At 62.4% G+C, this 57,671-nt stretch carries 49 protein-coding genes (1 of these 49 running past the window's edge); 37 read left to right on the top strand and 12 right to left on the bottom strand.

Annotated elements, in window-relative coordinates; translation table 11 throughout:
* The 6 genes from ACQRBT_RS18875 to ACQRBT_RS18850 form a co-directional block, all read left to right on the top strand.
* Positions 1-996 carry the 3' portion of a 3-methyl-2-oxobutanoate dehydrogenase (2-methylpropanoyl-transferring) subunit alpha gene (locus ACQRBT_RS18875; RefSeq protein ID WP_198761864.1) on the top strand. The gene continues 240 nt to the left of window position 1, outside the view, so 996 of the gene's 1,236 nt are visible here — the last part of the coding sequence; its start codon lies off the left edge, out of view; it ends in the stop codon at positions 994-996.
* 1 nt (position 997) lies between these two features.
* Positions 998-2,056 (top strand): alpha-ketoacid dehydrogenase subunit beta, encoded by a 1,059-nt coding sequence (locus ACQRBT_RS18870; RefSeq protein WP_090370010.1) that lies wholly within the window; start codon positions 998-1,000, stop codon positions 2,054-2,056.
* Positions 2,057-3,319: a dihydrolipoamide acetyltransferase family protein gene (locus tag ACQRBT_RS18865; RefSeq protein ID WP_412046280.1), complete on the top strand. Its 1,263-nt coding sequence runs from the start codon at positions 2,057-2,059 to the stop codon at positions 3,317-3,319.
* A 4-nt stretch (positions 3,320-3,323) separates the two neighbouring features.
* Positions 3,324-4,703 carry a dihydrolipoyl dehydrogenase gene (lpdA, locus tag ACQRBT_RS18860; RefSeq protein WP_412046281.1) on the top strand — a complete coding sequence of 460 codons (1,380 nt, stop codon included), beginning with the start codon at positions 3,324-3,326 and terminating at the stop codon, positions 4,701-4,703.
* A 194-nt stretch (positions 4,704-4,897) separates the two neighbouring features.
* Entirely contained in the window at positions 4,898-5,917 is a 1,020-nt protein-coding gene (locus ACQRBT_RS18855; protein WP_090370004.1) for a branched-chain amino acid aminotransferase, read from the top strand.
* A gap of 172 nt (positions 5,918-6,089) precedes the next feature.
* A complete protein-coding gene (locus ACQRBT_RS18850) occupies positions 6,090-6,368 on the top strand; it encodes a hypothetical protein (protein WP_412046282.1) in 279 nt (92 codons plus the stop codon).
* Positions 6,369-6,408: 40 nt separating this feature from the next.
* Here the strand turns inward: ACQRBT_RS18850 and ACQRBT_RS18845 are convergent, their stop codons facing one another.
* Positions 6,409-7,296, bottom strand: a complete 888-nt coding sequence (locus tag ACQRBT_RS18845; protein WP_244699664.1) for a GNAT family acetyltransferase — start codon at positions 7,294-7,296, stop codon at positions 6,409-6,411.
* A 216-nt stretch (positions 7,297-7,512) separates the two neighbouring features.
* Between ACQRBT_RS18845 and ctlX the strand changes: the two genes are divergently transcribed.
* The 7 genes from ctlX (at position 7,513) to ACQRBT_RS18810 (ending at position 13,439) form a co-directional block, all read left to right on the top strand.
* Positions 7,513-8,439 (top strand): citrulline utilization hydrolase CtlX, encoded by a 927-nt coding sequence (gene ctlX / locus ACQRBT_RS18840; RefSeq protein WP_412046283.1) that lies wholly within the window; start codon positions 7,513-7,515, stop codon positions 8,437-8,439.
* A gap of 11 nt (positions 8,440-8,450) precedes the next feature.
* The gene (locus ACQRBT_RS18835; RefSeq protein WP_244385483.1) at positions 8,451-9,497 is read left to right on the top strand and encodes an ornithine cyclodeaminase; all 1,047 of its coding nucleotides are present in this window, start codon (positions 8,451-8,453) and stop codon (positions 9,495-9,497) included.
* Positions 9,498-9,741: 244 nt separating this feature from the next.
* The gene (locus ACQRBT_RS18830) at positions 9,742-10,521 is read left to right on the top strand and encodes an ABC transporter substrate-binding protein (RefSeq protein WP_060756814.1); all 780 of its coding nucleotides are present in this window, start codon (positions 9,742-9,744) and stop codon (positions 10,519-10,521) included.
* Between the two features lie 170 nt (positions 10,522-10,691).
* Complete coding sequence (locus ACQRBT_RS18825) at positions 10,692-11,393, top strand: ABC transporter permease (protein WP_244385482.1); 702 nt, start codon at positions 10,692-10,694, stop codon at positions 11,391-11,393.
* The gene (locus tag ACQRBT_RS18820; protein ID WP_060756816.1) at positions 11,390-12,103 is read left to right on the top strand and encodes an ABC transporter permease; all 714 of its coding nucleotides are present in this window, start codon (positions 11,390-11,392) and stop codon (positions 12,101-12,103) included. Before ACQRBT_RS18825 ends, ACQRBT_RS18820 begins: the two co-directional genes overlap by 4 nt.
* A gap of 3 nt (positions 12,104-12,106) precedes the next feature.
* Entirely contained in the window at positions 12,107-12,937 is an 831-nt protein-coding gene (locus tag ACQRBT_RS18815) for an ABC transporter ATP-binding protein (protein ID WP_178126877.1), read from the top strand.
* 4 nt (positions 12,938-12,941) lie between these two features.
* Positions 12,942-13,439, top strand: a complete 498-nt coding sequence (locus ACQRBT_RS18810; protein WP_060756818.1) for an Lrp/AsnC family transcriptional regulator — start codon at positions 12,942-12,944, stop codon at positions 13,437-13,439.
* 303 nt (positions 13,440-13,742) lie between these two features.
* On the opposite strand, the gene ACQRBT_RS18805 is transcribed toward ACQRBT_RS18810, so the two are convergent.
* From ACQRBT_RS18805 to ACQRBT_RS18790, 4 genes are all read right to left on the bottom strand, one after another.
* Positions 13,743-14,567, bottom strand: a complete 825-nt coding sequence (locus tag ACQRBT_RS18805; RefSeq protein WP_060756819.1) for a TIGR03915 family putative DNA repair protein — start codon at positions 14,565-14,567, stop codon at positions 13,743-13,745.
* Positions 14,564-15,784, bottom strand: coding sequence for a putative DNA modification/repair radical SAM protein (locus ACQRBT_RS18800; protein ID WP_198762069.1), 1,221 nt, complete (start codon positions 15,782-15,784; stop codon positions 14,564-14,566). The genes ACQRBT_RS18805 and ACQRBT_RS18800 overlap by 4 nt, the downstream gene beginning before the upstream one ends.
* 100 nt (positions 15,785-15,884) lie before the next feature.
* Entirely contained in the window at positions 15,885-17,222 is a 1,338-nt protein-coding gene (locus ACQRBT_RS18795) for a lysine N(6)-hydroxylase/L-ornithine N(5)-oxygenase family protein (protein WP_060756821.1), read from the bottom strand.
* A 118-nt stretch (positions 17,223-17,340) separates the two neighbouring features.
* Entirely contained in the window at positions 17,341-17,823 is a 483-nt protein-coding gene (locus tag ACQRBT_RS18790) for a sigma-70 family RNA polymerase sigma factor (protein ID WP_090369987.1), read from the bottom strand.
* A 253-nt stretch (positions 17,824-18,076) separates the two neighbouring features.
* Between ACQRBT_RS18790 and ACQRBT_RS18785 the strand changes: the two genes are divergently transcribed.
* The 7 genes from ACQRBT_RS18785 to ACQRBT_RS18755 all read left to right on the top strand — a co-directional run bounded on the left by ACQRBT_RS18785 (position 18,077) and on the right by ACQRBT_RS18755 (position 26,520).
* Positions 18,077-19,249, top strand: a complete 1,173-nt coding sequence (locus ACQRBT_RS18785) for an efflux RND transporter periplasmic adaptor subunit (RefSeq protein WP_060756823.1) — start codon at positions 18,077-18,079, stop codon at positions 19,247-19,249.
* Between the two features lies 1 nt (position 19,250).
* Positions 19,251-21,221 carry a MacB family efflux pump subunit gene (locus tag ACQRBT_RS18780; protein WP_412046284.1) on the top strand — a complete coding sequence of 657 codons (1,971 nt, stop codon included), beginning with the start codon at positions 19,251-19,253 and terminating at the stop codon, positions 21,219-21,221.
* Positions 21,214-22,620 carry an efflux transporter outer membrane subunit gene (locus tag ACQRBT_RS18775; RefSeq protein ID WP_060756825.1) on the top strand — a complete coding sequence of 469 codons (1,407 nt, stop codon included), beginning with the start codon at positions 21,214-21,216 and terminating at the stop codon, positions 22,618-22,620. Before ACQRBT_RS18780 ends, ACQRBT_RS18775 begins: the two co-directional genes overlap by 8 nt.
* Positions 22,621-22,724: 104 nt before the next feature.
* Complete coding sequence (locus tag ACQRBT_RS18770) at positions 22,725-23,480, top strand: alpha/beta fold hydrolase (RefSeq protein WP_412046285.1); 756 nt, start codon at positions 22,725-22,727, stop codon at positions 23,478-23,480.
* A 72-nt stretch (positions 23,481-23,552) separates the two neighbouring features.
* Entirely contained in the window at positions 23,553-24,416 is an 864-nt protein-coding gene (locus ACQRBT_RS18765) for a LysR family transcriptional regulator (protein WP_060756827.1), read from the top strand.
* 329 nt (positions 24,417-24,745) lie between these two features.
* Positions 24,746-25,423: a sterol desaturase family protein gene (locus ACQRBT_RS18760; protein ID WP_090369976.1), complete on the top strand. Its 678-nt coding sequence runs from the start codon at positions 24,746-24,748 to the stop codon at positions 25,421-25,423.
* Positions 25,420-26,520, top strand: a complete 1,101-nt coding sequence (locus tag ACQRBT_RS18755) for an SMP-30/gluconolactonase/LRE family protein (protein WP_412046286.1) — start codon at positions 25,420-25,422, stop codon at positions 26,518-26,520. The genes ACQRBT_RS18760 and ACQRBT_RS18755 overlap by 4 nt, the downstream gene beginning before the upstream one ends.
* Positions 26,521-26,572: 52 nt before the next feature.
* Here ACQRBT_RS18755 and ACQRBT_RS18750 read toward each other — a convergent pair whose 3' ends face one another.
* From ACQRBT_RS18750 to ACQRBT_RS18735, 4 genes are all read right to left on the bottom strand, one after another.
* On the bottom strand, positions 26,573-28,015 hold the full coding sequence (locus ACQRBT_RS18750; protein WP_412046287.1) for a hypothetical protein: 1,443 nt from the start codon (positions 28,013-28,015) through the stop codon (positions 26,573-26,575).
* Between the two features lie 152 nt (positions 28,016-28,167).
* Positions 28,168-29,232 (bottom strand): lipocalin-like domain-containing protein, encoded by a 1,065-nt coding sequence (locus tag ACQRBT_RS18745; protein ID WP_412046288.1) that lies wholly within the window; start codon positions 29,230-29,232, stop codon positions 28,168-28,170.
* Positions 29,222-31,684, bottom strand: coding sequence for an ABC transporter permease (locus tag ACQRBT_RS18740; RefSeq protein WP_412046289.1), 2,463 nt, complete (start codon positions 31,682-31,684; stop codon positions 29,222-29,224). The genes ACQRBT_RS18745 and ACQRBT_RS18740 overlap by 11 nt, the downstream gene beginning before the upstream one ends.
* A 1-nt stretch (position 31,685) precedes the next feature.
* Positions 31,686-32,354, bottom strand: coding sequence for an ABC transporter ATP-binding protein (locus tag ACQRBT_RS18735; protein WP_060756833.1), 669 nt, complete (start codon positions 32,352-32,354; stop codon positions 31,686-31,688).
* Between the two features lie 276 nt (positions 32,355-32,630).
* On the opposite strand from ACQRBT_RS18735, the gene ACQRBT_RS18730 reads away from it, so the two are divergent.
* The 3 genes from ACQRBT_RS18730 to ACQRBT_RS18720 all read left to right on the top strand — a co-directional run bounded on the left by ACQRBT_RS18730 (position 32,631) and on the right by ACQRBT_RS18720 (position 36,713).
* Positions 32,631-33,311, top strand: a complete 681-nt coding sequence (locus tag ACQRBT_RS18730; RefSeq protein WP_412046290.1) for a histidine phosphatase family protein — start codon at positions 32,631-32,633, stop codon at positions 33,309-33,311.
* A 190-nt stretch (positions 33,312-33,501) separates the two neighbouring features.
* Positions 33,502-35,157, top strand: coding sequence for a lipid IV(A) 4-amino-4-deoxy-L-arabinosyltransferase (gene arnT / locus ACQRBT_RS18725; RefSeq protein ID WP_104994243.1), 1,656 nt, complete (start codon positions 33,502-33,504; stop codon positions 35,155-35,157).
* A 26-nt stretch (positions 35,158-35,183) separates the two neighbouring features.
* On the top strand, positions 35,184-36,713 hold the full coding sequence (locus ACQRBT_RS18720; protein WP_060756836.1) for an ArnT family glycosyltransferase: 1,530 nt from the start codon (positions 35,184-35,186) through the stop codon (positions 36,711-36,713).
* A 242-nt stretch (positions 36,714-36,955) separates the two neighbouring features.
* On the opposite strand, the gene ACQRBT_RS18715 is transcribed toward ACQRBT_RS18720, so the two are convergent.
* Complete coding sequence (locus ACQRBT_RS18715) at positions 36,956-43,225, bottom strand: amino acid adenylation domain-containing protein (protein ID WP_412046291.1); 6,270 nt, start codon at positions 43,223-43,225, stop codon at positions 36,956-36,958.
* A gap of 484 nt (positions 43,226-43,709) precedes the next feature.
* On the opposite strand from ACQRBT_RS18715, the gene ACQRBT_RS18710 reads away from it, so the two are divergent.
* Positions 43,710-44,504, top strand: a complete 795-nt coding sequence (locus ACQRBT_RS18710) for a helix-turn-helix transcriptional regulator (RefSeq protein ID WP_060756838.1) — start codon at positions 43,710-43,712, stop codon at positions 44,502-44,504.
* 44 nt (positions 44,505-44,548) lie between these two features.
* Here the strand turns inward: ACQRBT_RS18710 and hpaA are convergent, their stop codons facing one another.
* Entirely contained in the window at positions 44,549-45,409 is an 861-nt protein-coding gene (gene hpaA, locus ACQRBT_RS18705; RefSeq protein WP_060756839.1) for a 4-hydroxyphenylacetate catabolism regulatory protein HpaA, read from the bottom strand.
* Positions 45,410-45,537: 128 nt separating this feature from the next.
* Here hpaA and ACQRBT_RS18700 point away from each other — a divergent pair, with 128 nt between their 5' ends.
* From ACQRBT_RS18700 to hpaI, 8 genes are all read left to right on the top strand, one after another.
* Entirely contained in the window at positions 45,538-46,203 is a 666-nt protein-coding gene (locus ACQRBT_RS18700; RefSeq protein ID WP_244699691.1) for a fumarylacetoacetate hydrolase family protein, read from the top strand.
* On the top strand, positions 46,200-46,970 hold the full coding sequence (locus ACQRBT_RS18695) for a fumarylacetoacetate hydrolase family protein (RefSeq protein ID WP_060756840.1): 771 nt from the start codon (positions 46,200-46,202) through the stop codon (positions 46,968-46,970). The genes ACQRBT_RS18700 and ACQRBT_RS18695 overlap by 4 nt, the downstream gene beginning before the upstream one ends.
* Before the next feature lie 5 nt (positions 46,971-46,975).
* Entirely contained in the window at positions 46,976-48,436 is a 1,461-nt protein-coding gene (gene hpaE / locus ACQRBT_RS18690) for a 5-carboxymethyl-2-hydroxymuconate semialdehyde dehydrogenase (protein WP_060756933.1), read from the top strand.
* A 48-nt stretch (positions 48,437-48,484) separates the two neighbouring features.
* Positions 48,485-49,342 (top strand): 3,4-dihydroxyphenylacetate 2,3-dioxygenase, encoded by an 858-nt coding sequence (gene hpaD, locus ACQRBT_RS18685; RefSeq protein WP_090369949.1) that lies wholly within the window; start codon positions 48,485-48,487, stop codon positions 49,340-49,342.
* Positions 49,343-49,357: 15 nt separating this feature from the next.
* On the top strand, positions 49,358-49,750 hold the full coding sequence (locus tag ACQRBT_RS18680; RefSeq protein WP_412046292.1) for a 5-carboxymethyl-2-hydroxymuconate isomerase: 393 nt from the start codon (positions 49,358-49,360) through the stop codon (positions 49,748-49,750).
* A gap of 132 nt (positions 49,751-49,882) precedes the next feature.
* Positions 49,883-51,187, top strand: a complete 1,305-nt coding sequence (locus ACQRBT_RS18675) for an MFS transporter (RefSeq protein WP_412046293.1) — start codon at positions 49,883-49,885, stop codon at positions 51,185-51,187.
* Positions 51,188-51,198: 11 nt separating this feature from the next.
* On the top strand, positions 51,199-52,002 hold the full coding sequence (gene hpaH / locus ACQRBT_RS18670) for a 2-oxo-hept-4-ene-1,7-dioate hydratase (protein WP_412046294.1): 804 nt from the start codon (positions 51,199-51,201) through the stop codon (positions 52,000-52,002).
* 16 nt (positions 52,003-52,018) lie between these two features.
* Entirely contained in the window at positions 52,019-52,819 is an 801-nt protein-coding gene (gene hpaI, locus ACQRBT_RS18665) for a 4-hydroxy-2-oxoheptanedioate aldolase (RefSeq protein ID WP_060756845.1), read from the top strand.
* Between the two features lie 80 nt (positions 52,820-52,899).
* Here hpaI and hpaR read toward each other — a convergent pair whose 3' ends face one another.
* Positions 52,900-53,328: a homoprotocatechuate degradation operon regulator HpaR gene (hpaR, locus tag ACQRBT_RS18660; RefSeq protein ID WP_060756846.1), complete on the bottom strand. Its 429-nt coding sequence runs from the start codon at positions 53,326-53,328 to the stop codon at positions 52,900-52,902.
* Between the two features lie 207 nt (positions 53,329-53,535).
* Here hpaR and ACQRBT_RS18655 point away from each other — a divergent pair, with 207 nt between their 5' ends.
* Genes ACQRBT_RS18655 through ACQRBT_RS18635 form a run of 5 tightly spaced genes read left to right on the top strand, consistent with a single transcriptional unit; the run spans position 53,536 to position 57,603 of the window.
* The gene (locus ACQRBT_RS18655) at positions 53,536-54,834 is read left to right on the top strand and encodes an NAD(P)/FAD-dependent oxidoreductase (RefSeq protein ID WP_412046295.1); all 1,299 of its coding nucleotides are present in this window, start codon (positions 53,536-53,538) and stop codon (positions 54,832-54,834) included.
* Between the two features lie 31 nt (positions 54,835-54,865).
* Entirely contained in the window at positions 54,866-55,231 is a 366-nt protein-coding gene (locus tag ACQRBT_RS18650) for a cupin domain-containing protein (RefSeq protein WP_412046296.1), read from the top strand.
* A 12-nt stretch (positions 55,232-55,243) separates the two neighbouring features.
* The gene (locus tag ACQRBT_RS18645) at positions 55,244-56,065 is read left to right on the top strand and encodes a molybdenum cofactor biosynthesis F family protein (protein ID WP_412046297.1); all 822 of its coding nucleotides are present in this window, start codon (positions 55,244-55,246) and stop codon (positions 56,063-56,065) included.
* On the top strand, positions 56,058-56,858 hold the full coding sequence (locus tag ACQRBT_RS18640) for an SDR family NAD(P)-dependent oxidoreductase (protein WP_412046298.1): 801 nt from the start codon (positions 56,058-56,060) through the stop codon (positions 56,856-56,858). Before ACQRBT_RS18645 ends, ACQRBT_RS18640 begins: the two co-directional genes overlap by 8 nt.
* Positions 56,851-57,603 (top strand): SDR family oxidoreductase, encoded by a 753-nt coding sequence (locus ACQRBT_RS18635; protein WP_412046299.1) that lies wholly within the window; start codon positions 56,851-56,853, stop codon positions 57,601-57,603. The genes ACQRBT_RS18640 and ACQRBT_RS18635 overlap by 8 nt, the downstream gene beginning before the upstream one ends.
* The last annotated feature ends 68 nt before the right edge of the window (positions 57,604-57,671 follow it).

Here is a 57,671-nt window from a genome sequence, read left to right as displayed (position 1 = left end):
GGCATGCGCGCCATGCTCAAGACGCGGATTTTCGACAACCGCATGGTGGTCGCCCAGCGTCAGAAGAAAATGTCGTTCTACATGCAAAGCCTCGGTGAAGAAGCCATCGGCAGTGCCCAGGCCTTGGCCTTGAACATCGACGACATGTGCTTCCCCACCTACCGTCAGCAAAGCATCCTGATGGCCCGCGAAGTGCCGCTGGTGGACCTGATCTGCCAACTGCTGTCCAACGAGCGCGACCCACTCAAGGGCCGCCAGCTGCCGATCATGTATTCGGTGAAAGATGCCGGTTTCTTTACTATTTCCGGCAACCTCGCCACCCAATTCGTACAAGGCGTGGGCTGGGGCATGGCCTCGGCGATCAAGGGCGATACCAAGATCGCGTCGGCCTGGATCGGCGACGGCGCCACCGCCGAGGCCGACTTCCACACTGCTCTCACCTTCGCTCACGTGTACCGTGCGCCCGTGATCCTCAACGTGGTCAACAACCAGTGGGCCATCTCCACCTTCCAGGCCATCGCCGGCGGTGAAGCCACGACCTTCGCCGGACGCGGCGTCGGCTGCGGTATCGCCTCACTGCGCGTGGACGGCAACGACTTCATCGCGGTGTACGCCGCCTCCGCCTGGGCCGCCGAGCGTGCGCGGCGCAACCTGGGGCCGACCCTGATCGAATGGGTCACCTACCGCGCCGGCCCGCACTCGACCTCCGATGATCCGTCGAAATACCGCCCTGCCGACGACTGGAGCCACTTCCCCCTGGGTGATCCGATTGCGCGCCTCAAGCAGCACCTGATCCGGATTGGCCAGTGGTCCGAAGAGGAACATGCGGCGGTCAGCGCCGAACTTGAAGCCGAAGTAATCGCCGCGCAAAAACAGGCCGAACAGTACGGCACCCTCGCCGGCGGCCAGATTCCAAGCGCCGCGACCATGTTCGAAGACGTCTACAAAGAGATGCCGGAGCACTTGAAGCGCCAGCGTCAAGAGTTGGGGATCTGACATGAACGATCACAACAACAGCATCGAATTGGAAACCGCCATGACCACCACCACCATGACCATGATCCAGGCCCTGCGCTCGGCCATGGATGTGATGCTTGAACGTGACGACAACGTGGTGGTGTTCGGCCAGGACGTGGGTTACTTCGGCGGCGTGTTCCGTTGCACCGAAGGCTTGCAGAACAAGTACGGCAGTTCGCGGGTGTTCGACGCGCCGATCTCGGAAAGCGGGATTATCGGCGTGGCCGTGGGCATGGGTGCCTATGGCCTGCGCCCGGTGGCCGAGATCCAGTTCGCCGACTACGTCTACCCCGCCACCGACCAGATCATCTCGGAAGCTGCGCGCCTGCGTTATCGCTCGGCCGGCCAGTTCACGGCGCCGCTGACCATGCGCATGCCCTGCGGCGGCGGCATTTACGGTGGCCAGACCCACAGCCAGAGTATCGAAGCGGTGTTCACCCAGGTCTGCGGCCTGCGTACGGTGATGCCGTCGAACCCGTATGACGCCAAGGGCCTGCTGATCGCCTCGATCGAAAACGATGACCCGGTGATCTTCCTGGAGCCCAAGCGCCTGTACAACGGCCCGTTCGATGGCCATCACGATCGTCCGGTCACGCCGTGGTCGAAACACCCGCAAGCACAAGTGCCGGATGGTTACTACACCGTGCCGCTGGACGTGGCCGCCATCGTGCGCCCGGGGTCTGCCGTGACCGTGCTGACCTACGGCACTACCGTGTATGTGTCCCAGGTCGCCGCCGAAGAAACCGGCATCGACGCCGAGGTCATCGACCTGCGCAGCCTGTGGCCGCTGGACCTGGACACCATCGTCAAGTCGGTGAAAAAGACCGGCCGTTGTGTGGTGGTGCATGAAGCCACGCGCACCTGCGGTTTTGGTGCCGAGTTGGTGTCGCTGGTGCAAGAGCATTGCTTCCATCACCTGGAAGCGCCGATCGAACGCGTCACCGGTTGGGACACCCCCTACCCGCACGCGCAGGAGTGGGCGTATTTCCCAGGGCCGTCTCGAGTGGGCGCGGCGTTGAAACGGGTCATGGAGGTCTGAATGGGCACGCACGTTATCAAGATGCCGGACATTGGCGAAGGCATCGCAGAAGTTGAACTGTCGGTCTGGCATGTGAAGGTCGGCGACCTGGTGGTTGAAGACCAGGTGCTGGCGGATGTGATGACCGACAAGGCGATGGTGGACATTCCCTCGCCGGTACACGGAAGGGTGATTTCTCTCGGTGGCGAGCCGGGCGAGGTCATGGCGGTGGGCAGTATCCTGATCAGCATTGAAGTGGAAGGCGCGGGGAACGCCAAGGACGCGCCGGCAGCGGCGGAGCCGGTCAAGGCGGCGTCCGCCCCCGTTGTCGAGGCCAAGCCGGCACCCGTTATCGTTGAAACCAGGGCGGCGGCCAAGCCTGCGGCCGCACCCGTCGCCCGCGAAGCCGGTGAGCGCCCCCTGGCCTCCCCTGCCGTGCGCAAACATGCACTGGATGCGGGTATCCAGTTGCGTCTGGTGCAGGGCACGGGCCCGGCCGGCCGGATCCTCCACGAAGACCTCGACGCTTACCTGCAACAAGGCACGGCGCAGGCATCGACAGCCGCCAACCCCTACGCCGAACGCCACGACGAAGCGCAGATCCCGGTGATCGGCATGCGCCGCAAGATCGCCCAGCGCATGCAGGATGCGACCCGCCGCGCCGCGCATTTCAGCTATGTGGAAGAAATCGACGTCACCGCTCTGGAGGAGCTGCGCGTGCACCTCAATGAGAAGCACGGCGCGACTCGCGGCAAGCTGACCCTGCTGCCGTTTATCGTGCGTGCGATGGTGGTGGCACTGCGGGACTTCCCGCAGATCAACGCACGCTACGACGACGAAGCCCAGGTCATCACCCGCCTTGGCGCGGTGCATGTGGGCGTCGCCACGCAGAGCGACGTGGGTTTGATGGTGCCGGTGGTGCGTCACGCCGAGGCGCGCAGCCTGTGGAGCACTGCCGAAGAAATCGCGCGCTTGGCCACCGCCGCACGCAACGGCAAGGCCAGCCGCGATGAGCTGTCCGGTTCGAGCATTACCCTGACCAGCCTGGGCGCATTGGGCGGCATCGTCAGCACCCCGGTGCTGAACCTGCCGGAGGTGGCGATTGTCGGCGTCAACCGCATGGTCGAGCGGCCGATGGTGATCAAGGGCCAGATCGTGGTGCGCAAGATGATGAACCTTTCCAGTTCCTTCGATCACCGTGTGGTCGATGGCATGGACGCGGCGCAATTCATCCAGGCCATTCGCGGCCTGCTCGAACAACCCGCCAGCCTGTTCCTGGAGTAAGGGCATGACTCAGACATTGAACACCACGCTGCTGATCATTGGCGGCGGCCCCGGCGGTTATGTGGCGGCGATCCGCGCCGGCCAGTTGGGCATCCCGACCATTCTGGTGGAAGGCCAGGCCCTGGGCGGCACTTGCCTGAACATCGGCTGCATCCCGTCCAAAGCCCTGATCCATGTGGCCGAGCAGTTCCAGCAAACCGTGCACCTCAGCCAGGGTTCGCCGTTGGGTATCGAAGTGGATGTGCCGAGCCTGGACATCCGCAAAAGCGTGGAATGGAAAGACGGCATCGTCGACCGCCTGACCACCGGCGTCGCCGCACTGCTGAAGAAGCACAAAGTGCAGGTGATCCACGGTTGGGCCAAGGTGGTGGACGGCAAGACCGTCGAGGTGGGCGAGCAGCGTATCCACTGCGAACACCTGCTGCTGGCCACCGGCTCGAAAAGCGTCAACCTGCCGATGCTGCCGATTGGCGGCCCGGTCATCTCCTCCACCGAAGCCTTGGCGCCCACCCGTGTGCCCAAGCGCTTGATCGTGGTCGGTGGCGGGTACATCGGCCTGGAGCTGGGGATTGCCTACCGCAAGCTCGGCGCCGAGGTCAGTGTAGTCGAGGCGCAAGACCGCATTCTGCCGGCCTACGACGCCGAGCTGACGCAACCGGTGCACGAATCCCTCAGGCAGTTGGGCGTGAAGCTGTACCTCAAGCACAGCGTCACCGGTTTCGAGCACAACCGCCTGCAAGTGCGTGATCCGAATGGCGACACGGTGTCGCTGGAGACGGATCAGGTGCTGGTGGCCGTAGGTCGCAAACCCAACACCCAAGGCTGGAACCTCGAAGCGCTGAATCTGGACATGAACGGCGCAGCGATCAAGGTCGACCAGCATTGCCAGACCAGCATGCGCAACGTGTGGGCTATCGGCGACCTGAGCGGCGAGCCGATGCTGGCGCACCGGGCCATGGCCCAGGGTGAGATGGTCGCCGAACTGATCAGCGGCAAACACCGCGAATTCAACCCGGCGGCGATCCCTGCGGTGTGCTTTACCGATCCTGAATTGGTGGTGGTCGGCAAGACCCCGGATGAGGCCAAGGCGGCGGGCCTGGATTGCATCGTGTCGAGCTTCCCGTTCGCGGCCAATGGTCGGGCCATGACCCTGGAGTCGAAAACCGGCTTCGTACGGGTGGTGGCACGGCGTGACAATCACCTGATTGTCGGTTGGCAAGCCGTGGGGGTCGGTGTGTCCGAACTGTCCACGGCCTTCGGCCTGAGCCTGGAAATGGGGGCGCGCCTGGAAGACGTGGCCGGCACTATCCATGCTCATCCGACCCTGGGTGAAGCGGTACAGGAAGCGGCGCTGCGGGCCTTGGGGCATGCCTTGCACCTTTGACCGGAACGGTTTCCGTGGCGAGGGAGCTTGCTCCCGCTGGGGTGCGAAGCGCCCCCAAAAGCTGGCGACTGCTACGCAGTCGAGCGGGAGCAAGCTCCCTCGCCACCATCAGCCCGCTCCCACACACAGCCAGAATGCAGTATTGTTGTGCCCATTCAGAAAAAAACCGACTTGACCAGAGATTAGAGGGTGTCATGGGTAACGAGAGCATCAATTGGGACAAGCTGGGTTTTGACTACATCAAGACCGACAAGCGGTTTCTCCAGGTCTGGAAAAACGGCGAATGGCAAGAAGGCACTCTGACCGACGACAACGTGCTGCACATCAGCGAGGGCTCCACTGCCCTGCACTATGGCCAGCAGTGCTTCGAGGGCCTCAAGGCCTACCGTTGCAAGGACGGCTCGATCAACCTGTTCCGCCCGGACCAGAACGCCGCCCGCATGCAACGCAGCTGTGCACGCCTGCTGATGCCGCATGTACCGACCGACGTGTTCATCGAAGCCTGCAAGCAAGTGGTCAAGGCCAACGAGCGGTTCATCCCGCCGTATGGCAGCGGCGGCGCGCTGTACCTACGCCCGTTCGTGATCGGCACCGGTGACAACATCGGCGTGCGCACCGCGCCGGAGTTCATCTTCTCGGTGTTCTGCATCCCGGTCGGCGCCTATTTCAAAGGTGGCCTGACGCCTCACAACTTCCAGATCTCCAGCTTCGACCGCGCCGCGCCACAAGGCACCGGTGCCGCCAAGGTCGGTGGCAACTACGCCGCCAGCCTGATGCCAGGTTCCGAAGCGAAGAAATCCGGCTTCGCCGACGCGATCTACCTGGACCCGATGACCCATTCGAAAATCGAAGAAGTCGGTTCGGCCAACTTCTTCGGGATCACCCACGACAACCAGTTCATCACGCCGAAGTCGCCTTCGGTACTGCCAGGTATCACCCGCCTGTCGCTGATCGAACTGGCCAAGACCCGCCTGGGCCTGGAAGTGGTCGAGGGCGAAGTGTTCATCGACAAGCTGGATCAGTTCAAGGAAGCCGGTGCCTGCGGTACCGCCGCCGTGATCTCGCCCATCGGCGGTATCCAGTACAACGGCAAGCTGCATGTGTTCCACAGCGAGACCGAAGTCGGCCCGATCACTCAGAAGCTCTACAAAGAGCTGACCGGTGTGCAGACCGGTGATGTTGAAGCGCCGGAAGGTTGGATCGTCAAGGTTTGAAAATGACCTGAACGTTCCGTTTCAGAAAAGGCCCGTTCCCCTCTTTCGGTGGATGGGCTTTTTTTATGTTGTGAAGCACTGGATACCCAATCACCTGTGAAGTCTGACAGTAGACAGTAAAAATCGCCGCGCCTAACTTGGGTCTCCCTTCTAAACCAAGCAGGAGCCTATTATGGCGATCTATGAATTACGCGTTTCGGCAGAGGATTTCGAGAACGACGATAGCAAGGAAATCGTTATGGAAACCTACATTAACGGCGATCTGGATTGGGCGGTTTACGCGTCGTCCAGCAAACACGACGGTAACTACGACACCGCCTCGGCGCCGGATGACGTCGACGGCGATGGTGACTACGATGACGATGACAAGGCGCATTACCTCCATGTCGCCAACGCTTTCGCCAAAATGACAGCCTATGCCATGAAGAAACGAAAAAAGGCGAAAAAATAAATATCACCCGGCATGATCAGGTTGCCGTCGATCATGCGCCTCAACCGTTGATGTTTTCCGTAATCTTCTTGCCCATGCTGATCCTCGGTTCCACCCCATACCCCAGCGCCTCGTAGAACCCCACCACCGCATCATTACCGCCGGTGATCTGCAGGTTGATCTTCATGCAGCCCAACGCCGTCAACGCCTGCTCCGCATGGCGCACCAGCGACGACCCCAGGCCATGACGCCGATAGTCCGCGTGCACCGCCACCGAATACAGCCAACCACGATGGCCGTCGTAGCCGGCAAGCACAGTCCCAATCACGGCCTTTTTGTCTGTCGCGACGAAGAACAACCCATCATTGACCGCCAGCTTCTTATCGATCGCCAGGCTCGGCAGGTTATGCGCAGTGTCATAGCCAAACGCCTCCTGCCACAACGCGATCACCTGTGCGCGGTGCTGGCGGTCACGGTACAGCCCGATGGGGTGGCGTGATAACAGGGTTTTCTCCATCACCAGCGTGCGCTCGTTGCCGTGGTAAACGTCGCGCACCGTATGAAACCCCAGCTTGGTGTAGAACGGCTCGGCGGTCAGCGAGGACGGCACGCTCAGGGTCGTCACCCCGGCTTCGCGGGCACGCAGTTCGATTTCAATCATCAATAGCCGGCCAATGCCCTGCCCTTGCAGTGCCGGGTTGACGAACACCGAGCGCACCACATTGGCGTCGAGGGCAGCGGTGGCGACGATCATTTGATCCTGGACCGCCACCAGCACGACGCGGCGCTTGAGCAGCTCCAGCACGGCATCCGGTGTGAAGTTGCTCGCCACGCGGGCGATCACATCCGCCGGGTAATCCCGTGCATTGCTGCTGTGCAAGGCGGCGAGGATGACCTGGCTGATGCCTTCGGCATCTGAGGCTTGAGCGAGACGAACGGCGGTAGACATGATTCCCCCTGCCTGACACGACTATGACAGACGCCACAATACCAATGTCGCACCGCCCCTCCCACCGTTTGAGCGCATTTCAATCCAACAGCCGATTCGGCTGCCACACCCCGCCTTTCAGCTTTCCCGGCTGGGCCACCTGGTTGTTTCAGCCGGGATTCACCCAGCACAACGCACAAAATAGCGTCAACGCTCACCCCATGGATTTCGTGCCCCATGCAAACCACCAACACCGTCCTGATGATTCGCCCGGCGCGCTTTGCCTTCAACCCGGACACCGCGATCAACAACCGCTTCCAGCGCCCACCCCTCGACCCGTCAGGCGTGCAGCAGAAAGCGCTGGAAGAGTTCGACGGTTATGTCGATACCCTGCGCCGGCATGGCGTGGAGGTACTGGTGGTGCAGGACACGCCGGCGCCCCACACGCCCGACTCGATTTTCCCGAATAACTGGTGGAGCAGCCACGCCGACGGCAGCCTGGTGCTGTACCCGATGGAAGGCCAGAACCGACGACTGGAACGCGACAAGGGTGTGTTGCAGATACTGGAACAGCGTTTTGCAATCCACCACACCATTGACCTCAGTCACCTGGAACAACAGAACATTTTCCTCGAAGGCACCGGCAGCATGGTGCTCGACCGCCAGCACCGCATCAGCTACGCCTGCCACTCCGGGCGCACGCACCAGGACGCCCTGCGCCAGTTCGCCGAACGCCTCGACTACCGACTGTGCGTGTTCCACGCCGTGGACCGTCACCAGGCGCCGATCTACCACAGCAACGTGATGATGAGCGTCGGTCGCGACCTCTCGGTGGTGTGCCTGCAGGCCCTGCCCGACGCCACCGAACGCCAGGCCCTGGAACGCTCCCTGCGCGACACCGGCAAAGACATCCTCAGCCTCGACTTCGACCAGCTCGAAGCCTTCGCCGGCAACATGCTCGAAGTGCATGACCGTGACGGCCAGCCGCTGCTGGTGATGTCCGCCAGCGCCTGGGGCGCGCTGCAACCGGCACAGCGCCAGCACGTGGAGCGCCACACGCGCCCCGTGGTGGTGAACATCGACAACATCGAACGCATCGGTGGCGGCAGTGCCCGCTGCATGCTGGCGGAAGTGCACTTGCCTGCCCGCCCCTCATTTCAATAAGGAGTCTTGCCATGACCCGTTACATCGACGTCAACGACCTCTGCTACCTGGTCTCGCAGAAGGGCCTGCCCACCTGCATCAGCGAAATGGCCGAGTACATCCGCGCCGACTACCTGCGCTGGCCGGATTTCGAAAAATGCGCACGCCTGGCCAACCACTCGCCGGACGGCGTGATCGAGTTGATGCCGGTGTCCGACGCCTCGCTGTACGCCTTCAAATACGTCAACGGCCACCCGAAAAACACCCTGGCCGGCCTGCTCACCGTGATGGCCTTCGGTGCCCTGGGCGATGTGGATACCGGCCAGCCGGTGCTGCTCGCGGAAATGACCCTGACCACCGCCATCCGCACCGCCGCCACCTCAGCGCTGGTGGCGCGCTACCTGGCTCGCGACAACAGCCGCAGCATGGCGTTGATCGGCAACGGCTCACAAAGTGAATTCCAGGCCGTGGCGTTCCACGCCATGCTCGGCATCAATGAAATCCGCCTGTTCGATATCGACGCCCAGGCCACCGCCAAACTCGCCGCCAACCTCAAGGCGTTCCCGGCGATCAAGGTGATCCTGGCCGGCAGCGTGGCCGAAGCGGTCAAAGGTGCGGACATCGTCACCACCGTGACCGCCGACAAGGCCTACGCGACCATTCTCACCGACGACATGATCGAACCGGGCATGCACCTGAATGCCGTGGGCGGCGATTGCCCGGGCAAGACCGAGCTGGACCGACGTATCGTCGAGCGCGCCCGGGTGATCGTCGAGTACGAACCGCAGAGCCGCATCGAAGGCGAGATCCAGCAAATGCCGCAAGATTCGCCGGTCACCGAACTGTGGCAGGTGATCAACGGCCGGCAGCCAGGCCGCGAGAACGCGCGCCAGGTCACCCTGTTCGATTCGGTGGGCTTTGCCATCGAAGACTATTCGGCGCTGCGCTATGTGCTGGATGTGGCCAAGGCCCTGGAGGTTGGCCGTGAACTGGAGCTGGTGCCGGACCTGGCCGACCCGAAAGACCTGTACGCACGGCTGGCCCAACAACCGGCGGCACAGCAGAAAAAGCGCGCCTGAGACCGCTCTGGCCTGCCGCTTCACGCCCGAGGCAGGCCAGAATTTCAGCTTTGACAAGCCGATTCAGCCCGTGCAACAGCCGATTCCGCTGCATTGCACTTTTTAACAGCGCAATTTGCGCTTTATGCAGGGGGTAAACGACACAAAAAACGCACCATCATGGAGCATTCTCTGCGCCGACGAGAAGGATGTTTCAACTTTATGACTGCCCCTGACATCAATTACAAAATATAGGGACTCCACCATGACTTCACTGCGATCACTCTTCGCTGCATTGCTGTTGCCACTGTGCGCCACCGCCGCCCATGCGCAAGATTGGAAAGAAATCCGCTTCGGCGTGTTCCCCGAGTATCCCCCCTTCGAGTCCGTAGCCGCCGACGGCAGCCTGCAAGGCTTCGATATTGAATTGGGCAATGCGATCTGCGCCAAGCTCGAGGTCAAATGCACCTGGGTGCATAACGAATTCGACGGCATGATCCCGGCCCTGCGGGCGCGCAAGTTCGACGCAATCATGTCGTCCATGGCCGTGACTCCGGCCCGCGAGAAGGTCATCGACTTCAGCGACCGGCTGTTCCTCAGCCCGACCTCGGTGATCACGCGCAAAAGCGCCGACTTCGGCGACACCCCGCAATCATTGAAGGGCAAACAAGTAGGCGTGCTGCAGGGCTCGCTGCAGGAAGCCTATGCCCGTGCGCAGTTGGCCAAGCTGGGGGCGCAGATCAAGGCGTACCAGTCCCAGGAGCAGAACTACGCCGACCTGCAAAATGGTCGCCTCGATGCCACCCTGACCGACAAGCTCGAAGCCCAGCTCAACTTCCTGTCCAAGCCCGAAGGCGCCGACTTCAAGACCGGCCCGGCCTTCAAGGACCCGACCCTGCCCCTGGATATCGCCATGGGCCTGCGCAAGAACGATCAGCAGTTGCGTGAGCTGATCAACAAAGGCATCGCCGCCGTGCAGGCTGATGGCACCTATGCGCAAATCCAGAAGAAGTACTTCGGCGATCAGGACATCTACCACGAGTGATGCCAACCCCGACCCTGTGAGAGAAGGCTTATGTGGGAGGGGGCTTGCCCCCGATGAGGACATGCCAGTCGACACATGCATTGACTGACCCACCGCTATCGGGAGCAAGCCCCCTCCCACAGAAGCCCGCTCCCACGAGGGTATGTCCGGGCCCTTTAGAGACCTCCCCCATGAACGAATTCCTCAATCTGCAGGGCTACGGCCCGATGCTGGCTCAAGGCGCGTGGATGACGCTCAAGCTGGCGTTCCTGGCACTGGCCCTGAGCCTCACCCTCGGCCTGATTGCCGCCGGCGCCAAGCTGTCCAGCGCCCGATGGCTGCGCGTGCCGGCCACGCTGTACACCACGCTGATCCGCAGCGTGCCGGACCTGGTGCTGATCCTGCTGATTTTCTACAGCTTGCAACTGTGGCTCAACGACCTGAGTGAAGTGTTCGGCTGGGACTACTTGGAAATCGACCCGTTCACCGCCGGGGTGATCACCCTGGGCTTTATCTACGGGGCGTATTTCACCGAAAACTTTCGCGGTGCGATCCTCAGTGTGCCGGTCGGCCAGTTGGAAGCCGCGACCGCCTATGGCTTGAGCCGCTGGCAGCGTTTTCACCTGGTGCTGTTCCCGCAGTTGATGCGCTTCGCCCTGCCGGGCCTGGGCAATAACTGGCTGGTGCTGCTCAAATCCACGGCGCTGGTATCGATCATCGGCTTGTCGGATCTGGTCAAGGCCGCCCAGAACGCCGGCAAGACCACTAACGAACCGTTGTATTTCCTGATCCTCGCCGGCCTGGTCTATCTGGTGATCACCACCTTGTCCAACCGCGTCCTCAAGCGCCTCGAACGACGCTATAACCTCGGCATCAAGGGGATGGCACGATGATCGAACTGTTCCAGCAATACGGCCTGGCCTACCTGTTCAGCGATGGCACGGGCCTGTCCGGCGTAGCCATGACCTTGTGGCTGTTTATTGTCTCGGTGGTGCTGGGCTTTGCGCTGTCGATACCCTTGGCACTGGCTCGCGTTTCGGAGCACTGCTGGTTGCGCTGGCCGGTGGAGGTCTACACCTACCTGTTTCGCGGCACACCGCTGTATATCCAACTGCTGATTTGCTACACCGGGCTGTACAGCCTGGAAGTGGTGCAGGATAACGCGCTGCTCAACCAGTTTTTCCGCAATGCGCTGAACTGCACCCTGCTGGCCTTCGTACTCAACACTTGCGCCTACACCGTGGAGATTTTCGCCGGAGCGATCCGCAATATTCCCTACGGTGAAATCGAAGCGGCGCGCGCCTATGGCCTGCACGGCTGGCGGCTCAATCTGTTTGTGGTGGTGCCGGCGGCATTGCGTCGCGCATTGCCGGCCTACAGCAACGAAATGATCCTGATGCTGCACGCCACCTCTCTGGCGTTCACCGCCACCGTCGCCGACATCCTCAAGGTGGCCCGCGACGCGAATGCCGAGACGTTCCTGACGTTCCAGGCGTTCGGCATCGCCGCCCTGCTCTACATGCTGCTGTCCTTTGCACTGGTGGGCCTGTTTCGACTGGCCGAACGTCGCTGGATGCGCTTCCTTGTTTCTACCCGAGGCTAACCCATGAATCAGTCCGCACAGGCCCTGGCCGCTTACCCGCTCGATGTACCCGTTGCCACACCCGCAACTGCGGCTATCAAGCTGCAAGTCGAAGGCATCCACAAACGCTACGGCGAACACGAAGTGCTCAAGGGCGTGTCCCTCAACGCCCGCAACGGCGACGTGATCAGCCTGATCGGCGCCAGCGGCTCGGGCAAGAGCACCCTGCTGCGGTGCGTCAACTTTCTCGAACAGCCGGACGCCGGGGTGATCACCCTGGACGGCATCAGCCTCAAAATGCAGCCCGGCCGCGCCGGCACCCGCGCGCCCCACCCGGCGCAACTGCAAAACCTGCGCACACGCCTGGCCATGGTGTTCCAGCACTTCAATCTGTGGAGCCACATGACGGTGCTGGAGAACATCACCATGGCCCCGCGCCGGGTACTGGGCGTCAGCGCCGCCGAGGCGCAACAACGCGCGCGTCTGTACCTGGACAAAGTCGGCCTGCCGAGCCGCGTGGCAGATCAATACCCGGCATTTCTGTCGGGTGGCCAGCAGCAACGCGTGGCCATTGCTCGGGCGCTGGCGATGGAGCCCGAGATCATTCTGTTCGATGAACCGACCTCGGCGCTGGACCCAGAACTCGTAGGAGAAGTCCTCAAAGTCATACAGACGTTGGCCGAGGAAGGCCGTACCATGCTGATGGTCACCCACGAAATGGGCTTCGCCCGCCAGGTGTCCAGCCAAGTGCTGTTTTTGCACCAGGGGCGGGTCGAGGAACAAGGCGGAGCCGACATCCTCGATCACCCCAGCAGCGAACGCTTGCAGCAATTTCTTTCCAACCGTTTGAAGTGAACTCATGGATACCAAGGCCAACGGACCCCATTCTTCCCCTGCGCTGGATCGCATCGATGAAGCGATCATCGATGTATTGCGCCACCAGGGGCGCATCACCTACGAAAAGCTCTCGTCGCTGGTGCACCTGACGCCCAGGCCCTGCCTGGAACGGGTGCGCAAGCTGGAGCGACGCGGGGTGATTCGCGGGTACGGGGCGATCATCGATGTACAGATGGTCTCGCCGGGGTTGTCGCTGCTGGTGCTGGTAGCCTTGTCCAACCAAAGCGGGCGCTCGGCGCAGAAGGCGTTCGAGGCCTGCGTCAAAGCCTGCCCGCAGGTGTTCGAATGCCAGTTGATCAGCGGGCCGTTCGACTACAGCCTGCGCATGCGCTGCCGCGATATGGAGCATTACCGGGTGCTGACCGAGACCTGGTTGAACAACGATGAGTTGCACATCGACAAGTTGGTGGCGCATCCGGAGTTGGCGGTGGTGAAAAACACCGCCATCGAGCTGACCTGATGTAGTGAGCGGGCTTACCCTAATGCCAGTCAGTTAAGGATTAATGCGGTCACTGTGGGAGGGGGCTTGCTCCCGATAGCGGTGGGTCAGTCGATAAACTGCTGACTGGCACACCCTCATCGGGAGCAAGCCCCCTCCCACAAGTTATTCATCGTCCGTTCTATCGCTTAACTGACTGACATTAGGGCTTGCCCCGCGCTGGGGGGCGAAGCCGCCCCAACAAGGACGCCGTGGTGTTTCAGGAATACCCAGGTGTGCGGATTTGGGGCGGCTGTGCCACCCAGCGCGGGGCAAGCCCGCTCACTACAAGGCAATGCGTTTGCCGGGGCGGGTGCTGATCGGCGCGGCCTGTCCGTCCTTCTGTTTGCCCGTTCGCGCTTCGCTGATCAGGCCCGGTATCAATTTGCCCTCCGGCAGGTTCTTCCAGAACCGACTCGGCAAGTGCCCTTCCATGACTTTGGGGTTCAAGCGCGCCGGGTTGAAGATATGGCTGTAGTAGGTCAGCCACATGTCGCTGTGCGGGTCTTCGACAGTCTGCGCCAGTTGCCGCCACGCCTCGGGGCATTCGCGTTGATGAATCAACTGCTCGCCGTCGTAGTACACCCCGTCCAGAGGCGTGGCGATCATCCAGCGATGGCGCCCCATGCGTCCGATAAAATGCTGGCTGGCACTCTCGAGAATGTCATGGGCCGGCTCATGCCAGGCGACGTACTCCGGCAACTGCGGCCCCGCCTCGGCCGGCAGTGCAATGAACCGTACAAAGGCATGCAGGTGATGGGCTTCACGGCTCACCTGCTTGATCCGCCGCTGCAACTCGCTGCCCAACTTGTCCCCCGCCAGCATCGCCGTACGGTCGCCATGGCTGACCCGCCATAGCACTTCGTACAGCAGGCTCCAGCGCTGGTCACCGTGGTAACGGGCCGCCGACTCCAGCAACACCAGCAGTGCCTTGGGAATGCGCGCCTGGAACGGCCCCAGCCCGGCAGGGATCGGTTCATCGGTGGCAAACAGGTCCGCCACCTCTGCCTCGCCCCAGCTCACCTGGCTCGGGTCGACCTGATGGCTGAGCAACCAGCGCGCCTGTTCGCGCCAGGTGCTGAACAGGTTGTCGCATTCCAGGCTGATCATCCCCATAACCCCATTTGTTGCGGCTGCGGACGGTCGCGCAACTGCTCGCGCAGCAGCACACTGGTGCTGTCGGCCTGTTGCGGGTGATAGTCACTGGTGATGAAGAACGGCTTGGCCTTGGCCAGCACGCACCGCATGCGCGCCAGGTCTTCGAAACGGATCTTGCGTTCACGCCGCAAGTCCACCAGGCGTTGGGTGGTACGCAAGCCAATGCCGGGGATGCGGGCGATCAACGTGGGTTCGGCGCGGTTCAGGTCCAAGGGGAACACTTCGCGGTTGTCCAGGGCCCAGGCCAGCTTGGGGTCGATATCCAACGCCAGGTGGCCTGGGCCTTCAAACAGCTCGTTGGCGCTGAAACCGTAGCTGCGCAACAGGAAGTCGGCCTGGTACAGGCGGTGCTCGCGCATCAGCGGGGGTGCGGCCAGGGGCACGCTTTTCGGGCTGTTGGGAATGGGGCTGAACGCCGAGTAATAAACGCGGCGCAGCTTGAAGTTGCCATACAACGCCTCGGCGCCATGCAGGATGGTGCTGTCGTCAGTGTCATCGGCGCCGACGATCATCTGCGTGCTCTGCCCGGCCGGGGCAAAACGCGGCGCCCGGGGTTCGTTGAGGACGGTCTGCTCGCCGGTGTAGATGGTGCGCATCGCCTGCTTGATCGAGCCGATCTGTTTCTCCGGTGCCAGGGTTTGCAGGCTGGCATCGGTGGGCAATTCGATATTCACGCTCAGGCGATCCGCATAGCGCCCCGCTTCGGCGATCAGCGCCGGGTCGGCTTCGGGAATGGTCTTGAGGTGGATATAGCCGCGAAAGTCATGCTCTTCGCGCAGCAGCTTGGCCACGCGCACCAACTGTTCCATGGTGTAGTCGGCCGAACGTATGATGCCGGAACTGAGAAACAGCCCGCTGACGCAATTGCGCCGGTAGAAGTCCAGGGTCAGGGTCACCACCTCCTCCGGGCTGAAGCGAGCGCGGGGCACGTCGCTGGAGCGGCGGTTGACGCAGTACTGGCAGTCGTAGAGGCAGAAGTTGGTCAGCAACACCTTGAGCAACGACACGCAGCGACCATCCGGGGTGTAGCTGTGGCAGATGCCCATGCCGTCGGTGGAACCCAGCCCGGCCTTGCCCTCGGAACTGCGCTTGGGCGCGCCACTGCTGGCGCAGGAAGCGTCGTACTTGGCGGCGTCGGCGAGGATGCTGAGTTTTTCGATCAACTGCATGGAGGGCTACCGGTACTGGTTTTTTGTACAGTATCAGGAGCCGGACGGCGTTGCCAGTACCGTCTGTAGGAGCGAGCGTGCTCGCCCCTACGGCAGACGATCAGCTCGCGGTGGCGAGGAGCAGGTCCTGCACCGAACGTCCTGTGCCACGATGGCGGTCATGCTCGAACAACGAGCTCGCAATTTCGTCCGCGCGAATCGGCAGTACCGACAGCAAGGTATCGCTCAAGCCATGGCTGGCCTGGCTGAAGCCCTGGATGTAGACGCCCGCCTTGCAACGTTCATCGGTGATGATGCGGTAATCGCGGGCCACTTCGAAGTCGCCCATATAGGCCTGCAACGGCGCCAACAGTTCGCGGTGTTGCTGGCGCTCATACCCCGTGGCGAGGATGACCGCGTCGTAGTGGTTGACGCTGGTTACGCCGCTGGCGTTGTCGCGCAGGATCAGTTCAATGCCCAGCGCGCTGGCGCTGGCTTTCTCCACCACGGTCAGGGGGCGGAACGCCTGGCGGGCGATGCCGGAGACTTTCTGGCGGTAGAAGATGCCGTAGATACGCTCGATCAGGTCGAGGTCCACCACCGAGTAGTTGGTGTTCTGGTACTCGGCAACCAGCCGCTCGCGTTCGGCACCGACTTGCTGGAACACCAGGTCGGTAAAGGCCGGCGAAAACACTTCGTTGACGAACGGGCTGTCATCGGCGGGCTTGAGTGCCGAACCGCGCAGGATCATGTCGACCTGCACCGACGGGAAGCTGTCGTTCAAGTCGATAAACGCCTCGGCCGCACTCTGGCCACCGCCGATGATCGCAACACGCATCGCCTTGCCTTCGACACACGGCTGGGTGGCCATGCGCTCCAGGTAGTGAGAGTGGTGGAAGACACGGCCATCATCCTTGAGGCCCTTGAACGCTTCGGGCACGCGCGCGGTGCCACCAGGGCTGACCACCACGTTGCGGGTGGTGCGTACATGCTGCTCGCCCACCGCATCGCGGGAAATCACACGCAGCGCTTCAACCTGCTGCTGATGCAGGATCGGCTCGATCGCCAGCACTTCTTCGCCGTAGCGCGCCTGGGCCTGGAACTGCCCGGCGACCCAGCGCAGGTAGTCGTTGTACTCCATGCGGCACGGATAGAAGGTGCCCAGGTTGATGAAATCCACCAAACGGTCGTGGGCTTTCAAGTAATTGACGAAAGAGTAAGGGCTGGTGGGGTTGCGCAAGGTCACCAGGTCTTTGAGGAAAGAGATCTGCAACTCACTCTGGGTGACCAGGGTATTACCGTGCCAGCGATAGTCGGCCTGTTTGTCGAGAAACAGCACGTCCAGTTTGCCCTGGGCCTTTTCGCGCTCCTGCAGGGCGATGGCCAGCGCCAGGTTCGAAGGGCCGAAACCGATACCGATCAGGTCGTGAACCGCAGCCGAAGCAATTGCCTGTGTCATTCCAGTGTCCTCTGGATAAGCCCCTGGCGGTGGGGCGGGAATACCTTCGCGACCCGCACATCAGGTCGTGTGTTGATAGGAAACGAGGACAGTGAAATAAAATTTAACTGATCAGCGATCAGTGTGCTTCCCACTCGCGCATTCGCACCCGGCAATGCTTCATGGCATTGACGATGTGCTTTTCTACCAGGGCGCGGGAAATGTTCAGGCGCTCGGCGATTTGCAGGTGAGACAAGCCGTCGAGTTTGCGCAGCAGGAAGCTGTCGCGGCAGGCGGCCGGCAATTCGGCCAGGGCACGCTCGAGCATTTCCAGGCGCTGCCCGCGGTCGTGACTGATGTGCGGCGAGTCCGTGGCGAAACGCTCTTCGCTGTCCAGCACCTCCAGGGGTTCGGCCTGACGCAGGGCATTGCGTCGATGGCCGTCGATCACCAGGTTCAGTGCCGTGCGGTACAGAAACGCGCGTGGCTGCTCGATCGGCGTGTCACTGGAGCGTTCCAACACCCGGACATACGCGTCATGCACCACATCCTCGGCCACCTGGCGGTTGCCCAGCTTGGCGTTGAGGAAACACACCAGCTCGCGATAGTAGTTTTCCAACATGACTCCCGACAGACCCGTGGCGGCATTAGGTGCGCGCACCGGCAAGTGCGACTGTTCAGTGATAGCAGTTTGAGAGCGTGCAATTTATAGTAATTCTCATCTACTTTTAAACAGCTCTCGCCTCAACGGTCATTTTTTTTCTTCACCGAACCTGTAACTGCTTGTGTAACCGGCTAAATCTCCGGCCAATTTCCTCGTTTAACTGTCAGCTCTGCGCGACTGCGCCCCGATCTTGACTGGCTGGAACACAAGCATGAAACGCCCTCGACCTGCCCGACGCGCCCTGCTTATCGCAGCGTGCCTGATTCCCATCATCGCGGCCGCAGCCTGGCAGGCCCTTCCCCCGGGCCGTGACACTTACGCGACCGTCACCGTCACCCGCGGCAGTATCGAAAACAGCGTCACCGCCCTCGGCACCTTGCAACCCCGGCGCTATGTCGACGTCGGCGCCCAGGCTTCCGGGCAGATCCAGAAGATCCACGTAGAAGCCGGTGATCAGGTCAAGGCCGGCCAACTGCTGGTGGAGATCGACCCGTCCACGCAAAAAGCCAAGCTCGATGCCAGCCGCTACGCCATCGAAAACCTCAAGGCCCAGTTGCAGGAGCAAACGGCCCAGCATGCCCTGGCACGCCAGAAGTACCAGCGTCAGCAACGCCTGGCCGCCGGCAACGCCACCCGTGAGGAAGATGTGCAAACCGCCCAGGCCGAACTGAGTGCCACCCAGGCGCGGGTCGAGATGTTCCAGGCACAGATTCGCCAGGCCCAGGCCAGCCTGCGCAGCGACGAAGCCGAGTTGGGTTACACGCGGATCTTCGCGCCGATGGATGGCACCGTGGTCGCCGTGGACGCACGCGTCGGCCAGACGCTCAATGCCCAGCAACAAACACCCTTGATCCTGCGGATCGCCAAGCTGTCGCCGATGACGGTGTGGGCTGAGGTTTCAGAAGCCGACATCGGCCACGTCAAGCCCGGCATGACGGCCTACTTCACCACGCTGAGCGGCGGCAATCGACGCTGGACCAGCACCGTGCGACAGATCCTGCCGATCCCGCCCAAGCCCCTCAATGAGACCAGCCAGGGCGGTGGCAGCCCCAGCAGCACGAGCAAAAGCGGGAGTGGCCGTGTGGTGCTGTATACGGTGCTTTTGGATGTGGACAACGCCGATAACGCGCTGATGGCCGAGATGACCGCCCAGGTATTTTTCGTCGCCGGCCAAGTCAAGGATGCGCTGACCGTGCCCGTTGCCGCCCTGCAAGGCACCGCCAGTGCCGACCGGCAGATCGCCCGGGTCGTGGCGAAAAACGGCGCTATCGAGGACCGCGAAGTCCGCCTGGGCATCAGCGACCGCCTGCGTGTCGAGGTGCTTGACGGCTTGCGCGAAGGCGAGCACCTGTTGATCGGCCCGGCCGACGGCAACGGGGGCTGAGTTGAGCACGCCCCTGATCGAACTCAAGCACATCCGCAAATCCTACGGCGGCGGTGACAGCCCGCAAGTCGACGTGCTGCGCGGCATCGACCTGTCGATTCATGCCGGGGAATTCGTCGCCATCGTCGGTGCGTCCGGCTCCGGCAAATCCACGTTGATGAATATCCTCGGTTGCCTCGACCGCCCCACCGAAGGCGAGTACCTGTTCGCCGGCGAAAATGTCGCGCACCTGGACAGCGACGCCTTGGCCTGGCTGCGCCGCGAGGCGTTCGGGTTTGTGTTTCAGGGCTATCACCTGATCCCGTCGGGCTCCGCCCAGGAAAACGTCGAGATGCCGGCGATCTACGCCGGCATCAGTGCCGATGAACGCCATGCGCGGGCCCATGCCCTGCTCACTCGCCTGGGCCTGGCCGAGCGCACCGGCAACCGTCCGCACCAGCTTTCCGGTGGCCAGCAGCAACGCGTGTCGATTGCCCGGGCACTGATGAATGGCGGGCATATCATCCTCGCCGACGAGCCCACCGGCGCCCTCGACAGCCACAGCGGCGCCGAGGTGATGAACCTGCTGGACGAGCTCGCGAGCCAGGGTCACGTGGTGATCCTGATCACCCACGACCGTGATGTGGCCGCACGCGCCAACCGTATCATCGAGATCCGCGACGGCCTGATCATCAGTGACTCGGCCGAGGCCGGCAGCCCCGCCCCCACTCTTACGGCCGGCGCCCTGCAAGCGGTGGACCTGCGCCAGCGCCTGGCCGACGGCGCCGAACACAACGGCGCCTGGAAGGCCGAGCTGCTCGACGCCGTACGGGCGGCGTGGCGGGTGATGTGGATCAACCGATTTCGCACGGCCCTGACCTTGCTGGGGATCATCATCGGCGTCGCCTCGGTGGTGGTGATGCTGGCGGTGGGCGAAGGCAGCAAGCGCCAGGTGATGGCGCAAATGGGCGCGTTCGGCTCGAACATTTTGTATGTCAGTGGTTCGTCGCCGAACCCGCGTACACCGCTGGGCATCATTACCCCGCAGGACGTGGCGGCGCTGGCCACGCTGCCGCAGGTCAAGCGCATCATGCCGGTCAACGGCGCCGAAGCCGGCGTGCGCTTCGGCAACATCGACTACATGGCCTATGTGGGCGGCAACGACACGCAATTCCCGGGCATTTTCAACTGGCCGGTCGTGGAAGGCAGCTACTTCACCGAAGCCGATGAACGCAACGCCGCCACGGTGGCGGTGATCGGCGCCCGCGTGCGCGACAAGTTGTTCAAAGGTTTGATCAACCCCATCGGCCAATACATCCTGATCGAAAACGTGCCGTTCCAGGTGGTGGGCGTACTTCAGGAGAAGGGCTCCAGTTCCGGCAACAAAGACAGTGACGACCGCATCGCCATCCCCTACTCCGCCGCCAGCATCCGCCTGTTTGGCAGCTACAACCCGGAATACGTGGTGATCGCCGCCGCCGACGCCAGCCGGGTGCACGACGCCGAGCAGGCCATTGACCAATTGCTCAAGCGCCTGCACCACGGCAAGCCCGACTATCACCTGACCAACAACGCCGCCATGATCCAGGCCGAAGCCCGCACGCAGAACACCCTGTCGCTGATGCTGGGCTCGATTGCCGCCATTTCGCTGCTGGTGGGTGGCATCGGCGTGATGAACATCATGTTGATGACCGTGCGCGAACGCACCCGTGAAATCGGTATCCGCATGGCGACCGGTGCGCGCCAGCGCGACATCCTGCGCCAGTTCCTCACCGAGGCGGTGATGCTCTCGGTGGTCGGCGGCCTGTGCGGTATCGGCCTGGCGCTGCTGGTGGGCGCCGTGTTGGTGCTGGCGCAGGTGGCGGTGCAATTTTCCCTGGTGGCGGTGGCGGGTGCGTTTGGCTGTGCGCTGATCACCGGTGTCGTATTCGGCTTTATGCCGGCCCGTAAAGCAGCCCGGCTCGATCCGGTTAAGGCGTTGACCAGTGAATAAACCCTTCCCGCTATCCGTGCTCAGCCTGTGCCTGGCGCTCAGCGCCTGCGCCGGCAGCCCGCCGGCCGTGGACAACGGCATCGCGCCGCCGACTGCCTGGCAGTACGCGGAACGTGAGGCCGCGCAAGCAAGCAACCAGCGTTGGTGGACGCAGTTTGGTAGCGTGTCACTCAACCGGCTGATCGATCAGGCGCGCCGTGACAGTTTCGACGTGGCCGCCGCCATGGCACGGGTGCGCCAGGCGCAGGCCAGTGCCGTAATAGCCGGGGCGCCGTTGTTGCCTGAAGTTAAATTCAACCTGAGCGCCAGCCGTGAAAAACTGCTGCACGGCAGCGGTAACTCGTCGCTGGATGCTACCGAAAACAACAACACCGTGGACAATTTCGGCGCCAACCTCACCGCCAGTTATGAGCTGGACTTCTGGGGTGGCCGCGCCGCCGCCCGGGACAGTGCGCTGTACACCCTGCGCGCCAGTGAGTTCGACCAGGCCACCGTGGAACTGACGCTGCTCAGCAATGTGGCCGACCGCTACGCGCAAACCCTGGCCGCACGCCAACGCCTGCAGATCGCCGAGCTGAACCTGGCGAATGCGCGCAACGTGCTGAACCTGGTGCAAACCCGCTTTGACTCAGGCGCCGCCACCGCCCTGGAACTGGCCCAGCAGAAAAGCCTGGTGGCCAGCCAGCAGCGGCAGTTGCCGTTGATCCAACAACTGGCCGAGGAATCCCGGATTACCCTCGCCGCGCTGCTCGGCCAGCCGGTGCAAACCCTGGACCTGGGCAACGAAGCGTTCCAAAGCCTGACTTGGCCGGCCATCGGCGCCGGGGTGCCCAGCCAGCTATTGAGCCGCCGTCCCGATCTCGCCCAGGCGGAAGCGCAACTGGCGGCGGCCAGTGCCGACATCACGGTGGCCCGCGCGGCGATGCTGCCCACCGTGACCCTGGGCGCGACCCTGGGCTCGGGCTCGTCCAAGGCAGAAGAGATTCTGCGCAGCCCGTTCTACAACCTGACCTCCGGGCTGGTCGCACCGATTTTCAACCATGGCCGTCTGACCGCCGAACGCGACAAAGCCCGCGCGCGCCAGGATGAGCTGCTGCAGGCTTACCGAGGCGCGATCATCAACGGCTTTGCCGATGTGGAAAAAGCCCTCAGCAGCATCACGCGCCTGGACCAGCAGCGCCAGTGGCAAGCCGAAGAACTGCAACAGGCCCAGACGGCCTTCCAGATCTCGCAAAGCCGCTACCAGGCCGGCGCGGAAGACCTGCTGACGGTTCTGGAAACCCAACGCACGCTGTACGCCGCCCAGGACTTGAACGTGCAACTGCGGCTGTCGCGCGTGCAAGCCAGCATTGCCTTGTACAAAGCATTGGGTGGCGGATGGAGTACAGATATCCGATAAACGAAACTCCTGTTTCTTACACAAACCGTTTTCTCTGCCTACATTTTATGACCCCAGGTCCTTGGTAAAAAAGCCGCCATCACATGGCTGCCCGGGACCTCTCGATGAAACCCAGTGTTCTTGTAACCAGCCTGGCGGGTGCGTGCTTGTGGCTGATGGCAGCAGTGCCCCATGCGCAACCGCTGATCGCGCCCACCGCGATTGACTGGCTGCTGGACTGCCCCCTCCCGGCTTTTGAACGACTGGATCCCGAGGTGCTTGAACGCACCCAATGCGGCCAGGTGAGCGTCCCGCGCGACCACGCCGCCCCCGCACGTGGCCGTGTGCGCCTGAACCTCACCCGCGTCGGTGCGCGGCAACCGCTCAACCGTGAAGGCGTGGTCTTCATCCAGGCCGGCGAGCCGCAAACCTCCAAGCGCACCACGTTTGCCCAGCAGTTGGCCAGCCGCTGGGAGTCTTATGCCACCCCGGCCTATCGCACACTGGTCGACCGCTATGATGTGATCGAATTGAGCCTGCGTGACCTCAACGCCCCGAACGCAATCGAACAGGCCGCGCGAGACCTGGAGTATGTGCGCGAACAATTGGGCGAGGCCCAACTGCATTATCTGGGCAACGCCCAGGGCACCCGGCTCGGCAATCGTTACGGCGCGCTGTTTCCCGAGCGCGTTGCACGCATGGTGCTGGTCAACACCCGGCCGGGAGAACCGGGCGTTGCGGGTGTCGAGCAGTTGCTGCTCAAGGAGACGGCCCGATCCGGCAGCGATGGGTGTGTGGCCCGTTGGCTGGGGGATTTTCTGGTTTATGGCAAGCACCCGCCGCCTTCGGCGCGTTGCCTCGACACTGGCCATTGGGAGTAACCCCACGACAGCGTGCGTTGACCTGCCACTGATCAGTTCTACAATGCCCCCCATTCTTTCCCGGGAGCCTTCATGGATATCGAACTGGCACGCACCTTCCTCGAAATCACCCGCTGCGGCAGCCTGGCCGCCGCAGCCGAGAAGTTGCACGTTACCCAGACCGCCATTACCGCCCGGGTCAAAAGCCTGGAGAGCCAGTTGGGCAGCACGCTGTTCGTGCGCAATCGCGCCGGTGCGCGGTTGACCGCTGATGGCGAGGCGTTTGTGGTTTACGCCAACCAGTTGCTGCAAACCTGGGAAGCGGCGCGGCGCGACCTGCCGTTGCCCGACGGCTATCGCAACGTGCTGCATATCGGTGGCGAGGTCAGCCTGTGCACCCCGTTGATGCTCGGCTGGGCGCGGGTGCTGCGCGAACAGATTCCGGGGTACGCGCTGCGTACCGAAGTACGCGAAGGCGACTACCTGCTGCGTCAATTGGAATTGGGCGTGCTGGATGCCGCCCTGGTATTCCAGCCGCAGTACTGGCCGGGTTTGCAGGTGGAGCAGGTGCTGGAAGAGAAACTGATCCTGGTGCAACTGGTGAGCAAGCCTGCGCCGTACGTGTATATCGACTGGGGCCCGGGCTTTCGTCAGCAGCACGACGCCGCTCTGCCCGACAAGGCGCGTGCCGCCTTGAGCTTCAACCTCGGGCCACTGGCGCTGCAATACATCCTGGAAAATGGCGGCGCCGGTTACTTCCGCACCCGCGTCGTGCAGAGCTACCTGGACAGCGGCGTGATGCAACGCGTGCCCAAGGCGCCGGAGTTCAGTTTCCCGACTTACCTGGTGTATTCACGGGCGCGGGATTCGGCGGTGTTGCAACAGGCGCTGGAATTGTTGCGCGGGGTGGTCAAGGTCGAAAGTGACTGGTCGCAGCGCTGGGACCCACTGATGTGAATCAACCAATACCTGTAGCTGACACACCGCAATCGGGGGCAAGCCCCAATGCCGGTCAGTCAAGCGATAGAGCGGACAACGGGTAACCTGTGGCGAGGGAGCTTGCTCCCGTTGGGCCGCGTAGCGACCCCAGCTTTGGGTTTGAAAAGACTGGGCCTGCTGCGCAGTCCAGCGGGAGCAAGCTCCCTCGCCACAGTGACAGCGTTGCGCCTCAACTGACCGGTTGGGCAAGCCCCTCCCACACTCCGATCGCGTCACCTGCAAAAACTCGCACAATTTCGAGCACCAACTAAGCTGACGTTCCAACAAAAAACACCGAGCTGCCCACCATGGCCCATCCCACCGAAGCCTTCCGCGCCCGCTACCGTGCCGGAGTCAGCCGCCATTACCACCCCTGGCTGCACGCCGGTTTCGTGTTGGGCTACGGCATTTTCTGCATCATCCTGGCCGGGGCCTCCCTCGAGCGTATCAGCCCGCTTGAATGGCTGACCGTCCCGCTGACGCTGGTGTTCTTCAACCTCTGCATCTACCTGGTCCACCGTCACCTGGGCCATCACAAGCACGCCTTCGCCCGGCTGTTCTACGCACGCCATACTGGCGATCACCACAGTTTCTTCACCCCCGGCTTCATGACCTACAGCAGCCCCAGGGACTGGCGTGTGATCCTGTTCCCGGCCTGGCTGATCGTGCTGCACAGCCTGGTCATCACCCTCCCCGCCTGGTGGTTGCTCCAACCACTGAACCCCAACGTCGCCGGGCTGTTTGCCGCCTGCATGATCCTTGGGTATTTACTTTACGAAGTGTTTCACGCCTGCGAGCACCTGCCCGTTGCCCATCCCATCGCACGCCTGCCATGGGTGCGCCAGATGCACCGGCTGCATGCCCTGCATCATCGCCGCGAGTTGATGCAGGGGCGTAATTTCAACATTGTGCTACCGCTGATGGACTACCTGTTCGGCACCCTGCATTGGGAGCCGGCCCCCCACGACAACCAGGAATCGTCATGAGTACCCGTCCCAAAAAACTGCGTCATCTACTGTTCGTGCTGGTTCTGGCGGTGATCGCTTTTCTGTTGCTGATGCCGACCAAAGTCCAGCCGGTCAACTGGACGCCGCCCAAGGCGCCTTCATTGAAAGACGGCGTGTATGCCGAAAACCAGCGGCTGAAGCATGTCCAGAAAGTCGGCGCACAAAACATCCCCGGGCCCGAGGCTTTGGTGCTGGATGCGCAGGGTTGGCTGATCAGTGGCTTGCATGACGGACGGATCATTCGTACCGCGCCCGACAGCCAGACCCTGGAAGTACTGGCCAATACCGGTGGGCGACCGCTGGGCATGGCGCTGCATCCGGATGGGCGCTTGATCATTGCCGATGGCATCAAGGGCCTGCTCGCCCTGGATGGCGCCCGCCAACTCACGACCTTGAGCACCAGCGCCAATGGCGTGCCCTTTGGTTTTACCGATGACGTGGTCGTGGATGCCGAAGGACGTTATGCCTACTTCAGCGACGCGTCGAGCCGCTGGGGTTACGGCCAGGATGGCGAAGCGGTGATTGAGCACGGCGCTGACGGGCGCCTGCTGCGTTATGACTTCAGCCACGGCACCACCGAAGTGCTGCTCGATCACCTGCAGTTCGCCAACGGCGTGGCGTTGGGCCCGGACGAAAATTACGTGCTGGTCAATGAGACCGGTGCCTACCGTATCAGCCGCTATTGGCTCAAGGGCGAACGCAGCGGCAGCCACGACCTGTTTATCGACAACCTCCCCGGCCTGCCGGACAACCTCAGCTTCAACGGTCACGAACGCTTCTGGGTCGCCCTGTATTCACCGCGCAACCCTTTGCTGGATGCTTTCGCCGGCTATCCCTCACTGCGTAAAGTGATGGTGCGTGCCCTGATGGTGGTGCCCAAGCCCGTCGAGCGCAAAGCCTTTGTGCTGGGGCTGGATACCGAGGGCAAGGTGATCGCCAACCTGCAGGATGGCAGTGCGGGCAACTATTCGCCCATCACCACCGCGCGGGAATATGGCAACTGGTTGTACCTGGGTTCGTTGACGAACACGAGCCTGGCGCGCCTGCCCCTGAAACTGGCACTCAACCCCGAATGACAAAAAAGGGGCAGCCCGCCAAGGCTGCCCCCTTTTGATTGACGCCGTGGGATCAGTGAATAATGGTCTGGGTGCAGATATGCCCCAGGCTCACGTATTGCACATTGTTCCCGCCCACGCCCACACCGGGGAACTCGGCCAGCTCGATGCGCCAGCCACCCTGGTTATAGGTGGTCGCCCACTTGTACGGAACGCCGGTGCTGCTGTCGTTGATCACGGTGCTGTAATCACCGAAGCAGGTGCCGATGTTGGCCGAAGCCTGGGACACGCCGGCGCTGTTGGTGGTCGCGGTGTAGTCGACCCAGCGATAGTTCAAGTCGATGAAGTGGTTATCCACGCGCAGCACCGGGGTGACACCGAGCAGCGGCGCACCGGTGGAGTCCGACCATTTGGTCGACCAGTTCAGCACGCGAGCGGTTTGCGTGGCCAGCGGCATCTCACTCACCGGCACCCGCACGATGTTGTCACCCTTCACGTCGTGCGTATCCAGACGGGGCGTGGACCCCAGGCTCAGTTGGTAATACTTGCTCGGGTCCTGCGCCACGGCCGGGTTGGCACGTACCCGCACCTTGACCGTGGTGCCGGGCGCAACGCTCGGGTAGGTAGAGGTGGAACCGGCCGGTACAGGCACCCAATTCACGCCGTCGAAGCGGTCGAAGATCCACTGGTTGCGGCTGCCGCTTTCATCGCCCGCCAGGTACATGCTCACGCTCTGGCCACGCACGGCCTTGAAGTCGAAATAATCGACATCGCTGGCGTTGTCGAGGTTGCCACTGACCTTGTTCATCGAGTCCGGCAACACAAACGCAGTTTGCGCGGTGTCGTTGGGTTCGAAGGCGTCGATATTGGTGTCCACCGCCACACCGAAACTGAACTGCGCGTTGTTGGCGGTCTTGGCCAGCATGAACCAGTAGTAATCACCGGCCGGCAGGATGCCGGTCAGGTATTCATCGGCGCTGCCTGGGTTGTCGGACGTTGCCACCAACTGCGGGTTGCCCTGGCCGTCATCCACGAACAGGCTCAGCGACATATCGGCACCGGCGCTCTGGTCGATCAACTGCACCACCGCCCGCGCGTTTTGCGGCAGGTTGAAGTGGTAGGTGAAATCCTGGCCCGTCTGCACTTGGTCAATAGTGTAGAGGGTGTTGATGTCCAGGGTCGGAAACAGCGGTACAAAATCGGCAACGGCCGCGCTTTTCAGCTGAGCCTGGCTCGGCTTTTTCAACTCGCCGACGGCGGTGTTGAACGGTGCGGCTTTGGCGTTCTTGGTCACCGCCTTGGCCTTGCTCTTCATCGCGTCCAGCAGTTTTTGCCGAAGCTCGGCCGAGACCGGCACCGCCTCGATCTTGCCGCCAGGTTTGAGCGCGTCAACCACCGCTTGGTTGACCGTACCAGGGGTCAGTTTAGGAAGGGTTACGTCGGCCAGGGCAGAGGCCGAGGTGAAGCAGGCAGCCATCATGGCCGCGCCCAGGATCAGGCTTTTTTTCGATTTCATTTTTTATCCATCCATAGTTAAAAAATTGAAGCTCAGGTGACGGGTGACGTCCTGTCACCTGGGATGGACTGTAGGATAAAACTGTATGGATGTACAGTATTTTTCTGAATGCATCGTAGGAGGCTTTCCTTCGAACTTGCAGGAGACTTCACTCAATACCCGGTCATCTCCAGGTACCCCACCCCACCCTCAAACTTCACCGGCCCTTCCCAGTACGGAATACTCAGGTTCATCCATGCCTTGGGGTTGACTGCTTCAAGGGTGATACCCAGCTGTTTGCCGGGGATTTTCAGCGACCAGCGTGTGGGAATCCGGCGCCCGTCGATGTGGGTGGTGTTCAGCGGGGTGAGTTGGATATCGGCGTTGTGCAAGGTCTGGGTGCGGCCCTGTGAATCGATCCAGGTGCCAGTCAGGTAACCCGCGCCGTCTGTTTGTCGAACGCGGAACACCATCAACTGCTCGCCTCGGTCCAGGTGCAGGGAGAACCAATCCCAGCCGGTCTGGCTGGCGGCCAGGGGCTGGCTGCTCCATTCGCGATCAAGCCAGGCGGGGCCGCTGACCTGGTAGGTTTTGCCGTCGAGGGTGACGCGGCCGTCAGCCATGAAAAACGGTTGGCTGTAGTAGTAAGAGGCTTGGCCCTGGTCGGATTTGCGGCTGTAGCCGTTGTCGCCTTGCAGCACCAGCGGGCGTTGGCTGGTCAGGTGCAGGTCGTAGGCGAATTGCGCGCCACTGGCCTTGAGCTGCATCTCTGCCAGCGCGCTCGCCACGCCAGGGCGGGTGGCGAAGTTCCAGTCGTCGATCCAGACGCTGAACGGCACAGCCTGGGCGCCCGCCTGGCCGACGCCGCCACGGGCGAAACGTTCGGCGGCGTAATGCCGGGTAGCGGAGGTGACGGCGGCGTGGCCAAGCCAGATCGTCGAGTCGTGCCAGCCCGGCTCGGTGGGGCCTGCTTTCAAGGCGTTGCGAAACAGCGTCCATTGCACGCCGAACACATTGCCTTGCGCGTCCTTGAGGTTGGCGGTGACGTACCACCACTCGATGCGAAAACCTGGGTGGGGGCCGTGGTCCTCGGGAAAGCTGAAGACTTTGCCGGGCACCACTTGGGCAAAATCCGCCGCATCGCTACCCAGGCCGGCGAAACTTTCTTCGGGCGCGGGGGCTTTATCGCACGCACTCAACAGGAGCAACGCCGCCCACAGCCACGCTCTAATCTTCATCGGCAAAGGTCCTCAATAAGTCCGCCGGGCGGCTGCGATACAACTGCCAAAGAGGCCAGGCCGACGCCAGCAACGTCGCGAACAGCGCCAGCCCGAGCAACTGCGCGAGCTGCCCCGGAAACACCTGCAACGGCAGGCGCCAGCCGAACGCCTGCACGTTGATCACTGCATCCAGGCACCACGCCAGCAGCAGCCCCAAGGGCAATGCCAGGATCAACGTGAGTACCGCCAGCAACCAGGTCTGGCCCAGGTTGAGCAACATCAGTTGCCTGCGTGTCACCCCCAGCGCCCACAACGGTGCAAGCTGGCCCAGGCGGCTTTGGCTCTGGGTCAGCAGGCTGATGAACAGCGCCACGCCGGCCACCCCCAGGGTGAGGCTGTTCAGCGCGGCGGTCGCCGCGAAGGTGCGTTCGAAGACCTGGCTGGACCAGCCCTTGAGTTGCTGTTGGTCAACGATGCGGCTGTCGTCGAGGCCAAATTCGCGCTGCACCGCCTGCACCAACGGCGTCACGTTGTGCGGTGCCACACGCAGGTTGAAGCGTGCAGGCGACAGCGTCGGCCAATGCGCCAACAGGTGCTGGGCGTTGACCAGCACATGGCCCTTGGGGTTGCCGTAGTCGGCGTAGATCCCCACCACTTTGGGTGACCACAGACTCTGCGGCGTGGGGATATCAACGGCGTCGCCCAACTGCACGTGCAGGCGCCGCGCCAATTGTTCGCTGAGCATCAGGCTGTCGTCCTGGTGCAAGTGGTCCCAGGGTTCATTCACCGCCTCCAGCAACGGCCAGTGCTGGCGATAAGTCGGGTCATCGACCACGCCGAACACATCCGCCGGCCAGCCTTGCAATTGCACCGCGACCTGCCAGGTGGGCAGCACTGTCTGCACCAGCGCCTGTTGCGCCAGCCAGGTGCCCAGTTGCGAAGCCAGGGCCGGGGTTTGCGGGTTGATGTACAGCTCGGCGGTCAGGCGTTGTTCCAGCCAGTTGTTGAAAGTATGGCGAAACCCCGAGGTCATGGAGCCCGCGCCGATGTTCGCCGCCAGTGCCAACAGCAATGCCATCAGTGCCAGGCTCAAGGCCGGCAGTTGCTGGCGACAATCGGCGAGAAACCACTGGCCGAGCACGGAACGGCTGCGCCCCAGCACGGCCTTCAGCACCCCATTGAGCAGCACCGGCAACCCCAGCGCGGCGCCCAGCAGCAAGGCCGCCATCAGCACAAAGCCGGCGGCCAGGTTGTCACCCAACCACAGCGCCAGCAGTGCGATCAGCAGCGTCGCCGCCGCGACCCAACCCTGGCGTCGCAGCCAGCGCCCATGGGCCTCATGCCAGGCTTGGGCATTGGCCAACGCCAACAGTGGCAAGCGAGCCGCCCGCCACAGGCTGCCGGCCCCCGCGAGCAAGGCCCCCATCAGGCTCAAGCCCAACCCGCTCAACCACCAGGCCGGGCTCAGGCTCAGTTGCCCCGCCACTTCGGCGCCATACAACCCACGCAAACTGGCGGCCACATCCGGCAGCAACAGGCAGGCCAGCAGATACCCGCTGGCAACGCCCAGCACACCGCCGAATAACGACAGCACGCCAAGTTCCACACCGAGGCTGACGAGTAACATCCGTGCGCTGACCCCACAGGCGCGCAAGGTGCGCAGCAGGCCACGGCGCTGTTCCAGGGCCAGGCCGATGGCGGCGTGGACGATAAACAAGCCCACGACAAACGACAAAAAACCCAGTGCGTCGAGGTTCAGGTGAAAGCTCTCGGTCAGGCGTGCGAGGTTGTTATCTTCACCTTGCTTGAGCTGCAATGGGACCGGGGGCGTGGGATGGGTTGCGGCGAAGGTCTTGTCCAACAACAAACGCGAGAGTCGCCCGGGCATCGCCAGCAACGGTTGGGCAAACCCGATATCGGTCAGCAGCATGCCGGGGGCCATGTCCGGCTGCACCTGTAACGGCGGCAGCGCTTGCCCGTCTGCCGTCAGCGGCTGCGCGCCCTCGTGCAAGCCGAGCGCCTGCAAGGTTTGCGCGGCAATCCAGGTGCGCCCCGGCGGCTCGAAGAACGCGAGCATTTGCGCCTGGCTCAAGTGTTGCCCGGCCACGCTACCACTGCCGGGCAACGACAACGGTTCAATGCCCATCAACTGCAGGCGCTGGCTTTCATGCCCCTTGAGCACCACGCGCCCCTGCACCACCGGCGAAACCGGCCAGCCGGCACGGCGCAGTTCGGCGAACAGCGCCTGCGCAAAACCGCTGCCGTCCAACGCGCTCAAACTGGCCTGGGGTTCGCCGCCGATCAGTTGGCTGGCACGTGCATAGCTGTCCCGCGCCTGGCTGTTAAGCGCCTGCACCCCGGTCAGTAACGCAGTGGCCAGCCACAAGCCGGTCAACACGCTGAAGAACTGCACGGGATGACGTCGCCAATGGCTCAGCAGTGCGCGCAACGCCCAATAAAACACGGCCATTTCAACGGGCGTCCGCGGGCACGACGCGGCCGCGATGCAACACCACCTGGTGCTCGAGCCGTGCAGCGATGCGTGGGCTGTGGGTGACCATCAACAGGCTGGTGGAGCTGTCACGCAGCAGGTCCAGGAGTAATTGCAGCACCTCATCGCTGGTGGCTTCATCCAGATTGCCGGTCGGCTCATCGGCCAGCAGCAAGCCCGGTCGAGAGGCCAGCGCCCGTCCCACCGCGACCCGTTGTTGCTGGCCGCCGGACAATTGTTCGGGGTAACGCTTGAGCAAATCGCCCAGGCCCAGGCGCTCCACCAACTGCGCCTGCCAATGCGGATCAAAACGTCCAGCCAGGCGCGCCTGGAACGCCAGGTTGTCCTCCACGCGCAAACTGCCGATCAAGTTGAATTGCTGGAACACCAGGCCGATTTCGGTTCGACGCCACTGGGCCAGTTGCCCTTCACTGAGTTGCTCCAGGCGCAATCCACCGACCTCAATACTACCCGCGTCGACGCGATCCAGGCCGGCTATCAGGTGCAGCAAGGTACTTTTTCCACTGCCCGACTCGCCCATTAGCGCAAGGCTGCTACGCTCAGTCAGGCATAGGTCCACCCCCGCCAGCACCGTCAGCGGTCCCTGGGGCGTGGCGTAGTTTTTGCGAACACCTTGCACCTGCAACATAAGAACGCTCGTTTGAAGGATTCCAAACGAGAATAACGGCTGCCTGCATGCCTCACGCAAATTTTTCACATGGATTTCACTGCTTGCCCACCCTCACCTCTCTAAATTGCCCACCAAGCGTCAACTGCCGGCAACTTGTTAGTTGCTGCCATCGACCCTTCTTAACATCTACGTGTTCAGCTAAAAGACAGCAGCCCTGTGACAGGCTTTTGCTCCACTACGGGCACCCGCCGATTAGTTGCGCCTGTTTTTTACAACACAATAATAGTGACGATGGTGAACAGCGTGGCTGACGTAACCCTGAGCAAATCCCAATCCAATGGGGCAATGTTAAAGCGCTGGAAAAAAGCTCGATTGTCATTGGCCTGTGTCGCCGTTATCGGCCTGCTGCTGGCCGGCTTCCTGTTCTGGCCTACAACCCCTGTTGACCTTGGCGTCGGCAACCGCCTGGTGACCTCCGGGGTCCTGGCCAGTTGGCGCAACGGCGACCTGATCGTACTGGTACGCCATGAAGAACGCTGCGATCGCTCCAGCAACCCGTGTTTCGGACCGGCCGAAGGCCTGACGATCAACGGCACCCAACAAGCGACCAACCTGGGCAAAGCCTTCAATGCCCTGGGCATGGAAAATACCGATGTGCTTGCCAGCCCCGCGACGCGCACCGCACAGACCGCACAATTCATGTTCGGCAAGGCCACATTGTTATCGTCCCCTTCGGCCATCTGCGGTAAAGCCATGGGCGAAGAGTTGCTCCCTCATAAAGAGCCTGGCCGCAACTTGGTAGTGGTTACCCACAGTGGCTGCATGAGCGATCTCCAGACAGAGCTGGGTTACCCCCATGCCGATGCGGCCGAGTATGGCAGCGCACTGTTTGTACAGGTCTTGCCAAACGGCAAGCTCAAGGCGGTGGGTTCGATGAAAACCGAAGAATGGGCGGCGGCTCTGAAACAACTTTAAACACACTTTTTTACATATCCGCACCTGTTGTGTTCAGCCAAACGACAGCCCTCTTCTGGCATGTTTAATCGCGCCCGTTAGTTAAGGACGTTATGACTTTTTCCCACCGCTTAGTGAACATTGTGATGCTTTGTTCTATGAATTCATTACACTCGTGGCCCTCCATTAAACGTCAAGGAGCGACGTGTTCATGACCCGGTTGAAACCTCTGCCGCTGTTTTTGCTCGGCTTTGCCATTTTCTTTTTGTTGCCGCTGGGCTTGCACGGCCTGTGGATTCCGGACGAGACCCGATACGGCCAGGTGAGCCAGGAAATGCTCATGAGCGGCAACTGGGTATCGCCGCACTTCATGGGGTTGCGTTATTTCGAAAAACCGGCCGGCGGTTATTGGCTGATCGCCATCGGCCAGGCCGTGTTTGGCGAAAACCTGTTCGGTGTGCGCATCGCCTCGGTGCTCACCACGGGCCTGAGTGTGTTGCTGGCCTACTTGATCGCCCGCCGCCTGTGGAATGACCCACGCAAGAGCTTCGCCTGCGCCCTGCTCTACATGAGCTTTGGCCTGGTGGCCGGCCAAGCGGGCTACTCCAACCTCGATCCCCAATTCACGTTCTGGGTCAACCTGAGCCTGGTTGCCCTGTGGTTTGCCCTGGACAGCCGCACTACTCGCGGGCGGCTCGGCGCCTGGGCATTGCTGGGCGTCGCCTGTGGCATGGGCTTCCTGACCAAGGGTTTCCTGGCGTGGTTGTTGCCGGTCCTGATCGCCGTGCCATACCTGGTGTGGCAGCGTCGTGTAGGCGAGCTGTTGCGCTATGGCCCGTTGGCGGTGCTGGTCGCCGCGTTGGTGTGCTTGCCCTGGGTATTGGCCGTTCATGTGCAGGAGCCTGACTTCTGGCGCTTCTTCTTCTGGCACGAGCACATCCGCCGCTTCGCTGCCGATAACGCCCAGCATGCACGGCCGATCTGGTTCTTCCTGCCGATCATGGTGGTGGCGTGCCTGCCTTGGTCGGCACTGTTGCCGGCCACGTTGCTCAAGACCTGGAAGGAAAAAGGCCAGCCGGCGATTGCCTTCCTCGCCTTGTGGATGTTGCTGCCGCTAGCCTTTTTCAGCCTGAGCAAGGGCAAGCTGCCGACCTACATCATGCCGTGCCTGCTGCCCCTGGCCCTGTTGATGGGCCACGCCTTGATCGACCTGGTCAAGCAAGGCAAGACACGTTCGATCCTGGTCAATGGCGTGGTCAACGCCCTGATCGGCCTGACGGCGATGGTGGCGCTGATCTACCTGCAAGTCAGCAACCCGGTGTACGGCAACAGCCATGCCGAGATGTTCAGCCTGTCCCTGACCTTTATCGTGCTGCTGGGCTGGATTCTGGCCAACCTGCTGCAAGTGGTGCGCCCGCTGACCTTGTGGGCGATGCCGGCCCTGGGCATTGGCTTGCTGGTGGCGCTGTTGCCGGCGGGCATGCCGGCGATGATCACGGATAACGAAATGCCCGACCAGTTCGTGGCGGAGCATCTGGATGAATTGCAACAAACCCATGCTTTGCTGAGCAACGAATTGGGCTCGGCATCGGCTTTGTCGTGGCGCCTGCGTCGTCCGCAAGTGATGATTTATGACACCGAAGGCGAGTTGCGCTACGGCCTGCGCTATGACGATTCGGTGCACCGCAAGGTCGACCTGGCCAGTGTCCAGGGCTGGTTGGCCGATGCACGTAAACAAGGCTCGGTCGGCGTACTGATGCGGGTCAAGAACACCAGTGAACATCTCGAGGAAGGGCAATTGCCACCCGGTGGCAAACGCTATCGCAAGGGCGACCTGTTGATGATCATTTACCCACAACAACCTTGATGCAGTGCCTGCCACGGGAATAACCGATGAATTTCTGGAAAACCGAACGTGGCGCGCTGGTGCTGCTGCTGAGCGTTTCCGCCCTGCTTTTGCTGCTGGGGCTGGGCGCACGCGAGCTGTGGGGGCCGGAAACCCGCTGGGCCAACATCGCCTTGCAGATGCTGCAAAGTGGCGATTACTTCGACCCCTACCTCAAGGGCATGCCGTATTACGACAAACCCCTGCCCTCCTATTGGCTGATCACCGGCTTTGCCAACTTGATGGGGGGCCTGGGCCCTTGGTCGTTGCGCCTGTCGTCAGTCATCTCGGCGTGGTTGAGCATCTGGCTGGTGTACCTGATCGGTGAACAACTGTTCCGCAAAGGCACCGGGTTGATTGCCGGCTGGATGCTCGCGACCACGTTCTACTTCCTGTTCTGGGCCCGCGTGGCCACGGCGGATGTGTTGACGGTGTGCGGCGTGCTGGCGGCAGTGTGGTGGTACTGGCGCGGGCCGGATGACACTCGCCTGGGACGCTATACCGTGTTCTTCCTGCTGCTGGCGGCGACCTCGCTGTTCAAAGGCTTGATCGGTTTTGTGCTACCGGGCCTGGTGTTATTGCCGCACCTGCTCAGTGAGCACCGCTACAAGCGCCACCTCAACCTGCGCCTGGTGGCAGCCATCGTCATCGCCGCAGCGTTCTACGCCATTCCGTTTGTACTGTCCCACCTCTACGGCGCACCAACCTACGGCGCCAGCGGCCTTGAGCTGGTGTTTCGCGAAAACGTGGTGCGCTTCTTCGATCCCTTCGACCATATGGGACCGATCTACACCTACCTGATCTACCTGCCGGTCTACACCCTGCCCTGGGCACCTTGCTGGGTGCTGGGCCTGTGGCTGGCCGTGCGCAACTGGCGCCAGACGCCAGCCAATGTGCGCTGGCTGGTGTGGGGCCTGGGCCTGCTGTTCGTATTCTTCACCGCCAGCGGCAGCCGCCGCAGTTATTACGTGCTGCCGCTGGTGCCGTTTGCGCAGTTGCTGGCCGCCTGGTGGTTGAGCGAGCGCCTGGAGAAAAAGCCGGCCCGTTGGCCGCGCTGGCAAAAAGGTTTCGGCTTCACCGCAGGCTTGCTGCTGTTGGTACTGGGTGTGATCTACCCCTGGACCACCGGCAACGGCGGCGTAACCCGTTTCGCCGAAGACGTGCAAGCCGAGGCCGTCAAAACCGCACCGTGGAACCAATGGCAAATGGTGTTGGTAGAAGTCGACAACAAACTGCCGATGTACTTGCAGAACGGCAGGCAAAACGGCGCCAAACCCTTCTACTACGTCAGCGAAACCCAGGACTTCCCGCGCCAGGGCGACAGTGCCGCGTTCATGGCGTGGCTGAAAAAAACCAGCGGCCAGGACTTCGATCCGCAACGCACAATCATCGTCGCCCAGTATTCCAAGGAAGACCCGACGCCGCTGGCGTTTTTGGGGGCGGACCATCAGGTCATCACCACCCAGCCGGACAATGGCGAACGGCTGTTTCAGAAGCGATCGGGGGGCAGTGTGGCGTTTGTCCCTGCGCCTCAGTAGCGCGTCATGGTGATTGCCATGACCACTACAAATGCCAGTTAGTTAAGGATTAACGCGGTCACTGTGGGAGGGGCGGTGCGACGATTCGACTTGCTCCCGATGGACTGCGTAGCAGGCCCATTTTTGAGGCCGCTGCGCGGCCTATCGGGAGCAAGCCCCCTCCCACAATTTATTCATCGCCCGCTTTATCGCTTAACTGACAGGCATTAGGGCTTGCCCCCTCCCACACTGCATGCCAATCCTCAGATCCGGCGACGACGATTGAGATGGGGGATGGCCGTTTGGGGGGCTTCCACGCGCTGCACGCTGGCGGTGGTACGGGCCGCCAGTTGCGCCAGGGTCGGCTGGCTGAACAAGCTGCGTGCATCCACCTCCAACCCGGCCTTGCGCAAGCGTGCCACCAGACTCACCGCCAGTAAGGAATGCCCGCCCAGCTCAAAGAAATGGTCGTGGCGCCCTACCCGCTCGAGTTTCAAGACGTCGGCCCAGATGCCCGCCATCACGGTTTCCACCTCGCCCTGCGGCGGCTCATACGCACGGCTGACCACGGCATCCAACCCCGGCTCCGGCAGGGCCTTGCGGTCGAGCTTGCCGGCGGGGTTGAGGGGCAATTCACTCAATTGCACAAAGGCGGCCGGTACCATGTATTCCGGCAATCGCTCCAGCACATGGGCACGCAAGGCCTCCAGGCTCGGCGCCGGGGCGCGCAGGGTGAAATAGGCGACCAGGCGTTCATCGCGAATCAGCACCGCTACTTCACGCAGTGCCGGGTGCGCCGCCAGGCAGGCTTCAATTTCGCCCAACTCCAGGCGCACGCCGCGCAGCTTGACCTGAAAGTCATTGCGCCCCAGGAACACCAGGTTGCCGTCCGGCAGGTAACGCACCAGGTCGCCAGTGCGATACAACCGATCACCGGGTACGAACGGGCTGTCGATAAAGCGCTCGGCGGTCATTTGCTCCAGCCCCAGGTAGCCTCGTGCTACGCCGACGCCGCCGATATGCAGCTGACCGCTGACACCCAGCGGCACCGGCCTGTCGTGCTGATCCAGCACATAAAGGCGGGTGTTACTGATGGCCCGCCCGATCGGCAACTGCAGGGCAGGCACCGGCGCATCGGGTTGCAGGGTCCAGATGCAGCTGTCGACCGTGGCTTCGGTGGGGCCATAGACGTTGTGCAAGCGCACCTGGGGCAAGCGCGCCCGGACGCTGCGGGCCAAGGCTTCGGTGAGTTCACCACCGCCGCAAAAGACGTCGGTGAGGCTGCTGCACAACGCCGACGCTTCCAGTTCGAGAAATTGCTGCAGCATGGCCGGTACAAATTGGATCACGGTGATGCGCTGCGTGCGAATCACCTCAGCCAGGTAAGCGGGGTCGCGATGGCCGTCTACCCGTGCCAGCACCAGGCGCATGCCATGGGTCAACGGCCAGAACAGCTCCCACACCGAGCCATCAAAACTGAACGGAGCCCTTTGCAGCAAGGCGCTTCCCGCAGCGTCCGGGCACAATCGGCAAGCCCACTGCATCAGGTTGCACAGGCCGCGATGCTCGACCATCACGCCCTTGGGCGTGCCGGTCGAGCCGGAGGTATACATCACATAGGCCAGGTTGGCGCCGCTCAGGCCGGGAACCAACGGGTTGCCGGTCGGTGCGTGGCTCCAGGCACAACGGTCGAAGTCGATGACCGGGAGCGAGACTTCACCCAATAACTCGCGCGTAGCCGCGTGTACCAGCAGCGCTACGGGTTGACTGTCTTTGAGCATGTAGGCCAGGCGTTCGCTTGGAAAGCCCGGGTCCAGCGGCACATAGGCGCCACCGGCCTTGAGAATCGCCAGCAAGCCCACGACCAATTCCAACCCGCGCTCGACGCACAACGCTACTCGCGAATCCGGCTGCACCCCTCGCTCGCGAAGATGGAAAGCCAGTTGGTTGGCGCGCTCGTTGAGCTCGCGGTAGGTCAGTTGGCCGGCATCGGCCTGCACCGCAATGGCCTGCGGGGTGTGTCGCGCATGGGCTTCAAACAACCCTTGCAGGGTGACAGTCGTAGGGTAGTCGATGTTGCCGGGGTTGAACTCCACCAACAGCTTGCGCAACTCGCTGGCGGGTAACACCGGCACCTCGCTCAAAAGCGTTTGCGGGGCGTGCTCAAGTGCCTGCGCCAGCCCGTTCAATACGGTGTCGAGATAGTCCAGCAAACGCTCGGCACCGACCTCGCGTGGCGCCATCGCCTTGAGGTGAAAACCGCTCGCGGTATCGTCCACGCTGATCATCAGCGGATAACTGACGATGTCTTCACTGCTGACCAGGGCGACGCCCGGCACCAGGTCAAAGTCCTTGTCGCCAGGGGTATGCCGATAGTTGAGCAGACTGTTGAATAGCGGCGTCACGCTGCTGCAACGTTGCGCCAACGCCAGGGACGCTTGCTCGTGAACGAGCAAGGCGCTCAATTGCGCATGGGTGTCGCCCAACGCCTCGACCACGGTCTTGCCGGCCAGGCAGGCCCGCAACGGCAAGGTATTGATAAACATACCCAGTGCACGGTCAGCGCCCTCGCCCGCCTGCAAGCGGCCCAGCAGCACCGTACCGAACACCACGTCATCGCGGCCGGATACGCAACCCAGCACCTGGGCCCACGCCAAGTGGAACAGGCTCGCGGCGCTCACACCCAGCGCACTGGCCTGCGCCCGCAAACGCCGGTTGAGGGGGTCCGTCACCGAGCGTTCGAAGGCTTCGATTTCAGTGCGGTCCAGCTGATGTTCCTGTAGACCGAACGCCAGGGTCGGCTCGCTGACATCCGCCAACCGCTCGCGAAAAAACGCCTCGTGGGCGGCCTGCTGCGCCGCACAGCGGCTCTGTGCCACGACGTTGCGATAAGGCACCGGCGGCGCAAGCTGCGCCTGTTGCCCGAGCATGTGGGCGCGGATTTCGTTGGCCAGGACCGTCATCGAGGTAGCGTCATTGACCAGGTGATGGAAGCGCAACCTCGCCATCCAGCCTTGCTGCCCGGGATCTTCGGCGTACTCCAGGGCCATCAGCGGCGCCTGGCGCAGGTCCAGGGGCTCACACCGTTCACGCAGTGGTTCGACGCGCAAGTGAGCCTGGCGCCACACCACTTGCAGCGGCTGCTCAAGGGCCTCCCACACCAGGCTGGTGCGCAGGATGTCGTGGCGGTCGATCACCTGTTGCAGGGCCTGGGCAAACGCGTCCAACTGCTCGCGCCGGGCAAAGCTGAATATCGCGTGTTGCTGGTACGGGTCGTGTTCGTCGGTGATGTGGTGATAGAGCAAGCCTTCCTGCAGCGGCGCCAGCGGGTAGATTTCCTGCACATTGGCGGCGCCTCCCGGAATGCCGGCGACGATGCGCTCCAGACTCGCCTGGTCCAGCTCGGCCAGCGCGAGCATGTCCGGGGTGATCTGGGTGCAGTGCGCTGCAATCCGGTTGGCCGGCACCTCGCTGTCACTGCCGGCACTCGCCGCCGCCAGTGCGGCCAGGGTCGGCTGGCCGAACAGCACCTGCACATCGGCCCGCAACCCGGCCTGGCGCATGCGCTGCACCAGTTGCACCGCCAGCAATGAATGCCCGCCCAGTTCGAAAAAGTGGTCGTGACGCCCGACCTGTTGCACATGCAACAGGTCGGCCCAGATCTGCGCCAGGGTGGTTTCCACGCCCTCATGCGGCGCCTCGAACGCGCGCGTGATGAAAGCAGCCTGGGTCGGCGCAGGCAGCGCTTTACGGTCGAGCTTGCCATTGGCGGTCAGGGGCAACCCGTCGAGCTTCACGTAGGCCGCGGGCAACATGTAGTCCGGCAGCGACCCTTGCAGATGCGCGCGCAACGCGTCGATATCGACCGGATGCCGCGCAACGAACCACGCCAGCAATTGCCCCTCGCGATACAGCACCACCGCGTCCTGAACCGCCGGATGCATGGCCAGGGCAGATTCGATTTCCCCCAGTTCAATACGCACGCCACGGATTTTCACCTGGTCGTCGTTGCGCCCCAGGTATTCAAGGTTGCCATCAGGCAACCAGCGCGCCAGGTCGCCGGTGCGGTAGAGGCGACCCTCGTCGAAGGGGTTATCGAGAAAGCGCTCGGCACTCAGTTCGGGACGGTTCAGATAGCCACGCGCCACGCCTTTACCGCCAACGTACAACTCCCCCGTCGCGCCGACAGGCACCTGGCGCTGTTGCGCATCGAGCAGGTACACGCGGGCATTGGCAATCGGCCCGCCGATATGCAGCGACCGGCCCACTTCGACACGCCCGCTGGTGGCGACCACCGTGGCTTCAGTGGGGCCATAGTTGTTGATCACCTCGAAGGTTTGCGCTCGGCTGTACGTGCGCAGACGGTCGCCACCAATCAACAGGGTGCGCAGGGTCGGGTGTTCCAGCTGCTGGCTGAAGGCGTACTCGGCCACCGGCGTGGGCAGGAAGCATACGTCCAGAGGTTGCGCACGCCACCAGTCGAGCAAGGCATCAATGTCTTCAGCCCCTTCCTGGGGCGGTGGCAGGTGCAGCGTCGCGCCCACACACAGCGCCGACCAGACCTCCCAGGCCATCGCGTCAAAACCGAACCCGGCCACGCTGGCGGTGTGGCTGCCGGCCTGTAGCTTGAACGCCTGGCAATGCCAGTCCACCAGGTTGGACAGGGTGTGATGCTCGACCATCACGCCTTTGGGCAACCCCGTGGAACCGGAGGTGTAGATCACATAGGCCAGGTTCGACGCGCCGGCCGCCCCCCGCGAGTTGTCGCCCAAGTGCACCGTCGGCCGATCAAGCAACAGAACCGGCACGTCCAGGGCTGGCAGCCGATGCAGCAGAGCGTGCTGGGTCAGCACGGCCACCGGGGCACTGTCCTGCAACAGGTAGTTCAGACGCTCGGCGGGATGGGCCGGGTCTATCGGCACATAACAGGCGCCGGACTTGAGGATCGCCAGCAGCCCCACCAAGGTATCCAGGCCACGTCGGGCCACGATCGCCACGCGATCATCCGGCTCCACACCGTGCGCCAACAGTTGATGGGCCAACGCATTGGCCTGCTGGTTGAGCTGCTGGTAGCTCAGTTGCCGCCCTTGGCACACCGCCGCGACGGCCTGGGGCGTAAGTGCCACCTGGGCTTCGATACGCCGGTGCAGGGTCTGCGGCGTGGTATTGGGCTGCGCGGTGGCATTCCAGCGTTGCAGCTGTGCCTGTTCGGCCGGCGTCACCAGTGAGAACTGCGCGAGCGTCATCTCGGTGTTTTCCAGCCCCTGTTCCAGCAGCCAGGTGAAGCGCTGCGCCAACGCCTGTACCTCGTCGTGCTGGAAGTACGCCTCGTTGTAGACGCAATGCAGGCACGCCGTGTCCTGGTAGCGGTTGCTGCGCAGATGAATGGCGATCGGCAACGGTTCGTGATGGTTGGAGACCTTGATCGCCCGGGCCTGGACCTGGCCATAGCGCAGGTCATGGTCGTCCTGTTCGAAGGACACCGACAGGTCGAACAACTGGCCGCGATCGGTGCGGCGCAGGCCCAGTTCGCGGTTCATTTCACTCAAGGGGAAACGCTGGTGGCGAAAATCCCGCTTGAGCTGATCGCGCACACCGCGCACCAGTGCGCTGAACGGCAACTGCTCACTGAACTGAAAACGCACCGCACTCACCTGGGTGAACAAGCCCACCGTGGAACGAAACCGTGCGTTGGAACGATTAAGAATCGGCAGCCCCACCACCCAGTCATCACGCTGATGGGTGCGGGTGAAATACACATATAACGCCGCCAGCAACACGTGAAACGCCGAGGCCTGGTAATGGTTGGCCACGCGTTCCATACGATCGAGCAGCGACACCGGGAAGGGTTGCAGCAGGGTGTTGCTCGGTGACGGGGTATTCAACCGGGGGGTGAGCAGCGGCTCGGGCAGCAGTTGGTATTTGTCCAGCCAGTAGTCCCGGTCACGGGCGTAGCGAGCGGATTGATGGTAGTGCAGGTCAGCCTCGATGAAGTCGATATAGGACGGCGCTCGCAGCTCAGGTGACCGGCCGTGCTGCAGGTCGGTGTACAGCCGAGCCAGGGATTGCAGCATCTGGCCAAAGCCCCAACCGTCGAGAATCAGGTGATGCGCCTGAGTGCCCAGGCGATAGTGATCATCGTCCAGCTTGACCAAAAAAAAGCGAAACAGCGGCTCGCCGGTCATGGCGTAGGGCCGAGACATCGTGGCCTGCATCAGGGCCTGGGTCGCCGCCTTGGGGTCGGGCAGCGCAGAGAAGTCATGCAGCGTCACTTCGGTCGTCAAGGCGGTGGCGAAGGTTTGCCGGGGCAAGCCATTGCCATCGCTGTGCAGTTGCGTACGCAACGCATCGTGCTTGGCCACCAGCAACTCGACGGCACGCTGGATCAAACCCGGCACCACCGGGCCTGCAAAATCGACATAACCGCCGATGTTGTACAGCGGCGAGTCGCCCACCCGCAGCTGGTCGAGCCAGATGTCTTGTTGGGCGGCGGTGAGGGGGTAACTGACCGGCAGGCTGTCGAGATACTTCATAAGATCCTTCTCATGGGGTCAACACTGGCCGCGCAGGAAGTCCATTACGACGAATTGTCCGGATTGGAGCACGCAGGGCCGGGCACGTCTGTCACCCCAAACCCGGACATTCCTGCACGCCAACGGACCTCGCTGATGGTTCATTACTGAAACGATTAAAGCTCTGTAGGACATTGGCTATATCCGGCCGATGCCACTTGTCTAAAATTTCTATTTAAAATTAATATTTCACTTAAATATCAAGTAGTTAAATAACTCTAAAAATCACCTCCGGCTTTTTTCTGTCGGAATACACCTTCAGAAACGTCGAATTAATGACACCGTTTTTATGGCAGGTTGTGTCCCTCGTTTCCGCTACATACGTAGGACAATTCGCTATGGCTAAATAAAATCTCGAACTCCGAGCTGCGTTCAATGAGTACGGCACGTCCCTCCAGACCCGGGGCGTCCGTTGACGGTTTTCGACATCAAGGATGAGATGGCTATGAGTCTGCCCCGTAGTATTGGCAACACGGAAAACCCGCATTTCTATGCTGAATTGGGTGAGTTGATTTCCAACAGCGGCCACACGAACTTCGCCGCCAACATGCTGCACCTGTTGGACAAGTGGGTACCGATTCACATGGTAGACCTGAGTGAATGGACCCTCGATGAACTGCGCGACAACGTGCTGGATATCACGTTGCTGGGCAGCGCCGGCCTGCAACAAGACCTGTGCGCGCCCCAGCCCTTGCAGCCGCTCAAGGATCATCCGCTGCTGCGCGAGATGCTGCGCATGCAAGACCCGCTGCTGATCCAGTTGAAGGCCAAGGCCGACAGCACTCATCCGCTGGGCACCTCGCACCAGTGCAACCTGGTGTCGCGCCAGGGCAATCGGCGCTGCGTGATTTCACTGTATCGCCAAGCGACCCAGCGTGGATTTTCCCTGGCCGAATTGTCGTTTCTCAAGAGTCTGTCAGACACCTTGCTACCGCTGATGGAGCGGCATGCGCAACTCCTGCGCCAGGCACCCGACACCGAGGCCGAGCCGAGCCACAACCTGATGGAGCAGTCACAGTTGCAGCGTGAGTTCTACAAGCGCTTGTCGCTCAGTGACATCACCCTCTCCGCCCGGGAGCAGGAAGTCTGCCTTGGCCTTTTGACCGGCGGCACCGTGCCGCAAATGGCGGAAAAACTCAGCGTGAAAAACAGCTCGATCGAAACGTACCTCAAGCGTGCCGCCGCCAAGTTGGGCGTCAGTGGCCGCCATGGCCTGGCCAAATGGATGGTTGGCGCTTGATGAGCTGATGGACTTTCGCCGCGCTGGGCATGGCGCTTGGAGCGTTAACGCAAACCCGACTGCCGCAACCGGTATTCCCCCGGAGTCAGCTGTGCGTAACGAAGAAAAAACCGGCTGAAATAGGCCGGGTCCTTGAACCCCAACTGGTAGCAGATTTCATTGGCGGAGCTGCCGGTAAACAGCAACAGGCGCTTGGCTTCCTGCATCAGGCGCTCCAGGATCAGGCGCTTGGACGGCAGGTCGGCCAGGCGCCGACAGACCTCATTGAGGCGCGCTTCGGTGACGCCGATCCCCTCGGCGTAACGCGCCAACGGCCAGTGTTCCAAATAGTGGGCTTCGATCAGTTCGTTGAAGCGATGGAAGATGCGCAGATCCTCATGCCGCGTCGGGCGCGCCGGCAGCGAGTGGGCGCACAGCCGCAGCAGGCGAATCATGATCAGGCGGGTCAGGCTATCCAGCGCGGCGGCGCGCCCTGCCCATTCGGCGTTGATCTCGCTGCTCAAGGCTTCAAACAGTTGATCCAGCCCTTGGGCATCCTCCGTCAACGTGACGCAGGCGGCACCTGAGGCCAGGCTGGGGTCGGCTTCCATCAAGGCCCAGACCAATTGCTGGCGCACCGTCAACACATGCCCATCGGCATCGGCTTCAGTGACAAAGGCATGGGGCACCGTGGGCGGCGTGAGGAAAAACATCGGCCCCGACTCGACGAACTGGCGGTCATCCAGATACACCCGCACCGCGCCACTTTTCACGTAATGCACCTGGAAAAACCGGTCATGCCGATGCACAGGCATGTTGCGCCCGAAAAATCCCGCCAGGTTGGCGAGCTTGTCGTAATGCACCTCGGCATCGCTGTAACGCTGGTCGTAGACCTGCCCGATATTGATGTTGGGAATCGGCTTCACGCTGCTCTCTTCTTGTTATTGAGCGGTCGCTGGATTTTGCCACGCTTGACGGTAGTTAACATATTAATTATAACGTTAACAAATTAACGAACGGCCGATGCAGCCGTCGCCACCGTCAGGAGAAACGCATGAGCCGTACCCTGCATGATGTTGCCAGCGGCACCCTGTTCGGCGTTGCGCTGAACTACCAGGGCCTGCTGGACCAGCATCTCGCCGCCTTCGAACAGGCGCCCTACCAGAAGCCGCCGTCCAAGCCGGTGCTATTCATCAAAACCCCCAATACGCGCAATGAGCACGACGGTGTCGTCCTGCACCCCGCAGGAGAGCGCCTGCAACCGGGGCCTGCGCTGGGTGTGGTGATCGGCCGACGTGCCAGCCGCGTTAGCCTGGAAAACGCCATGACCCATGTGGCCGGGTATGTGGTAGTCAACGAGTTCAGCTTGCCGGAAGACAGTTACTACCGCCCTGCCGTCAAAGCCAAATGCCGCGATGGCTTCTGTGCCTTGGGGCCGCAGGTGGTGCCACGGGATCAAATCGCCAACCCCAATCAGTTGAGTCTCAAACTCTGGGTCAACGGTGAGCTGCGCCAGGAAAACTCCACGTCCAACTGGGTGCGGGACATTGCGCAATTGATCGCCGAGATCAGCGAGTTCATGACCCTGCACCCGGGCGATGTGCTGATCACCGGCACCCCGCAAGGCCGTGTGGATGTGCAGCCAGGCGACCGGGTTGAAGTCGAGATCGAGGGCGTGGGCCACCTGGTCAGCCATGTCCAAGCGGAGAATCAAGCATGAGACACGCCCGCATCCGCTTTGAAGGTCAAACCCACGCCGTCCAGGTCGAGGCCGATAACAGCGTGCGCCTGAACGATGGCCGCCGGGTCGCGGAAGATCAGGTGCAATGGCTGCCGCCGGCTACCGGCACCATGTTCGCCCTCGGCCTGAACTACGCCGACCACGCCGCCGAGCTGGCCTTCAAGCCGCCGACCGAACCCCTGGTATTCATCAAGTCCGTGGGCACCTACACCGGCCATCGTGAGGTCACCTGGCGCCCGGACAACATCGCCTACATGCACTACGAGTGCGAGCTGGTAGCGGTCATCGGCAAGACCGCACGCAACGTCAAGCGCGCCGACGCCCTGGACTATCTCGCGGGCTACACGGTGTGCAACGACTATGCGATCCGCGACTACCTGGAAAACTACTACCGCCCCAACCTGCGCGTGAAAAACCGCGACGCCACCACGCCGGTCGGCCCGTGGATCGTCGATGTGGCCGACGTGCCCGACCCCGGCAACCTGACCCTGCGCACCTGGATCAACGGTGAACTGCGCCAGACCGGCAATACCCGCGACATGATTTTCGATATTCCCTACCTGATCGAATACCTGTCCAGCTTCATGACCCTGCAGCCCGGCGACATGATCGCCACCGGCACGCCCGAGGGCCTGGCCGACGTAGTGCCAGGTGATGAAGTGGTGGTGGAAGTCGAAGGCGTAGGCCGCCTGGTCAACCGAATTGTCAGCGAGGCGGACTTTTTCTCCGCCCGGAAAGAGGCGTGAACCGCATGATCAAACATTGGATCAACGGCCGTGAGGTCGAAAGCAAAGACACCTTCATCAACTACAACCCGGCCACCGGCGAGGCTATTGGCGAAGTCGCCAGTGGCGGGGCCGCAGAGGTCGCCCAAGCGGTGGCGGCCGCCAAAGAGGCGTTCCCCAAGTGGGCCAACACCCCGGCCAAGGAGCGCGCCCGGTTGATGCGCAAGCTCGGCGAATTGATCGAGCAGAACGTGCCGCGCCTGGCCGAGCTGGAAACCCTCGACACCGGCCTGCCGATCCACCAGACCCGGAACGTGCTGATCCCACGCGCTTCGCATAACTTCGACTTCTTCGCCGAAGTCTGCACACGCATGGACGGCCATAGCTACCCCGTCGACGATCAGATGCTCAACTACACCCTGTACCAGCCGGTGGGCGTGTGCGGGCTGGTGTCGCCGTGGAACGTGCCGTTCATGACCGCCACCTGGAAGACCGCACCGTGCCTGGCGCTGGGCAATACGGCGGTGTTGAAGATGTCGGAGCTGTCACCGCTGACCGCCAATGAGCTCGGGCGCCTGGCGGTGGAAGCCGGGATTCCCAACGGGGTGCTCAATGTGATCCAGGGTTATGGCGCGACTGCCGGCGATGCGCTGGTGCGCCACCCGGACGTGCGCGCGATTTCCTTTACCGGGGGCACCGCCACCGGCAGGAAAATCATGCAGACCGCTGGCCTGAAAAAGTACTCCATGGAGCTGGGCGGCAAGTCGCCGGTACTGATCTTTGAAGATGCCGACCTTGAACGTGCCCTCGACGCCGCGCTCTTCACCATCTTTTCCCTGAACGGCGAACGTTGCACCGCCGGCAGCCGGATCTTTATCCAGGAAAGCGTCTACCCGCAATTCGTCGCCGAGTTTGCCGCTCGTGCCAAGCGCTTGATCGTCGGTGACCCACAAGACCCGAAGACCCAGGTCGGCTCGATGATCACCCAGGCGCATTATGACAAGGTCACCGGCTACATTCGGATTGGCCTCGAAGAAGGTGCCACCCTGCTCGCCGGAGGCCTGGAGCGTCCGGCCAACTTGCCTGCGCATTTGAGCAAAGGCCAGTTTATCCAGCCGACCGTCTTTGCCGATGTGCACAACAAGATGCGCATCGCCCAGGAAGAAATCTTCGGCCCGGTGGTGTGCCTGATTCCCTTCAAGGATGAGGCCGAGGCGCTGCAACTGGCCAACGATACCGAATACGGCCTGGCCTCTTACATCTGGACCCAGGATATCGGCAAGGCCCATCGCCTGGCGCACGGAATCGAGGCCGGCATGGTATTTATCAACAGCCAGAATGTGCGGGACCTGCGCCAGCCGTTCGGCGGGGTCAAAGGCTCCGGCACCGGCCGCGAAGGCGGCCAGTACAGCTTTGAAGTGTTTGCCGAGATCAAGAACGTGTGCATTTCCATGGGCAGCCATCACATCCCGCGTTGGGGCGTATGACCACCGACGTTTGCACTCCAACAAGAATAATGACTCAGGAGAATCATCATGGGCGAAGTGGTTCTGGCAGCGAAAATCTGCCACGTACCGTCGATGTACCTGTCGGAACTGCCCGGCAAACATCATGGCTGTCGCGAAGCGGCGATTGCCGGCCATAAGGAAATCGGCCGTCGAGCTCGAGCATTGGGCGCCGACACCGCCGTGGTATTCGACGTGCACTGGCTGGTCAACAGTGGGTATCACGTCAACTGCGGCGCACAGTTCCAGGGTACCTACACCAGCAACGAGCTGCCGCACTTCATCAAGAACATGGACTACGCCTACCCCGGCTGCCCTGAGCTGGGAGAGCTGATCGCCGCCGAGGCCAACCTGGCCGGTGTGCGCAGCATGGCCCATAACATCCCCAGCCTGGAACTGGAATACGGCACGCTGGTGCCCATGCGCTACATGCACATGGACGTGCCGGAGGCTGAAAAACTCCAGGTCATTTCCATCGCCGCCTGGTGCGCCTGGCATCGCCTGGAGGACAGCTTCACGTTCGGCGCCGCCGTGCGCCGAGCCATCGAAAAGAGTGACCGCAAGGTCCTGGTGCTGGCCTCCGGCTCGCTGTCGCACCGTTTCTCGGACGACCGCGAGGCCGAAGCGAATATCCACAACTGGACCCGCGAATTCGACAAACAGATGGACCTGCATGTCGTGGAAATGTGGAAGCAAGGCCGCTTCAAGGAGTTCTGCGCGATGTTGCCCGATTACGCCGAACACTGCTTCGGCGAAGGCAAGATGCACGACACCGCCATGCTCCTGGGCCTGCTGGGCGGACCGGAATATGCCCAGCCCGCCGAGATCATCACGCCGCCGTTCGGCAGCTCGGGCACCGGCCAGATCAACGCGATTTTCCCGCTGTAAACCTGGGAGCAAGCCATGCCGCACTTTATCGCCGAGTACACCGACAACCTCGAACAACAGGCAGACCTGCCCGGCCTGTTTGAAAAAGTCCATCGCGCGCTGGGAGACAGTGGCGTGTTTCCCCTTGGCGGTATCCGCAGCCGGGGTGTGCGCCTGGACACCTGGCGCATGGCCGATGGCAAGCACGACTACGCCTTTGTGCACATGACGCTCAAGGTTGGCCACGGCCGCGACTTGGCCACGCGCCAGGCGGTGGCCGAGGCGGTCTTTGCGCTGATCACCGCGCACTTCGCCGAGCTGCAGGCGCAGCGTTTGCTGGCGCTGTCGTTCGAGATGGTCGAGCTGCACCCACAGCTCAACTTCAAGCAGAACAACGTGCATGCGTTCCTGAACACCCCGGCGAACTGAAACGGACGCAGTCCTTGCAGGAGCGAGCTTGCTCGCGAAGATCCCACAAGCACCGTGGGTAACCAGGGGTACTGCGTTTTGTTGAGGTTTTTCGCGAGCCAGCTCGCGCCTACTCATAAAAAGTACAACATCATGAGCACAGCCCATTCCACTGCCAGCCGCGTACTGGCCGAGCACGACCGCACCCATCGTTTAGTCACCTGGCGCCTGATGCCGCTGTTGCTGGTGTGTTACCTGTTCGCCCATCTGGACCGCATCAACATCGGTTTTGCCAAGATGCAGATGAGCAGCGACCTGCACTTCAGCGATACGGTCTATGGCTTCGGCGCCGGGTTGTTCTTTATCGCCTACGCGCTATTCGGCGTGCCGAGCAACATGGCACTGGACAGGGTCGGCCCGAGGCGCTGGATCGCCAGCCTGATGATCGTGTGGGGGCTTTTGTCCACCGGCATGTTGTGGGTCGAGAGTGCCCGTGGCTTCTATGTGCTGCGTTTTCTGCTGGGGGTGGCCGAGGCGGGGTTTTTCCCGGGCATCCTGGTGTTTCTCAACCGCTGGTATCCGGCGCGCCGTCGCGCTCAGGTCACCGCGCTGTTTGCGATTGCGGTGCCCATGGCCGGAGTCCTGGGTGGGCCGATTTCCGGTGCCATCCTGGAATATTTCCACGACGTAGGCAGCCTGCGCGGCTGGCAGTGGATGTTCCTGATCGAAGGCGCGCCGGTGGTGCTCCTCGGGCTGGTGGTACTCAAGTGGTTGCCGGAGGGTTTCGATTCGGTGAACTGGCTGACGCTCGAACAAAAACAACAACTGCGTGCCCAACTCAGCAGCGAAGAACAGCGCAAGACCATCACCTCATTTGGCGGCATCCTGCGTGACCGTCAAGTGTGGCTGCTGGTGGCGGTGTATTTCGCAGTGATGCTCGCGGTGAACACCCTCGCGTTCTGGATGCCCACCCTGATCCACGGCGCCGGTATTGGTCGCGACAGCCAGGTCGGCTTGTTGAGTGCCGTGCCGTATCTGGCGGGCTGCTGTTTCATGATCGGCTGCGGACGGTCTTCCGACCGTCATCGCGAGCGCCGCTGGCACCTGTGCATACCGCTGCTGATAGCCGCCGTCGGCATTGCCGTCGCCGGCCTGGCGCCGGGCAACCCGTTGCTGGTGATGAGCGGGTTAGTGATGGCCGGCATGGGCGCCAGTGCGGCCCTGCCGATGTTCTGGCAGTTGCCGCCGGCGTTTCTGTCCAACACCACCCAGGCTGCCGGCATTGCCATGATCAGCTCGTTCGGCAGCATCGCCGCGTTCCTCGCGCCCTACCTGATCGGCTGGATGCGCGACGCCACCCAGAGCGCCAGCCTGGCCCTGTATGGACTCGCCCTGTTTATCGCCTTCGGCGGCCTGCTGGTGCTGCGCACCCACGCCGCCATCGTCAACCCACACTAGAGACCGTTGCCATGCTCGACTCCCAGCAAATCCTCGAGGCGGCCAACCGCCTGGACCAAGCCGAACGCAGCCGTGAACAGCTACGCCAGTTTTCCCTCGACTACCCGGGCATCACGATCGAGGATGCCTACGCGATCCAGCGCGCCTGGGTCGCGCAGAAGATCAAGGACGGGCGCACCTTGAAGGGTCACAAGATCGGCCTGACTTCGCGCGCCATGCAGGTCTCGTCGAACATCACTGAGTCCGACTACGGTGTGCTGCTCGATGACATGTTTTTCGACGAAGGCAGTGACATCCCCTTCGAACGCTTCATCGTGCCGCGGGTGGAGGTCGAACTGGCATTCATCCTCGGCAAGCCCCTAAAAGGCCCGAACTGCACGGTGTTCGATGTACTCGACGCCACCGAGTGGGTGATCCCGGCCCTGGAGATCATCGACGCACGCATCCAGCAGGTCGACCCCCACACCCACACGACCCGCAAGGTGTTCGACACCATTTCCGACAACGCCGCGAATGCCGGTGTGGTACTCGGCGGCCGCGCCGTGCGCCCCACCGAGATCGACCTGCGCAAGGTGCCGGCGGTGCTGTACCGCAATGGCGTGATCGAGGAATCCGGCGTATCGGCGGCGGTGCTCAACCACCCGGCCAAGGGGGTGGCGTGGCTGGCCAACAAACTGGCGCCGTACGACGTTACGCTGCTGCCGGGGCAAGTCATCCTGGGGGGCTCCTTTACCCGGCCGGTGGCGGCCAACCCTGGCGATACCTTTCATGTCGACTACGACCTGCTCGGGTCGATTGCCTGCCGTTTCGTCTGAGCCCTGGAGGATTGCCATGGACATGCCCGTCAACCGCTTCAAACACCGCTTGCTCAACGGCGAAGTACAGATCGGCCTATGGCTCGGCCTCGCCGACGCCTACTGTGCGGAACTGGCCGCCAACGCCGGTTTCGACTGGCTGTTGATCGACGGCGAACACGCGCCCAACCCCTTGCAGGGCATGCTCGGCCAGTTGCAGGCCGTGGCGCCCTACCCTGGCCAGGCGTTGATTCGCCCGGTGATCGGCGACAGCGCGCTGATCAAGCAGCTACTGGATATCGGCGCCCAGACATTACTGGTGCCGATGGTGGAAAGTGCCGCCCAGGCCCGGGAACTGGTACGCGCCATGCGCTACCCGCCTCATGGTATTCGCGGGGTCGGCAGTGCCTTGGCCCGGGCGTCACGCTGGAACAGCATCCCCGACTACCTCGACAAAGCCGATGAGCAAATGTGCCTGTTGGTGCAGATCGAAAACCGCGAGGGCCTGGCCAATCTGGACGCGATTGCCGCCGTCGACGGAGTCGACGGTGTCTTTATCGGCCCGGCGGACTTGAGCGCATCGATGGGGCATCGGGGCAATCCTGGGCACCCTGAGGTGCAGGCGGCGATCGAGGACGCCATCGTCCGCATCGTGCAGGCGGGTAAAGCGGCGGGAATTCTCAGTGCCGATGAACGCCTGGCGCGACGCTATATCGAACTGGGCGCTACGTTTGTGGCGGTGGGGGTGGATACCACGGTGTTGATGCGCGGGTTGCAGGCGTTGGCCGGAAAATTCAAAAGCATTCCAGCGGTCGCAACGCTTGGCGGGGTGTACTGATAATCCCGTGTGGGGGGGGCGGTACGACGACTCGACTTGCCCCCTCCCACATTTTGCTCCTCAGTGGGAGGGGCAATGACTCAGCGTTTGAGGTTGATGTTCTTCAAGTCTTCCAACAGCGCCAACAGGGCCTCGAACTTCTCTTCGCCCAACTGATCCTGCAAGCGCTGATAGTTGGCCTCCATGCACTGGCTCATGGACTCGAAACTCGCTTTGCCCTTGTCGGCCAGCGTCACCAGTACGCGGCGCTGGTCCTGCTCGGCTTTGCGCCGGTGCACCATGCCGGCGGCTTCCATGCGCACCAGCACGCCGGTCATGCTCGGCTTGAGGATGCAGGCCAGTTCCGCCAACTGGTAAATCTCCAGCTCACCATATTGCTCAAGGATGCGGATGATCCGCCATTGCTGTTCGGTCAGGCCGTGCTCATTCAAGGACGGGCGGAAGAAACTCATTGCGGCTTCGCGGGCTTGCAGCAGGGTCAAGGTCAGGGACTGGCGAGGTTTGGACATAGGGATCAGGGTCACGAGGTATTTAGTTAATAATTTAACGAAACTCTAGCATTCCCTGCCGACGAGCGCGCTATAACTTGTTGATCGCACCGCCCATGGCGCTCTGAATCAAATGCCTGGGCACGCAGCGTCAAGACTTCCATCCCGTCTGGGGCCCTAATGGAGGCATCCGCTTTAGAGCCTTCCTTCACTTTTTCAGGCTACGCCATGATCAACATCGAAACCCCGACGTATTACACCGCGACCAAGAAATACAACCTCAGCTTCCCCACCCTGGAACAGGATATCGACGCCGATGTGGTGGTGATCGGCGGGGGTTTCTCCGGCATCAACACGGCCCTGGAACTGGCGGAAAAAGGCATCACCAACATCGTCGTGCTGGAGGCACGCTACCTGGGCTTCGGCGGCACTGGCCGCAACGGCGGGCAGATCATGGCCGGCATCGGCCACGACCTGGAGAAGATCAAAAAGGATGTCGGCGAAGACGGCCTGCGCCAAGTGTTCGAGATCAGCGACCTGGGTGCCGACATCATCAAGAACCGTATCGCCAAGTACAACATCGATGCGGATTTCTGCCACGGCTACGGCTACATGGGCTTCAACGCCCGCCAGGAAAAAACCCTGCGCGCCTGGGAAAAAGACTTCAAGTCGATCAACAGCCAGCACGAGATCCGCTTTCTCGGCGGTAGCGATGTGCAACAGATCATCGGCTCCAACGCCTACACGAGCGCCCTGCTGCACATGGGCGGCGGGCATGTGCACTCGCTGAACCTGCTGCTGGGCGAAGCCACCGCCCTGGCCGGCCATGGTGTACGGATTTTCGAGAACAGCCCGGCGCTGGAAGTCCGCTATGGCGAGCGCATCACCGTGCGTACGGGGCGCGGTTCGGTGCGCGCCAGCAAGTTGTTGTGGGCCTGCGACAGTTTCCTCAACAAGCTGGAACCGGAGCTGCATCGCTCGACCATCAACACCTACGCGTTCCAGATGATGACCGAGCCATTGCCCGAAGAGTTGATCCAGCGCATCAGCCCGATTCGCGGGGCCTACAGCGACATTCGCCCGGTGATCGACTACTACCGCGTGACCAACGAGAACCGCCTGCTGTTCGGCGCCGCCACCCCGCTGGTGGAACATATTCCCGGCGACCTCAAAGCCTGGAACCGGCACCTGATGCTGAAGATTTTCCCCTACCTCAAGGACGTGAAAATCGACCTGGCCTGGGGCGGCCCGATGGCGTGCAGCCCCAACCTGTTTCCGCAGATCGGCACCTTGCCGGGGCGCAGCAATGCGTTTTTCGTGCAGGGCTACTCAGGCTTTGGCGTAACGCCCAGCCACATCATCTGCAAGGTTTTGGCCGAAGGCATGAGCGAAGGCTCGGCGCGCTATGACCTGGTCAGTTCCATTCATCGCCCCACCATCATCGGCAAGGACGCTATCCGCCCATTGTTGCTGACGGCGGGCAAATCCTGGCACCAACTTTCCGGTTACTGGAACGGGCGCCGCTAATCCCCCTTTTTACTCATCAGGAGCAACTGCCATGACCCTTACCACCCTCAAACACGACGTCCAGCTATCGGCACTCGACGCCTGGGGCAGTGTGGCCGACCTCGGCTCGCAGATTCTTGAAGGCGAAGTACGCGCCTACGGCAAGATGACATTCGGCGCGCCGACCGACCCCGTCAGCAGCGCCTATTTCGGCACGACCCAAGGCAAGTTCCGCATGATCTACCCGTTCGCCGAACAAGCCACCCTCCTGACCGGCGAAGTGATCCTGACCGATGAATCCACCGGCCAGTCGGCGCGCTACAAGGCCGGAGACAGCTGGTTCGTGACCAAGGGCACGCCGGTGTTGTGGGAAGTGGTCAGCGAGAGTTTCGTCAAACACTACTTCGCCGTCGTGTAAGGAGGCGTTGCCATGACGAGTTCTACCGATTGGATCACCGTCGGCGCGCTGGCCGACGGTTTCGCCCCGCACGCCTTTATCCTGCCGAACCTGGCCGAGCTGGCCGGCCAGACCTTCACCCTGCACTTCGCCAATGGCTGGCAGATCGAGCACCGTTTCGAGCCGGAGCGCCTGGCCTGGCATGCCGCCGATGGGCACTCCAGCGGCAGCGCGCCCTACCGCGCCACCTCGATCCGCCCAGGGCTGTACCTGGTGGATTTCATCAAGCACGAAGCCGGGCAAAGCTGGTCGATCAGCCTGGTGCTGGATGTTGCGGGAGCGTCGTTCACGGCCGTGATCGGCAGCCTGCCCAGTCCACAGCAGACCCAGGAAGGCCTTTACCATCGTGCCCTGGCCGGCAAACCGCTGACCTCGGTGCAGGTCGACTTCCTCCACGGCAGCCTCGACCGCCCCTGGCAGGACCGTCATTGCCCGCACGCACCTACCGCCGAGCTGGTGGGGCTGCGCAACCAATATCGCTACAGCCCCAGCGAAGTCTATGAGCACATCTACCTCAACGAGCGCTTCTACGCGTGGCAGTGCCTCAAAGGCGTGGAGCAAGGCCTGTGCGACACCGACCGCTGCCATTACTACAAGATCGCCGAGCAGTTGTACCTGTTTGTATGGCAGGAGAAGATCGTGCCCACCCTCGGCCTGGTGCTGATTGATCTGCAACAGCACCGCAGCGACGGCAAGATTTTCGGCTATGCCGGGACGTCGTTCGATGCGCTGTCGAACTTCCCGGTCAGCTCGTACTGCCAGGTGCTCAACCGCACGGAATACCCCCGTGACTGAGCCGCGCACGGTGCTGATCACCGGCGCCGGCAGCGGCATCGGCGCGGCCTGCGCGCGGCTGCATGCCGAGGACGGCGCACGCCTGGTGCTGGTCGGCCGGCGTCGTGAGCCGCTGGAGCAGGTGGCACGCGAAACCGGTGGGCTGATCCTGGTGGGCGACGCCGCCTGCCCGGACACCTGGGACGGCTTTATCCAGCAGATCCATGAGCATTACGGGCGCCTCGACGTGCTGCTGGCCTGTGCCGGTGGCCATGGCCTGGGCAGCGCGACCCAGACTCGCCCCGCCACTTGGGCAGACGCCCTGCGCAGTAACCTCGACAGCGCGTTCTACAGTGCCCGCGCCTGTTTGCCGTTGCTGCAGGCGAGCACGGGCAACATCGTGCTGATCGGCTCCATCGCCTCGTTGGCCGCAGGGCCTGAAGTGTGCGGCTACACCACGGCCAAACATGCGTTGCTCGGGCTCAATCGCTCCCTCGCGCGCGATTACGGGCCGTACGGCGTGCGGGTGAACGCGGTGTGCCCGGGCTGGGTACACACGCCCATGGCCGATGCGGAGATGCAAGCGTTGATGGACGCTTATGGCGATACCTTGCAGCAGGCCTATGCCCGCGTATGCACCGACGTCCCTTTGCGACGGGCCGCCCAGCCGGAGGAAATCGCCAAGGTGTGCCGCTTCCTGGCGTCCAGCGATGCCTCGATCATGACCGGCGCCACCGTGGTGGCTGACGGTGGTTCCAGCATCGTCGACGTTCCCACGCTGGCTTTCGCACACTTGGAGAGCGCCCATGAATGACCTGGAATTCAGCGGGCAAGTGGTGCTGGTCACCGGCGGCGCCCAAGGCATCGGGTGTGGCATCGTCGAGGCTTTTGCCCGGCGCGGCGCACGGGTGGTGATTGCCGACCGCCTGCTGGCGCAGGCCCAGGCAGTGGCCGCGACACTGTGCACGCAGGGTTATGACGTCCAAGCGCTGGGTGTGGACCTGGCGGAGGCCGAGGCGGTGCGGGACTGCGTCCAGGCGCTGCCCCGGCTGGATACCGTGGTGCACAACGCCGGGTATTTTCCATTGACCGCCCTGGAAGACATCACCCCGGCACTCCTGCAGCGCACCTTGGCGGTCAACCTGTCGTCGCTGTTCTGGCTGACCCAGGCGGCGTTGCCGATGTTCCGCGCACAAGGCCGGGGCTGTGTGCTGGTCACGTCGTCCGTTACCGGCAATCGGGTCGGCTACCCGGGGCTGAGTCATTACGCGGCGTCCAAGGCCGGGGTCAACGGTTTTATCCGCAATGCCGCGCTGGAGCTGGCACCGCTGAACGTGCGGGTCAATGGCGTGGAGCCCGGCATGATCGCCACTCCGGCGATGGGTAATCTGGGCGACACTTCGGTGACTGACAGCATCGCCAGTCGCGTGCCCCTGGGGCGCCTGGGTGTGGCGGCGGATATTGCCGGGGCCATGCTGTTCCTGGCCTCGGATCTGGCCAGCTACATCACCGGGCAGACCCTGGTGGTAGATGGTGGCTCGACCTTGCCGGAGGTCTGAAATGCGATTCGAATGTGGGAGGGGGCTTGCTCCCGATAGCGGTGGGTCAGTCAATACAAGGACTGACT

This window comes from Pseudomonas sp. R19M (assembly GCF_050312585.1).
GTDB lineage: Bacteria > Pseudomonadota > Gammaproteobacteria > Pseudomonadales > Pseudomonadaceae > Aquipseudomonas > Aquipseudomonas palleroniana.
The sequence above is the reverse complement of the archived record's forward strand: the minus strand, read 5'-3'. Positions and strand labels throughout refer to the sequence as shown.

Excerpts from the sequence above, each read along its gene's own strand:
- ACQRBT_RS18870 (WP_090370010.1), top strand. The coding sequence starts at position 998 with ATGAACGATCACAACAACAGCATCGAATTGGAAACCGCCATGACCACC.
- ACQRBT_RS18865 (WP_412046280.1), top strand. The coding sequence starts at position 2,057 with ATGGGCACGCACGTTATCAAGATGCCGGACATTGGCGAAGGCATCGCA.
- lpdA (WP_412046281.1), top strand. The coding sequence starts at position 3,324 with ATGACTCAGACATTGAACACCACGCTGCTGATCATTGGCGGCGGCCCC.
- ACQRBT_RS18855 (WP_090370004.1), top strand. The coding sequence starts at position 4,898 with ATGGGTAACGAGAGCATCAATTGGGACAAGCTGGGTTTTGACTACATC.
- ACQRBT_RS18850 (WP_412046282.1), top strand. The coding sequence starts at position 6,090 with ATGGCGATCTATGAATTACGCGTTTCGGCAGAGGATTTCGAGAACGAC.
- ACQRBT_RS18845 (WP_244699664.1), bottom strand. The coding sequence starts at position 7,296 with ATGTCTACCGCCGTTCGTCTCGCTCAAGCCTCAGATGCCGAAGGCATC.
- ctlX (WP_412046283.1), top strand. The coding sequence starts at position 7,513 with ATGCAAACCACCAACACCGTCCTGATGATTCGCCCGGCGCGCTTTGCC.
- ACQRBT_RS18835 (WP_244385483.1), top strand. The coding sequence starts at position 8,451 with ATGACCCGTTACATCGACGTCAACGACCTCTGCTACCTGGTCTCGCAG.
- ACQRBT_RS18830 (WP_060756814.1), top strand. The coding sequence starts at position 9,742 with ATGACTTCACTGCGATCACTCTTCGCTGCATTGCTGTTGCCACTGTGC.
- ACQRBT_RS18825 (WP_244385482.1), top strand. The coding sequence starts at position 10,692 with ATGAACGAATTCCTCAATCTGCAGGGCTACGGCCCGATGCTGGCTCAA.
- ACQRBT_RS18820 (WP_060756816.1), top strand. The coding sequence starts at position 11,390 with ATGATCGAACTGTTCCAGCAATACGGCCTGGCCTACCTGTTCAGCGAT.
- ACQRBT_RS18815 (WP_178126877.1), top strand. The coding sequence starts at position 12,107 with ATGAATCAGTCCGCACAGGCCCTGGCCGCTTACCCGCTCGATGTACCC.
- ACQRBT_RS18810 (WP_060756818.1), top strand. The coding sequence starts at position 12,942 with ATGGATACCAAGGCCAACGGACCCCATTCTTCCCCTGCGCTGGATCGC.
- ACQRBT_RS18805 (WP_060756819.1), bottom strand. The coding sequence starts at position 14,567 with ATGATCAGCCTGGAATGCGACAACCTGTTCAGCACCTGGCGCGAACAG.
- ACQRBT_RS18800 (WP_198762069.1), bottom strand. The coding sequence starts at position 15,784 with ATGCAGTTGATCGAAAAACTCAGCATCCTCGCCGACGCCGCCAAGTAC.
- ACQRBT_RS18795 (WP_060756821.1), bottom strand. The coding sequence starts at position 17,222 with ATGACACAGGCAATTGCTTCGGCTGCGGTTCACGACCTGATCGGTATC.
- ACQRBT_RS18790 (WP_090369987.1), bottom strand. The coding sequence starts at position 17,823 with ATGTTGGAAAACTACTATCGCGAGCTGGTGTGTTTCCTCAACGCCAAG.
- ACQRBT_RS18785 (WP_060756823.1), top strand. The coding sequence starts at position 18,077 with ATGAAACGCCCTCGACCTGCCCGACGCGCCCTGCTTATCGCAGCGTGC.
- ACQRBT_RS18770 (WP_412046285.1), top strand. The coding sequence starts at position 22,725 with ATGAAACCCAGTGTTCTTGTAACCAGCCTGGCGGGTGCGTGCTTGTGG.
- ACQRBT_RS18765 (WP_060756827.1), top strand. The coding sequence starts at position 23,553 with ATGGATATCGAACTGGCACGCACCTTCCTCGAAATCACCCGCTGCGGC.
- ACQRBT_RS18760 (WP_090369976.1), top strand. The coding sequence starts at position 24,746 with ATGGCCCATCCCACCGAAGCCTTCCGCGCCCGCTACCGTGCCGGAGTC.
- ACQRBT_RS18755 (WP_412046286.1), top strand. The coding sequence starts at position 25,420 with ATGAGTACCCGTCCCAAAAAACTGCGTCATCTACTGTTCGTGCTGGTT.
- ACQRBT_RS18750 (WP_412046287.1), bottom strand. The coding sequence starts at position 28,015 with ATGAAATCGAAAAAAAGCCTGATCCTGGGCGCGGCCATGATGGCTGCC.
- ACQRBT_RS18745 (WP_412046288.1), bottom strand. The coding sequence starts at position 29,232 with ATGAAGATTAGAGCGTGGCTGTGGGCGGCGTTGCTCCTGTTGAGTGCG.
- ACQRBT_RS18740 (WP_412046289.1), bottom strand. The coding sequence starts at position 31,684 with ATGGCCGTGTTTTATTGGGCGTTGCGCGCACTGCTGAGCCATTGGCGA.
- ACQRBT_RS18735 (WP_060756833.1), bottom strand. The coding sequence starts at position 32,354 with ATGTTGCAGGTGCAAGGTGTTCGCAAAAACTACGCCACGCCCCAGGGA.
- arnT (WP_104994243.1), top strand. The coding sequence starts at position 33,502 with ATGACCCGGTTGAAACCTCTGCCGCTGTTTTTGCTCGGCTTTGCCATT.
- ACQRBT_RS18720 (WP_060756836.1), top strand. The coding sequence starts at position 35,184 with ATGAATTTCTGGAAAACCGAACGTGGCGCGCTGGTGCTGCTGCTGAGC.
- ACQRBT_RS18715 (WP_412046291.1), bottom strand. The coding sequence starts at position 43,225 with ATGAAGTATCTCGACAGCCTGCCGGTCAGTTACCCCCTCACCGCCGCC.
- ACQRBT_RS18710 (WP_060756838.1), top strand. The coding sequence starts at position 43,710 with ATGAGTCTGCCCCGTAGTATTGGCAACACGGAAAACCCGCATTTCTAT.
- ACQRBT_RS18700 (WP_244699691.1), top strand. The coding sequence starts at position 45,538 with ATGAGCCGTACCCTGCATGATGTTGCCAGCGGCACCCTGTTCGGCGTT.
- ACQRBT_RS18695 (WP_060756840.1), top strand. The coding sequence starts at position 46,200 with ATGAGACACGCCCGCATCCGCTTTGAAGGTCAAACCCACGCCGTCCAG.
- hpaE (WP_060756933.1), top strand. The coding sequence starts at position 46,976 with ATGATCAAACATTGGATCAACGGCCGTGAGGTCGAAAGCAAAGACACC.
- hpaD (WP_090369949.1), top strand. The coding sequence starts at position 48,485 with ATGGGCGAAGTGGTTCTGGCAGCGAAAATCTGCCACGTACCGTCGATG.
- ACQRBT_RS18680 (WP_412046292.1), top strand. The coding sequence starts at position 49,358 with ATGCCGCACTTTATCGCCGAGTACACCGACAACCTCGAACAACAGGCA.
- ACQRBT_RS18675 (WP_412046293.1), top strand. The coding sequence starts at position 49,883 with ATGAGCACAGCCCATTCCACTGCCAGCCGCGTACTGGCCGAGCACGAC.
- hpaH (WP_412046294.1), top strand. The coding sequence starts at position 51,199 with ATGCTCGACTCCCAGCAAATCCTCGAGGCGGCCAACCGCCTGGACCAA.
- hpaI (WP_060756845.1), top strand. The coding sequence starts at position 52,019 with ATGGACATGCCCGTCAACCGCTTCAAACACCGCTTGCTCAACGGCGAA.
- hpaR (WP_060756846.1), bottom strand. The coding sequence starts at position 53,328 with ATGTCCAAACCTCGCCAGTCCCTGACCTTGACCCTGCTGCAAGCCCGC.
- ACQRBT_RS18655 (WP_412046295.1), top strand. The coding sequence starts at position 53,536 with ATGATCAACATCGAAACCCCGACGTATTACACCGCGACCAAGAAATAC.
- ACQRBT_RS18650 (WP_412046296.1), top strand. The coding sequence starts at position 54,866 with ATGACCCTTACCACCCTCAAACACGACGTCCAGCTATCGGCACTCGAC.
- ACQRBT_RS18645 (WP_412046297.1), top strand. The coding sequence starts at position 55,244 with ATGACGAGTTCTACCGATTGGATCACCGTCGGCGCGCTGGCCGACGGT.
- ACQRBT_RS18635 (WP_412046299.1), top strand. The coding sequence starts at position 56,851 with ATGAATGACCTGGAATTCAGCGGGCAAGTGGTGCTGGTCACCGGCGGC.